Genomic DNA, 57437 nt, shown 5'->3' on the forward strand with positions numbered 1-57437 from the left:
TCGTCATTAGCTTTTTGCTGTTTAGCTTTAGCATCTGCTTCAGCTTTTTGCTTAGCTTCTTGCTGTGCTCGAAGTTTAGCGTTTTCGGCTTTTTGAGCCTCACGTTTTAGCTTTGCATCGGTCTCTGCTTTTTGTTTAGCTTCTTCAGCAACTTTTTGTCTTGCCTTGGCATCTGCTTCAGCTTTTGCACTTTGTTCAGCCTTACGTTTTTGTTCGGCTTCGGATTTTATTTTAGCCTCAGCTTGGCGTTTAGCTTCAGCTTGCTGCTTTTGTATTTCCTCTATACGTTGCTGTTCTGCTGCTTGTTTAGCTTTTGCAGCTTCTTCAGCTTTACGCTTTTGTTCAGCTAATTTTACTTGCTGTGCCTGTTCGACCTTTTGCTTTTGAGCAGCAAGTTGTTGAGCGGTCGGAGGAGGGGGCGTAGCAGGAAGATTTTCAGGAAGCGTTTCATCCACAATAGGGGTTAACACCTCTTTTGCTTCATTTGTAGCTGTAGTCTCTTGTTCAACTTCTTTGGCTAACGGAGGAGGTAAATCTTCTGGCTTAACTAAAATAGTTGTTAGCTTTTTTGGCTGTTCAGGTGGTTTACTCAAGCCTAAAAAAAGCAAGCCAACAATGGCAATTGCATGAACTCCTAGTGTAAAGCTCAATGCAATCGCATTTTGTTTAAAGTGTGGCTTTTGATTTTTATTCATAGCTTATTTTAAAGGCTCTGTCAGAAGGCCAACTTGAGTTAAACCTGCTTCTTGTAAACTTGCCATCAATGATACGACTTCTCCATAAGGACGAGACTTATCACCATTGACTAAAACTGTGAGTTGTTTATTTTCTTGTTCAGCTTGTTTTTGTGCACCGCTTAAAACTTCTTCAAGTTTTTCACGAGACAATGGTTCACTATCTTTGTAATCTTCATACTGAAGATAAATATTGCCATCTTTACCAATAGTTACCATGGCTGGCATATCTTTTGATTCGATTGGATGGTTATTTGCTTGAGGTAAATCGACTTTAATACCACTAGTAATCATGGGTGCAGTCACCATGAAAATAACCAAAAGTACGAGCATAACGTCAATATAGGGTACGACGTTCATATCACTTTTTAATGGTTTTTTTATACGCTCAAAGCGCCCTGAACGCTGTATTGCCATTATGCATCTTCCTGTGATGAACCCACAGACTGACGTTGCAATAAGGCAATCATCTCTTCAGCAAATAAAGCACGATCAGAGTAAACACTTTCACTTTTAGAAGTGAAGTGGTTAAAAGCCAACACAGCAGGAATTGCAGCAAATAAACCAATTGCGGTTGCAATAAGTGCTTCGGCAATACCAGGTGCAACAGTTGCCAAAGTGACTTGATCAACAGCAGCTAAACCGATAAATGCATTCATAATCCCCCAAACGGTACCGAATAGACCGATGTAAGGAGCTACAGAGCCAATACTTGCTAAAGTACCTAAGCCGTATTCTAGATGGCTCTGATCACGACTCAAACCTACTCGCAAAATACGTTCAGTCCCTTCAATCGTTTGTGAAACAGGGGCCTGACGTTTTTTAAGTTTAAAAAACTCACTCAACCCTTGATAAAAAATATCTTCAAGACCTGAGCGTTTTGAGTTGAGCTGAGCATTGTTGTAAAGCGTATTGAGTTCAGCACCCGACCAGAACATTTTCTGGAAATGTTCATCTTCTTGATGCGCTTTCTTATAACTCATATGTAACTTGGCAATCAGATACCAACTAAAGATTGATGCTAACAATAAAATTAGCATGACCAACTGAACGACTGGACTTGCCTGTAAAATAAGGTCAGAAATATGCAGGGTTGATTCAATGTTTGTTGCCATAGTTACATATGCCGGTTGTTTTTTTAGTCTTGTTCCAATTCTTTACGAATAAGATCACGTATTTCTTCTGGAAGACGACGAGCTACAAGTTCTTTGCTTAAACATGCCAACTCAACCTCGCCAGAAGCAAGCAAGATTTCACCACGATAAATATTTTGTTGCAACACAAATGACGCAGCTTTACATGAAACTACACGTGCTGTAACAGTAATTAAATCATCCATTAAAATAGGACGCATGTATTTTACGTCAATTTTGTGTACGACAAAGTTGTAGTCTTTTTGATGCCAGTAATGATCAACGCCAGAAGCACGGAGCCATTCAGTACGGGTACGTTCCATATAGCGAATGTGGTTGGCATGGTAAACAATACCGCCTGCGTCCGTATCTTCAATATAAACACGAATGTTGAATTCAAAATGATTCGCCATGAGAGGATTCCGTTTTAGTTCACTATAGAGCTTTATATTTAAAATATGGCTTTGAATAAAACATTGGTTCCATTCAAAAGCCATACATCTGCTTTTAAATACGGGGCAGTTTAGCAGATTGCATACTAAGTCCTATGGCACAACCTTTCAATTGCGATTGCTGAATTTCTAATCTAAAAACGCTACATCTTATGGCTAGCAAGCTTTTTAAGTTAAGAGGGCTTCCATGAAGTTTGGACTTGTTTTGATATATTCGGATAATCTAATACGAACCTTACATGTAGCTCAGTTCCAGTTTTTAAGGTCTTGTCATCTACAATAAAATAGGGATTATGATTCGGTGCAGCCTGATTTAAGTCTTGATTTTCTGGTGTCGCCCCTAAGAAGACAAAGAATGAGGGCATTAACTTGCCATAATAGGCAAAATCTTCACTTGCACTCGCATTATGGTCTAAAACATGAAGTTTTGACTCGCCAGCAACTTTAGCTAATGTTGGCTGAATAAGTTGAGTAAGGGTTTTGTCATTCATGGTGACTGGCGCATAAGGCGCAATTTCAACTTTAGCAGTGACATCATTGGCTTGAGCGTTATGCTCAATCATGACTGGTAAACTTTTTAAGATGTTATTTCTTATTTCTTCGTTATTAGAGCGAATGGTACCGATCATATTGACCTGTTCGGGAATCACATTTCCTGCTGTACCACCTTGAATATTGCCAATACTGACTACGCCCATACCTTGGGTTAGATCTGTTCTTCGGCTAATAAGACTTTGTAAATTATTAATCATTTGTGCCGATGCATAAATTGGATCTCTGCCTAACCATGGCGTCGAACCATGAACCTGCTTGCCGTTGACCTGAATACGTAAGTGGTCTGCACTATTTAAAATGGCACCATCTTTATAATAAAGATGACCACTTTTCATACCCGCAATAACATGCATTCCAAAAATAGCTTCTGGTTTATAGTCTTTAAAAGCATCATCAGCGATCATTTTTCGTGAACCGATTTGATCACCCTGAGTGAAGTTATCTATATCTGCACCACCTTCTTCAGCAGGTTGAAAAACAAAAATAACTGTGCCCGATATTTTATCTTTATTCGCAGCTAAAATTTTTGCTGCACCTAATAACATTGCTGTGTGTGCATCATGTCCACATGCATGCATCACATAGGTTTCCTTACCTTGATAAATTGCTTTTTGTTTACTGGCAAAGGAAACACCGCTCTTTTCTTCCATAGGTAAAGCATCCATATCCGCTCTAAGCGCAATAATAGGCCCAGGTTTATTACCTTTTAAAATACCTACAACACCTGTTTTCGCATAGCCTGTTTTGACTTGAATGCCATAAGACTTTAATTCTTTTTGAACAAGGGCTGAGGTTTTAAATTCCATATTGCCGAGTTCAGGGTGTTGGTGAATGTTTTGTCTTAGCTGAATGACTTGATTTTCATTTTGTTGAGCAGCATCGTTTACCCAATCTGCTAGGCTTAGCTGACTCATTAAGGCAAGTGGTAAAAATAAAGCGGCTTTCTTATACATGTCCTTATCCTAAAAATATTATTGTTCATAAGATTTAATATCTAGATTTCTTATAATTCAGTTTTTAAAAATATTAAAAAATCAATAAGGTATAAAGAAAGACTTAAAAGGTATAGAGTTTCTAAATTATTGATAAAACAATTGTTATTTAAGTTAAAAGAATAAATGAATTAAAAAAGGAAGAGAAAATTCTCTTCCTTTGATTAGTTTTTAGGCTCAGGTGGTGTCATTCCAAACTGTAAATAAGATTGGTTCGTTGCAATGCGACCTCGTGCAGTACGCATCACATAACCTTGTTGAATTAAATACGGTTCAATTACATCTTCAAGGGTGCCGCTATCTTCAGCCATAGCAGCTGCAAGCGCTTCGACTCCAGCAGGGCCGCCATCAAAACGCTCTAACAGCATGCTCAAATAACGGCGGTCTAGGGTGTCTAAGCCAGCTTTATCAACATTGAGCATATCAAGCGCACGTTGTGCCATTTCATGAGTCACTTCGCCTGTACCTTTCACTTGAGCATAGTCACGAACTCGACGTAATAAACGATTGGCAATACGAGGCGTTCCACGGGCACGGCGTGCAACTTCTTCTGCACCCTCAACTGTAATGGGCACATTCATCAAGTTTGCAGAGCGTGACACAATATGAGTGAGGTCTTCTACAGAATAGAACTCAAGACGTTGGACAATACCGAAACGGTCACGTAGCGGAGAGGTGAGCAAACCTGCACGTGTTGTAGCCGCGACAAGTGTAAACGGGGGTAAATCGAGTTTAATTGAACGAGCAGCAGGCCCTTCACCAATCATAATATCTAATTGGTAGTCTTCCATCGCTGGATAAAGAATTTCTTCAATCACTGGAGAAAGGCGGTGAATTTCATCAATGAACAAGACGTCGCCTTCTTCGAGGTTGGTCAGCATTGCAGCTAAGTCGCCGGCACGCTCCAAAACTGGCCCCGAAGTAGATTTAAGATTTCCGCCCATTTCACGCGCAATAATGTTGGCAAGGGTAGTTTTACCTAAGCCGGGTGGACCAAAAATCAGCGTGTGGTCGAGTGCTTCACCACGACCGCGAGCTGCGCCAATGAAAATTTCCATTTGCTCGCGTACTACAGGTTGTCCGATGTAGTCGGCAAGAGAAGTTGGTCGAATAGCCCGATCAAAATGATCTTCGGGTTTTTCTGCTCCACTGATTAGACGGTCTTGCATAAGTGTTTTACTTCATCATTGATTTAAGAGCAGCACGAATAATATCGGCTGATTCTGTGTAATCGGCTTTAACCGCAGCAACAGCTTTTTGTGCTTCAAGTGGCTTATAACCTAAAGATTGCAAAGCGGCTTCTGCTTCTGCCACAGGCGAGTTTGCAGCGAACTGAATTTGAGGCAGGCTAGCTGAAGTAGAAGTGCCTTGGGCTAATGTTTTGAAACGGTCACGAAGCTCAATCATTAAACGTTCAGCTGTTTTTTTGCCAACACCCGGAACTTTTACTAACGTGTTAATGTCGTCATGCTCAATGGTGTGAACCAATAGCTCAACGCTTAGTGTCGATAGAATACCCAATGCCATTTTAGGGCCTACACCATTTACTTTTAATAAAGTGCGGAAAATTGTTTTTTCTTGAGCATCACTAAAACCGTAGAGTTGCTGAGCATCTTCACGAACAACTAAATGTGTCCATAACGTAACTTTTTGGCCTTTTTGTAATTGGCAAAATGTTGAAAGTGGCGTATCAATTTCATAACCCACACCACTTACATTCAGTAATACAGTAGGGGCTTCTAGGGCAAACACTTCGCCAATTAAACATCCGATCATTGAATCTTTCACTTGTTTGTTAATGGTTGAATAGTAGATGCCATTTGTTCTAAACGCAAAATGGCTTTTAAAATTTCCTTTCGATTTCGTGTGGATTTTATCCATGCAGGTAGACGCGAAAAGTAACTGCTATTACCAGTCTGTTTCGTTCGTTCTCTTAGATTAGCTTCAACAAACATTTTTAATTCTTTTAAATGTGTAGGATTATAAACGTATATATCTCCATGCCTACTTGAAGTTTTCAAATAAAGTTCAAGTCCATAGTTTGTATAACCAAATTTCTGGTCTAAAACAAAAGCTACATTATATTTTTCAAATTTTGAAAAATTTTGGCATAGATGACATTTAGCTTGAATATATGGAGGATAAGCTCCTGAATTATTCAGCTTTTGATTTGCTTTGAGCCATGACCCACCACAACTGTGGCAACGCTGGTAAGCCGTGGCGTAAAAATGACCATTGTGACGACTCGATGTTGAACTATCTTCAGCTTTAATTTGATAACAACAATTTAGACAAGTAAAAGAAAAAGTTCCTTGATAAGGCGCATTTACTGGTGACAAAGGACTGTCATATTTCAAGATACTCAGATGAGAACATTTAGGACATTTTACCCACTGATCTGAATACATAAAAAATGATGGATAGAGCCCTCTATCTACATGTCGACTTATCATTAAAACAAACCTATTTTATTACCTTGCAACTCTTGCGCCAAGCTATAAGCCTGATGATCTGAGAACTTACTGATAATATCGAGTACTTGCATAATATTGCTGTAATGATTATTGCTAAAGTTAGCACCATACAGATTAAGGATAGACATTAAACGTTGTTCTTTAAAGCTTAAAGATTTATGTGGTGTGGTCAGTGGTACAAATGCATCTAAAATCGTTTGCAAACTTTGATGCGCAATAATTTCTAATCCCGATTTTTGTGGGTGTTCAAAAATTTTGTCGCGTGCCAGATTCTTGGCTGTTTCGATACCAATTGCAATATCGGGTGAACAATATTGTAAAAGGTTACCTTTAAGCTGGCCTGTAATGATTTCATAATGATGTTTAGCAAAGGCTGTAGTGACTTCATCTACAAGCCGTTTCATGACACGACCACGTAATGCCGAAATCTTTTGTTGCCATGTACTATTTGGATGTGACAATTCTTCAGGCTGACCATAGTCGGCAATAAGGTTTAAGAAAATTGGTTCAACTTCTTGGTAACTCAACATATTTAAGATAATGCCATCTTCTAAGTCAATTAAGGCATAACAAATGTCATCCGCAGCTTCTAACAAATAGGTGAGTGGGTGACGGCAATAATGATATTCGCCTAACTGAATAAGGCCAAGCTGTTCGGCAATCTGTTTTAAAATTTCTTTTTCAGATTGATAACAACCAAACTTTGCTCGTTGATGAGAAGGGCGATCACCTTGCGACGCAATGGTTTTTGAAAGCCATGGATACTTTAAATAAGCGCCTAAGGTTGCATAGGTTAAACGCATACCTCCATCATTTGGATGATAGTCAATGCGACTTAATAAACGTAATCCTTGAGCATTACCTTCAAACTGGCGAACATCGGCTTCTTCTTCGGGACTTAGCTTTTTTAAAAAATCATCATGTGATGCATCATCGAACCACTCACGGATTGCATATTCACCTGCATGTCCGAAAGGTGGATTGCCAATGTCGTGGGCAAGACAGGCTGCTTGAATAATTGCGCCGACATCGGCAGGAGAAATCCAGACAGGTAATTCATTTTTTATTTTTTCTGCAGCAAGCATACCCATTGAGCGGCCAATACAGGAAACCTCAAGAGAGTGAGTTAAACGGGTATGAATGCCATCATGCTGTGCGAGTGGGTGAACTTGCGTCTTACGGTTTAGCTGACGAAAACTTTGAGAAAATATAATACGGTCATAATCTTTATGGAATGGGCTACGAGCCAGTTCTGTACTGCTTTTTTTACTACCTAAACGAACTGCAGAAAGCAGCTCTAACCAACGCATTTGTTCCATTTATCATTATTCAAAACTGTAAAACCTGATCATGCCAAAAAAAAGTTAAAAGCACTAGCTTGGTGCGACATAGTTTGTCTTAGTTCAGATTTTATTATGTTATTGAATAAACATGAAACAATTTATTTTTAGCTAGAATGCCTAAAAAAATGATTTTGAACAAAAAACTACTCACTTCTTGCAGAATTAGGTTACAGAATACTGATTCTACATCTAGCTGATTTTAGCAAGAAGCAGTAGAATATGCGCTCTCTCTAAAGTCACATTGCGGTAAGGTTCACAAGACCTGCCCGTGGAGCCAAAATCAACATGTTTATCGTGGCCGGTGCAGCAGCACATTCTTCTTTTAAGAAAGCTCAACTATTAACACGTTTATCGTCAATTAGTTCTGTTCAATCTTTTGACAGCCAATGGGTCTATTTGTTTGATCAAGCGCTCAACGAGCAGCAACATCAATCTGCTTTGCAATTATTGAATGACGGTGAGTCTTTTGAACTTCGTCAATCTGCAAGTGATGAGATTCAGATTTTAGTTACACCACGTGTGGGTACTATTTCACCTTGGTCTTCTAAAGCAACTGATATTTTCAAAAACTGTAATACACCAGTACACCGTTTAGAACGTGGTCTTTTATTCACGTTAAAAGGCGTTACTGAAATTACGAATGAAGTTAAACAAGTACTTCATGACCGTATGACAGAAACAGTTTTTGCTCAAATTGATGATGCAAAAGCATTATTTTCAGAAACAGCTCCAAAACCATTAAATTCAATTGATATCTTGGGTCAAGGCAAAGAAGCTTTGGTTAAAGCTAACAATGAGTTTGGTTTTGCGTTATCTGAACAAGAAATTGATTACTTAACTGAAGCATTCGGTAAGCTTGGTCGTAATCCAAATGACATCGAGTTAATGATGTTTGCACAAGCAAACTCTGAGCACTGTCGTCATAAAATCTTTGGATCTGAATGGACAATTGATGGTGAAAAACAACCATTATCATTGTTCCAGATGATTAAAAACACTTATAAAGAATCTCCAACTGATGTGTTATCTGCATATAAAGATAATGCTTCAGTAATTGTGGGTTATGACACGATGCGTTTTTATCCAAAAGCGGATGAAAATGGTCACTTTGTTTATAAATATAAGAGCCAAGCTGCTCATATTTTAATGAAGGTTGAAACTCATAACCACCCAACAGCAATTTCTCCATTTGCTGGTGCTGCAACAGGTTCAGGCGGTGAAATCCGTGATGAAGGTGCAACAGGTCGTGGTGGTAAACCAAAAGCTGGTTTAACAGGTTTCACAGTTTCCAACTTAAATATTCCAGGTTTTGAACAACCTTGGGAAGAAAACTACGGTAAACCTTCACGTATGGCTTCGCCATTACAAATCATGATTGAAGGTCCATTAGGCGGCGCGGCATTCAACAATGAATTCGGTCGTCCTGCGTTAAATGGTTATTTCCGTACTTTCGAACAGAATGTAAATGGTGAAGTGAAAGGCTTCCACAAGCCAATCATGATTGCTGGTGGTTACGGTAATATCCGTCCTGATCACGTAGAAAAAGATGCGATTCAACCAGGTGATTTACTCATTGTATTGGGTGGCCCTGCAATGTTAATCGGTCTTGGTGGCGGTGCAGCATCTTCGGTAGATAGCGGTACAATGGGTGAAAGCCTTGATTTCGCTTCAGTACAACGTGAAAACCCAGAAATGGAACGTCGTTGTCAAGAAGTAATCGATACTTGCTGGCGTTTAGAAGACTTCAACCCAATCGTTTCTGTACACGACGTTGGCGCGGGCGGTCTATCAAATGCTATGCCTGAACTTGTGAACGATCATGAGTTAGGGGCAGTTCTTAACCTTCGTAAGATTCCTTCATTAGAGCCGGGCATGAGCCCAATGGAAATCTGGTCAAATGAAGCACAAGAGCGTTATGTTCTTGCTATTCGTCCAGAATCTTTAGAGCAGTTCGAAGCAATCTGTGCACGTGAACGTTGTCCGTTTGCTGTGTTGGGTGAAGCAACTGAAGCACGTCACTTAACAGTTGAAGATCCATTGTTCCAAAATGATGCAGTTGATATCCCAATGCAAGTAATGCTTGGTGGTACACCACGTATGCAACGTTCTTATGAAACTATTGAACGTAGTGGCGATGATTTTGACGCTTCAAAAGTTGATTTGAAAGATGCGATTTTCCGTGTATTGAAAAACCCTACAGTTGCGTCTAAATCATTCTTGATCACAATTGGTGACCGTTCAATTACAGGTATGGTTGCACGTGATCAAATGGTTGGTCGTTGGCAGGTTCCTGTTGCGGATGCAGCAGTAACGACAACAAGTTTGCAAGGTTTCACTGGTGAAGCAATGGCAATGGGTGAACGTCCACCAGTTGCATTGTTAAATCCAGCAGCATCTGCTCGTTTGGCAGTTGCTGAAGCAATTACCAATATTGCATGTGCAAACATTGAACAAATTAGCGATATCAAACTTTCTGCAAACTGGATGGCTGCTGCTGGTCAAAAAGGTGAAGACCAAGCATTGTTTGAAGGCGTGAAAGCGATTGGTATGGAAATGTGTCCTGCTTTAGGAATTGCGATTCCAGTAGGTAAAGACTCGCTTTCAATGCGTACGACTTGGAATGATAACGGTGAAGATAAAGCCGTAACTTCTCCAATGACGGGTGTAATTACTGCATTCGCTCCAGTAACTGATGTTCGTAAGACCTTAACGCCTGAACTTAAAAATTTAGAAGATTCAGTACTTGTACGTATTGATTTATCTAAAGGTCAGTTCCGTTTAGGTGGTTCGATTCTTGCTCAAGTATATAAAGCAATCGGTTCAATCACTCCAGATGTTGATAGTTTTGATGATTTCAAAGCGTTCTTCGCTTTAATCCAAGACTGGAACAATCGTGGTTTGATTCAAGCTTACCATGACATCGGTGATGGTGGTTTATTAGCTTCTGTAGCTGAAATGATGTTTGCTGCACGTTTAGGTGTTGCGTTAGAAAACCAGACTACTGCGGGCTTATTTGCAGAAGAAATTGGTGCAGTACTTCAAATTAAAGCAACTGATTGGGAAGCTTTACAAGCAGAAATCGCAGCTTCTAGCTTAAAAGATGCAATTGCTGTAGTTGGTCGTGTAAACAACTCAGATCAATTATCTGTAAATGGTTTAACTTTAGATCGTGCTGAATTACAACAAGCTTGGTCTGAGGTATCTCATCAGATCCAACGTTTACGTGATAACGTAGAAACTGCTGATCAGGAATTTTCATTAATTACTGACAATACGCATCAAGGTTTGATTGCTAAACCAACATTCGATTTGAATGAACCTATTGAAGCGCCGTTCATTAATACACGTCGTCCTAATATGGCAATCTTGCGTGAGCAAGGTGTAAATGGTCATATTGAAATGGCAGCAGCTTTTGACAAAGTTGGCTTTAATACGATTGACGTACACATGAGCGATTTACTTGCTGGTCGTGTAAGCCTAAGCGATTTCGAAGGTTTAGTGACTTGTGGTGGTTTCTCTTACGGCGACGTAATGGGAGCAGGTGGTGGTTGGGCAAAATCAGTATTGTTCAATGCTAAATTACGTGATCAGTTTGAACAGTTCTTCCATCGTGAAGAAACATTCAGCTTAGGTATCTGTAATGGTTGCCAAATGTTGTCACAATTGGCACCCCTTATTCCAGGTGCTGAACACTGGCCACGTTTCCACCGCAATATGTCAGAAGTTTTTGAAGCTCGTAGCGTAAACGTTCGTGTTGAAAAATCTGTTTCTGTATTACTTGATGGTATGGAAGGTTCAATCTTACCGATTGCTGTAGCACATGGCGAAGGTCGTGCAGTTGCGAGTGAAGCTGATATTGCAAGCTTGAATGCAGCTAACCAAGTTGCATTGCGTTATGTTGATAGCCACGGTAACCCGACTCAACATTATCCATTGAACCCGAATGGTTCACCTGAAGCGATTACTGGTGTTACTTCTAAAGATGGTCGTGCAACGATTATGATGCCGCACCCTGAGCGTACTTTCCGTGCAATTCAGCACTCTTGGAGTCCAGAAGAGTGGACTGAAGATGGTGCATGGTTACGTATGTTCCGTAATGCTCGTAAGTTTATTGGTTAATAGAAAAGTTGAAATAAGCCACCGTAAGGTGGCTTATTTGTATGTAGTACAATGTTAATAGAATAAATAGTAGAGAAGAAAAATGAAATCAAAAATCCATTTCCGTGAATTTGCTTTACTCATGGCATTGCTCATGTCGATTGTTTCTTTTTCGATAGATGCAGTTTTGCCTGCTTTAGGCGAGATTGGACGTGTTTTTGAATTAAAAAATAATAATCAGTCACAATGGGTCATCATTGGTATCTTTTCTGGTATGACCATTGGGCAGCTCATTGCCGGGCCTCTATCCGATGCGATTGGGCGTAAACGCATTTTATTCACAGGAATTATTATTTATTTTCTCGGAAGTTTATTGTGCTTTACAACACAAAGTTTTGAGTGGTTTTTAGTTGGGCGCTTTATTCAAGGTATTGGTGTTTCAGGGCCTTATGTTGCTACGATTTCAATTGTTAGAGATAAATACAGCGGAGCTCAAATGGCTCGCATCATGTCTTTAATCATGATGGTATTTATGGTGGCTCCAGCAGTTGCACCGAGTTTAGGACAGCTCATTATTCATTTCTTTGGCTGGCGTGAGATCTTTGTTTTATATATGGTTTATGCCACAGTGATTGGAGCATGGTTTGCTTTACGATTAGAAGAAACCTTACTTCCTGAAAATCGTTTACCTATGCGGTTGCAAGCATTTCAAGAGGGCTTTAAAGAAGTTGTAAGTAATAAAACCACTATGAGTTATTTGCTATGTGCAGGCTTTTGCTTTGGTGGATTCATTGGTTATTTGGGAACTTCTCAACAAATTTTTATGCAACAGTTTGGTAAAACAGGACAAGAATTTAGTGCTTATTTTGCCGTGCTTGCTGGTGTGATGGGAATTGCATCATTTACAAACTCTAAAATTGTTATGAAGTTTGGTATGCGCCCAATCTGTATTTATGGCTTTTTAGGCTTGTGCTTAATTTCTTTGATTTTCTTGGGAATTCAGCTTTTAGGCGTGGTTGTATCATTCTGGATGTTTATGCTTTATGCCTGTATTTTATTTTTATTATTTGGAACTCTGTTTGGTAATTTAAACGCGATTGCGATGGAACCAATGGGGCATGTTGCTGGAATGGCATCGGCTATTATTGGTGCAGCGTCCTCTGTCTTGTCACTTATTCTTGCCTCTATTATTGGGCAGTTATATAACGGTACATTAATTCCAATGACCTGTGGTTTTGTCATTTTGTGTGGTTTAGCTTTCGCTATGACAATATATGAGAATAGATATTTAAAGAAATCGGATGCTTAAAATTATAGGGATGAAGATAAATCACTGAATTTTCAAATTTCTTCAAACTAATAGCTGCATATGGAGTGTTGAAGCTCTTGAAGCATTTTAAAAAAACGTATAAAAGTATAAGCAGCTTACTATTTAACCACTTATGCTTTATTTGAGGTTGGTTCAATTTTTGCTTTCTCTGTAACAACGATAAAAAATTGGAGATCAAAATGATGAAAAATGGAAATCACATAAAAACGTTTTATAAAAAAGATATGGGCTGGCGTTTATTTGGCTTAGCGCTTGCAATTCAAATCCTCTTTATTGGAGCAAATTATTTAGTAATGATGAGCTGACTTTGATTTTGAGGCTTTTTTAACGGTATGATTTAAAGCAAGTTCGCTAGTTTTTGAGTCATTTTGCCCATGTTAAAGCTGATTTATTACGTACCTGAGTCACATCTTGAGTCGACTAAACAAGCCATTTTCTCTGCTGGTGCAGGTGGTATTGGTAATTATGAACACTGCGCATGGCAAGTGAAAGGAATAGGGCAGTTTAAGCCAGTTAAAGGCGCCGATCCTTACATCGGAGAGCTAGGTGAACTTGAACAAGTTGATGAGTGGCGTGTAGAAACAATTGTAATTGAAGAAAACGCCAAGACCGTAGCGAAAGCATTAAAGGCAAGCCATCCTTATGAAGAGCCTGCCTTTGAGTTTATTCAAATCATAGAAATTGATTTTAATTAAACTGAGAGAAATCTGGTTTACGTTTTTGCATAAATGCTTGTACTGCTTCTAGCATTTCAGGTGAGTGAACGCGCTGCATAAAGATTTCAGCTTCATGATCAATACATTCAATAATTTGCTCTAAATTATGCTTCATAAGCGCTTTTGTTTGCTTTAATGATGCAAGGGGCAAAGCTGCTAAATGCTGAGCTGTTGTCTGAGCAGATGCGTAAGAATCTTCAACTACTTCATTAACTAAGCCAGCTTGTACTGCGGTTTCAGCATTGAATTTTTTTGCAGTAAGCAGAAGCTCAGCTGCTTTGTGATAACCCGCTTGTTGAATGAGTAATTGACTTGCACCACCTTCTGGAGAAAGGCCAAGACTTACAAATGGAATTTGGAATAGGGTAGTGTTGTCAGCAAAAACTAAATCTGCATGTAATAAAATCGTAACGCCAATTCCAATTGCCACACCTTTGACTGCAATAATAAGTGGTTTTGATAATTTGGCAGCCGCTTTAAGTAGAACGAATGGCGGAACTTCTCCAGCTGGACCCATGTTTGGATTTTGTACAAAACCCATAAAATCTTTCATGTCATTACCAGCAGTAAAATCTTGCTCGACACCACGTAGAACAACCACTCGGACGTCTTTATTGAGATCGGCTTCATCTAGTGCTTGAGCAATCCATAAATAAAGTTCGCCATAGAGTGCATTTTTTGCATCTGGGCGATTTATGGCTAAGGTGAGTACGCCACCCTCTAAATTTGCGTTTAAATGTTGATGAGGTTGTTGAATACAGCTAAGTGTCATCGTACTATCCTTGCTTTAAACCACGTTGTTAATTTTTAGGTTCTCATTATGGCGCATATTTTTTGTAATGAGCGTTACTGATGAGTTCATAAAAAGTGAAAATCTAATTATGTATAAATTTGACTATCTCGTTTTTATAGGGCGTTTTCAACCATTTCATTTGGCTCATATGCAGACAATTGAAATTGCCTTACAACAAAGCCACTATGTGGTTTTGGCGCTAGGTTCTGCTCAAATGGAACGTAATATTAAAAATCCGTTCTTAGCAATAGAGCGTGAGCAAATGATCTTGTCAAATTTTTCTCTAGAAGAACAAAAACGCATCCGTTTTGTACATGTGGTAGATGTTTATAATGATGAAAAGTGGGTAAAACAAGTCAAATCTTTAGTGAATGACGTAATTGAACCGAACTCAAAAGTTGGTTTGATCGGACATTTTAAAGATGAGTCTTCCTATTATTTGAGACTGTTTCCTGAATGGATTATGGTTGAGCTTGATAGTTTAAAAGATTCAATTTCGGCAACGCCAATGCGTGAAGCTTATTATCGTGGTGAAATCCAAACGGAATTTTTTCCTGTAGGAACGATTAAATTTTTAGATGAATTTAAAGAGACTGAAGTTTATGCTGAACTACAACGCAAATATCTTATAGATGATAAAACCAATCTAAATTAATTCAGCTTGTGGTTTTAATTCTTTGATCAGAAAATCGATAAAAACACGAATATGAAAAGATTCGTGTTTTTTGAGTGGGTAGAGTAGAGAAAACGGACGTGAAGTTCCTGAAAATTTTGTAAGAATCTCAATCAACTCCCCATTTTGTAGCTCTTTTTCTACTATAAAACGGTAGGTTTGTAATAATCCTGCACTATGTTTTGCTAGGGTGATGGTACCTAGAATATCGTCTAAACAGCGGATTTTACCTGTACTTTGATATCCAATAATTTGATGGTTTGAATTGAATAGCCACGGTACATTTTTCCCTGTACTGGGTAGCACAAATTGAATGCATTGATGATGCTGTAAATCTTCAATGCTTTGCGGTATGCCGAATTTTTTTAAGTATTGTGGCGATGCCACCACAATTAGCTCAGCTTGTTCGAGTTGGCGTGCAATCAAGTTTGAATCAGAAAGTTGTCGTCCGCGAATCGCTAAGTCATATCCTTCTGCAATAAAGTCCACATTTTTGTTGGTTAGTTGAACATCCACTTCGATGGCTGGATATTGCTGCGAGAATTTTGCTAATAATGGCAATATTCGGTAATGCCCATAAGGTGTTGGTACGCTAATTCGAATCAAACCTGAAGGTTGTTGTTTTTGGTTTTTAAGTTGTTGCTCAGCTTCTAATATTTGATTTAATGCTTGTTTGCATTCCTCAAAATACATTTTTCCTTGTGGCGTCAAACGTACTTGTCGAGTCGTTCTCACAAAAAGTGGTGTGGCTAAATGCTTTTCTAATCGGGCGATTGAACGGCTTACAGCTGCTGGACTAACACCTGCATGAAGTGCCGCTTTGGAAAAGCTTTCGTTTTCTGCGACTAAGCAAAATAGCTCTACGCTACTAAACATCATTCTTTTTAGTTGTTGAGCCATTTATTACACCATGTAAAAAATGATTTGAGTTCTGGGCTATTTAAGCACATATAAGTAAACAATAAGATGATTTTCATACCTTGTATGCAGTTATTTTATGAAACTATATTATTCACCCAATGCTTGTTCTTTAGCACCACATATTGTTTTAAGAGAGCTGGGATTTGCATTTGAATTAATCAAAGTCGATTTGGACCAACATTTAACTGAATTCAATGAAGACTTTTATCAATTTAATCAAAAAGGACAAGTCCCTTTATTACAACTTGATGATGGTTCATTGTTAACAGAAGGTGCAGTAATTAGCCAGTTTCTTGTTGATCAATCTTTACGAAAAGATTTATTAGCTGAAATAAATACCGCTGGGCGTTACGAGGTTCTCTCATGGATGAACTTTATTGCTTCTGAAATTCATAAAGCGTATTCACCATTTTTTAATGAATCTTACAGTGAAAAAAGTAAAAACGTATATAGCAGAACCCTCAATAAGCACTATGCATGGGTCGATCAACAATTAAATGGGCAAAATTACTTAACAGGAACCAACTTTACGATTGCTGATATTTATATTTTTGTTGTCACACGCTGGGCTGATTTTATTGGCCTTGATTTAGCACACTTTAGCCATTTAGCCAGTTTTATGAACAGAATTTCTGAGCGCCAAACAGTTCAAGACGCAATTGCAGCCGAAGCAGCCTAATACTTTTGTTATTAAATAAAATTATAAAAGGAGGTCTATATGCCTTATATTTTAATTCAAATTACCAAAGAAAATGTCTCAATACAGCAAAAACAGCAATTAATTCAAGAAGCAACAGAGCTTGTGGTTCGTGTACTTGATAAAGATCCTGCAACTACCTTTGTAGTCATTGATGAAGTTGAAACTGATAACTGGGGTGTTGCAGGTGAAACTGTTTCTGCGATACGAAAAAGACAAAGTTTGAGTACTTAAAATGCAAAATAATCCGATTACTGAGATTCAGAAACAACTAGAGCAATATTTTGATGGTTTGTATTTTTGTGATGTACAACTTCTAAATAATGTTTTTCATCCTGATGCCATATATATCAATGTAACTGAGCATCCCGTACTACGACTTAGTATGGCTGAATATTTTCCGATAGTTGCGAGTCGAATTTCTCCAGCTTCAAAGCGACAAACACGACAGGATAAAATCAATTCAATCAATGTGATTAATGAACGGTTGGCGCTAGTCCATGTTGAATGCGTTATCCACCCTAAATATTTTTATGATGCACTTACATTTGTGTTTGAAGATGATCAATGGAGAATTATATCGAAAGTATTCCATTATCAAATTTTAGCGGACTGAATGATTAAGCATCTGCCCAAAAGATAATTCGGTTGGAAAAAGGATCGGTGATGCTGAGTTCAAGTGTTTCCCAATCTGTTTTTTCAACCTGAGGCTTAGAAAATTTATAATCTTTTTTGCTTAGTTCGCTGTGCAGCTCATAAATATGTTCCCAATAAATACGGATTGCACTATGTGGACTTGCATCACCAAAATGCTCTGATAAATGAATAACGCAATCATCTTTGGAAATTTGTAAATATAACGGAAAGTTATCTTCAAATTGATGTTGCCAATCAAGCTGAAAACCTAAGAACTCAAGATAAAATGATTGAGCTAAATCAACATCAAAAATTCTTAAAATTGGAGTGATTGAACCAGATTGCATCATTTTTCCTTTTAACGCGTACCAAATTGTTGAGTCCAATAACTCTTTTGCTTTACAGACTGATCAGAAGCACACGCAATTGCGTAAGTGGTGAATTTTGGATTCATTAGATTACTACAATGCAAGGGACTTGTTAGCCATTTAGACATAACTTGCCCTAAAGTTTTTTGGCCACTAGCGACATTTTCACCATTGGCTTTACCAAGTGTATTGTAAATTTTCAAACGTGATTTTAAGTCCAGACCCGTTGAGCCAACATGCCCGAGAAAGTTGTGTGCAGCCATATCTTCACTATGAGAAAGTGCACCTTTATATAAATTATTACTCCAGCTCAACGGTTTAGTTGCGGGGAAATACTGTTGACCACATTGGCGTGATTGCTGTCGGATCTGATTAATTGTGTTAAGTACAGCTTGTTGATAGGCTGGGTTTTGTAAATCTTGGCAGCTTATTTCATTGGAATTGTTTTGAATTTGAGCAATTGATGTGGGCGTGTCAGTGGATATTGCTAATGTATTTGCACTACATGCACCGATAAAAAGAGTAGCAGGCAGCAAAGAGCAGGTTTTGAGTAGACTCATATCATTGCCTTAAAATAATTATTCTAATGTTTTTATGATACGCCAAAGTCAAAGTATTGGGTAATGCTTTGCAAACAAAAAGCGAGTGTGAAACTCGCTTTTTGTTAGTTAATTTTATTAAGCTGTTTGAAGGGCTTTTAAGTCTTCTAGAACTTGTTCCGCATGCCCAGCAGCTTTAACTTTACGGTAGCTTTTAACTAAAGTTTTGTTATGGAAAATGAAAGTAGAGCGTTCAATACCCATTACTTTTTTGCCATACATATTTTTTTCTTTAATCACATCGAAGTGTTTACACAGTACTTCTTCTTTATCACTAATCAGATCAATAGTCAGTGCCTGCTTTTCTGTAAAATTTTGGTGGGCTTTTACTGAGTCGCGCGAAACACCAAAAATACTGGCACCTAAAGCATCAAACTGATCTTTTAAACAAGAAAAACCAACAGCTTGTGTTGTACATCCTGGAGTTGAATCTTTAGGGTAGAAGTAAATGATTAACCATTCATTTTCGACCTCAGTCAAGTTCACTTCACCTTGTGTTGTTGGGAATACCTGATTTGGTAATTGGATATTGTCAGTCATTTCTCATCCTTCAAAAAAGCTAAATTTGATCTAATTCAAGTGGTAAAAAAGCATATTCCTCATGATAAACAATATCGAGCTTTCTTACAGGAATTGGTTTGTTAAAAATTGGGCCATCAATCACAGTGGTATGAAATTCACCACCTTCACCACATGGATCAATACCGCGGTTTTCAAGTTCTTTTATATATTCTAAGGTTAAAGTTTTTCCTAAATCTTCAATTGTCATTCCTAATTTTAAGTTCACTGTCACAAGCACACTATGGAAACCAAGATTGATGAATTCTTCAACAACTTCACGATGTGGGCGAAGCCAAAGAGGCATTCCTAATTTGAGTCCTACCTGTTGAGTTATTCGATCATGCCAACATCCATGTTCAGGCATATCCAGATCGCCTGTAACAAGTACCTCAGCACCTTGTTGTTTTGCCTGAATGAGTAATTCAATAAATTTAGCTTCATAGTCATTCCAGCTTGATGAAGCCATGAATACTGGTAAGCCGATTGCTTTAGCTTGTGCTTGAATAATATCAAGTGGCATAGCATGTGAACGAGAGCGCTGACCTTGTTCTTCCAGCATGACAATGAGCCCACTCACTGTGCCAGTTTTCATGGCATGGTAGAGTGCAAGGGAGCTGTCTTTACCACCACTGAATGAAACAATAGAGGTCTTATTTATTGCGTTGGTTTTCCATTGTTCTTGCATGGTTTATTTCGGATAAATTGTTCAAGTTCGATAAGATCATTTTAACAGAGCTACAAAAAAGCCTGCATAAATGCAGGCTTAATTTGGAATAACAAAAGCTTATTTTTTAGGAGCTTGTTGTTGAGCAGCTTTCATTGCATCTTCAGTTAATTTTTCAAGTTTAGTTGTTAACTGAGGACCGAAACATGCTTTAAGATCACGGTTTTGTTGTTGTACAAATCCTAGAGAGCTTGGGCTTTTCTTCGCATTAATTGCACTTTGGATTTCCCATTTTTGTGCTTCAGTTACTTTACCTTGTGCTTCAACTTGGCAGCTACAGAATTTGCTAACTTCAGATGAACTTAGTTTACCGCCTTTAGCTGTTTGATCTTTACAAACGTTAACTAATGCACCTTTAACGTTAGTACTTTTATATGCTGCTTGAACTGGGTTTTCGGCAGCATGTGCTGCACCAGCCATAAGCGCAACTGTTGAAAACAAAGATGAAAGAATAAGATTTGATTTTAACAACTTCATAAATTTTACCTACTTATTACGGTATATAGCGTGTTGGGTCGGCAACACCAGCCTCGATAAAGCCTTCTTTACGCAAACGGCAACTGTCACATTTGCCACACGCACGTCCTTGAGCATCTGCTTGGTAGCAAGATACCGTTTGACTATAGTCTACGCCATGTTCAATCCCTAAACGTATAATATTCGCTTTGGATAAATGTAACAGTGGTGTTTCAAACTTAAGTGGTTTTCCTTCTACGCCAGCTTTAGTTGCTAAGCGCGCCATATTCGCAAAAGCATCAATAAATTCAGGACGACAATCAGGATATCCTGAATAATCAACAGCATTGATACCAATAACAATCGCTTCGGCATTAAATACTTCAGCTGCTGCTAGAGCATAAGAGAGGAAAATAGTGTTACGTGCTGGTACATAAGTTACAGGAATGCCTTCTTGTAACTGTTCTGGTACGGCAATGTTGTGGTCTGTAAGTGCAGACCCACCTAAATTCGCCAAATCAATATTAATTACACGATGTTCAACACCTGCACGTTGAGCTAATGCTTTTGCTGCATCGAGTTCAGTCGTTGAGCGTTGGCCATACATAAAACTAATAGCAATACATTCATAGCGTGCTTGTGCCCAAGCTAGGCAAGTGGTTGAGTCTAAGCCGCCTGAAAGCAAAACAATGGCACGAGGGCGCATATTTTTCTCCATATTCGGAATGATTTATTTTATTGAGTGATTAACGACCTGATTCATCGTTCCAAAGCAGTTTATGTAACTGAAGTTGGAAGCGAACAAGGAGTTTATCATCAAGTATCCACTGTGCCAGATCACGTGCTAGACGTGGCAGGCCAACAGCACCTTTTTCAACTGCAAAGGCAGGGGAGAACCAAACGGTACTGACTTTTTTATGCAGTTGATATTTTTCAACTTGCTGCTTTGACCATTCATAATCTTCGCGGTTACAAATGACGAATTTAATTTGGTCATGTGCAGTCAAATGATCAAGATTACTGATGAGATTGCGATGTTCTTCACCAGAAGTTGGAGTTTTTAAATCGAGAACTTTAGAAACACGCGAATCTACTTTTGAGACATCGAGCGCGCCGCTAGTTTCCAAAGAAACATCAAAGCCTGCTTCACATAAGCGTTGTAATAGAATCAAACAGTTTGGCTGTGCTAATGGTTCGCCACCAGTAACACAAATATAAGGTGTTTGATACTGTTTAGCTGTTTCAATGATATGTTCAAGTGAAAAACGTTCTCCGCCTTCAAAAGAATAAGTCGTATCACAGTAACTACAACGTAGTGGACAGCCTGTTAAGCGAATGAATACAGTCGGTAAACCAGAAGCATTCGCTTCACCCTGCAACGAGTAAAAAATCTCGGTAATGCGTAAACCAGACGCAGGGTCAGAGACAGGAATTGCAGAGGAACGTAAGGAAGCCATTCTAGAAATACCACACTATATAAAAAATAAAATCTCTACGATCAGTTGGATCGTAGAGATGAGGAGCGATTAAAGCTCCGCAAGAGCGTTATAGCAAATTAGTCAGCGCGTAACAAATCGTTCAAGCTCGTTTTTGCACGTGTTTTTGCATCAACTTTTTTCACGATAATTGCAGCGTATAAGCTGTAAGTTCCACATTTAGATGGCAAGCTGCCTGAAACTACAACTGAACCTGCTGGTACACGACCATAATGGATTTCGCCAGTTTCGCGGTCATAAATTTTAGTTGATTGACCAATGAAAACGCCCATTGAAATGACTGAGCCTTCTTCAACAATTACGCCTTCAACGATTTCTGAACGCGCACCGATAAAGCAGTTGTCTTCAATAATGGTTGGGTTAGCTTGTAATGGTTCTAAAACACCACCGATACCTACACCACCAGACAAGTGAACATTTTTACCGATTTGAGCACATGAACCTACAGTTGCCCATGTATCAACCATTGTGCCTTCATCTACATAAGCACCAATGTTTACATAAGAAGGCATTAACACTACGTTTTTAGCTTGGAAGCTACCACGACGCGCTACAGCAGGAGGAACAACACGAACACCTGCTGCTTTAAATTGCTCTTCAGTCCAACCAGAGAATTTAGTTTCAACTTTATCGTAGAAACGAAGATCACATGACTCGATTGGTTTATTGTCATTTAGTTTAAATGATAATAAAACAGCTTTTTTTAACCATTGGTGAACAACCCATTCACCATTGATCTTTTCAGCAACTCGAAGAGTACCGTTATCTAAACCAGCAATTGCTTCTTCAACAGCTTGGCGGATTTTGCTTGAGCAATCTGCTGCAGTAAAATTTGCGCGGTCTTCAAATGCTTGCTCAATGATCGTAGAAAGCTGAGACATGATCTTCCTTCCATAAAAAATTTTAAAGATTTTACACTAATTTGTGACAAGAATCTTTCAAAAAACGTGTTACGTTTAATTGAGGATACAAATAGGTTAAATGAAATTAAGCTTATTAGATAATCAAGTGTTTTTTACACAAAAATGATTAGAAAATAAAAATTTAACTCAATTTGTATCAAAAAATAACAGAAATCTAGCATTTTTTGTATAAAAAAGAATCTAAGCTCTTTTATTATGATTTTAGTCACAAAATTAAAAACAGAGCCTTTTTGAGGAGAAAACTATGAAAGCATTACGTGTATTAGTAACAACAACAGCTTTATTCGCTGCTGGCGCTGTAATGGCAGATGAAGCCGTTGTTCATGACAGCTATGCATTTGACCAAAAACAATTACTTCCTGTAGGGGTGCGTGCTGAGGTAGGTACAACTGGTTACGGTGGTGCTTTATTATGGCAAGCAAACCCATATGTAGGTTTGGCTCTTGGTTATAATGGTGGTGACATTTCGTGGACAGATGATGTTTCTGTAAATGGTACGAAATATGACCTAGATATGGATAATAACAATATCTATTTAAATGCTGAGATTCGTCCATGGGGTGCTAGTTCTAATCCATGGGCTCAAGGCTTATATGTAGCTGCTGGTGCTGCTTATCTAGATAATGATTATGACTTAGCTAAACGTATTGGTAATGGTGAAACTTTATCAATTGATGGTAAGAACTATCAACAAGCAGTTGCTGGTCAAGAGGGCGGTGTAAGAGGTAAAATGTCTTATAAAAATGATATTGCTCCATACTTAGGTTTTGGTTTTGCTCCAAAATTCAATAAAAATTGGGGTGTGTTTGGTGAGGTAGGTGCATATTATACTGGTAATCCATCAGTTCAATTAACTCAGTACAATCTTGCTCCTGTAACAGGTAATCCAACATCTGCTCAAGATGCTGTTGATAAAGAAGCAAATGAAATTCGTAACGATAATAAGTATGAATGGATGCCAGTTGGTAAAGTTGGTGTGAACTTCTACTGGTAAGATCTAAAATAAAAAACGAGCTTCGGCTCGTTTTTTTGCGTCTCATAAAATAAAAGAGCTAAAAAGCTCTTTTATTTATTTTTGAATTTTTATTCATCTGGGTAAGCAATTTTCTTAAGTGCTTTAATATCTGCATCAGGTGAGCATAAGGAAATAAACTCGTAACCATAACCGCGTAGTAGATGGCCTTTACGAACTGCAATCCATGTCGTATTGACACCAAAAATATCAGTTTTAGTTTGTTTTAAGCGATGATCACGTTCTGTGTCATAGGCCACGTCATTGACAATTCCGACTCCCATACCCAATTCGACATACGTTTTAATAACGTCTGCATCGAGAGCTGACATGACGATATCTGCATCAAGGTGAGCTTCTTCAAAAGCTTTGTCAATTTTAGAGCGACCTGTAAAACCGCCATGATAAGTAATGAGTGGATAGTCCGCTAAAAGTTCAAGCGTAATCTTGTCTGCCTTTACTAAAGGATGATTTTGCGGTGTGATAATGCTGTGTTGCCATTGATAGTAAGGAATACTAGCCAGGTTTTCTTCAGTTGTTAAAGACTCTGTGGCAATCCCAATATCCGCTTCACCTTGTAATAACATTTCTGAGATTTCAACTGGGCTGGCTTGTTGTAAAATCAAATGAACTTTAGGAAATAACTTCTTAAATTGATTGACGATCGGAGGTAACACATAACGTGCTTGAGTATGGGTTGTTGCGATCGTTAATGTGCCTTCATCAACTTTATTAAAGTCTTCTGCAAGGCGCTTAATATTTTCAGCATCAACCAACATGCGTTCAACAATGCCAAGAAGAGATTGTCCTGGCTCTGTTAAACCTAAAAGACGTTTACCTTTTCGTATAAAAAGTTGTACGCCGAGCTCATCTTCTAGATCTTTAATATGTTTACTTACACCTGATTGAGACGTGTAGAGTGCAGCCGATGCTTCGGTTAAGTTAAAGTTTTGGCGTACAGTTTCTCGGATAATTCTTAATTGTTGAAAGTTCATTCACACTTTTCCTTACCAAATATATTTCTTAAGCAACTTGATCTGCAAATAAGTGCAATTGAGATGCACTCACCCAAACAGTTTGATTCGGTTTAAATGCATGTAATTTTGCAGCTTCACTGCTCAGAGCAATTTCAATTAAACGTCCATTACGGTCTTGTAATTCCGCCACAACTTTTCCAGCAATCCAGATTTCACGTACAAAAATGGCTTCAATGCTATTCGCCTGCGGTTGCGAGTGAATATGTAACTCATCTGGACGGGCAAAAGCAATCACTTTTCCTTGAGGTGCTTCAACTAACGTTGGTAATTGAATACGGTCATTGCCAATACGGATAATACCGTCTGTGTTTTCACCTTCAAAACGATTTGCCTGACCCAAGAAATCAAATACAAATGGTGTTGCAGGTTTTTCATAAACTTCACGAGGTGAGCCGATCTGCTCGACATTCCCCTTATTCATTACAATAATTTGGTCTGCAACCTCGAGTGCTTCTTCCTGATCGTGGGTTACAAAAATTGACGTAATATGCAATTCATCATGCAAGTTGCGTAACCAACGGCGTAACTCCTTACGGACTTTAGCATCTAGCGCACCAAATGGTTCATCAAGCAATAAGACTCGTGGCTCTACTGCCAAAGCACGGGCTAAAGCAATACGCTGACGTTGTCCACCAGAAAGCTGAGCAGGGTAGCGATCTGCTAAAAATCCAAGTTGAACTAGATCGAGTAAACGCGTAACGCGTTTTTTAATTTCAGCTTCCGAAGGACGGGTTGCACGAGGACGAACACGTAAACCAAAAGCAATATTGTCAAATACTGTCATGTGACGAAATAAAGCATAGTGCTGAAATACAAAACCAACCTGACGCTCGCGTACGTGTACATTGGTCGCGTCTTCACCTTCAAGTAGCACTTGACCACCATCAGCTGATTCTAATCCTGCAATAATCCGAAGTAGGGTTGTTTTACCGCAACCAGATGGGCCGAGTAGGGCAACCAGTTCGCCTTCTGGAAAGTCTAGGGAAATATTTTTAAGCGCATGGAATGCACCAAAGTGTTTTTCAATATTTTTAACTTGAATACTCATGATTTCATTCCTTACGAATCAGTTGAATGTGGTTCTGGTTTGTCTTGATGTAGTTCTAACCACGTTTTCAATACCAGCGTTAATATGGCTAAAAAAGCAAGTAATGAGGACACGGCAAACGCTGCGCTAAAGGTGTACTCGTTATATAAAATTTCGACATGAAGTGGCAGGGTATTGGTTTCACCACGAATGTGACCAGAAACCACCGATACTGCGCCAAACTCACCCATTGCACGGGCATTACAAAGAATTACGCCGTAAATTAGCCCCCATTTAATGTTAGGGAGTGTGACCTTCCAAAAGGTTTGCCATCCGGAAGCGCCGAGTACGATAGCTGCTTCTTCCTCTTCAGTTCCTTGAGCTTCCATGAGTGGAATTAACTCACGTGCTACAAATGGAACGGTAATAAAGATAGTCGCTAAAACAATTGCAGGTACGGCATATAGAATCTTGATGTCATGGTCCATTAACCAGCCGCCTAACCAACCTTGAGCACCGAAAATCAGTACAATCATTAAACCTGCGATAACAGGTGAAACTGAAAAAGGCATATCAATAATGGTAGTTAAAACTGCCTTACCTCTAAACTGGAACTTAGAAACAGCCCATGCAGCGGCAACACCAAATACCACATTAATTGGAACAGCAATTGCTGCGGTGAGTAAGGTTAATTTCACTGCTGATAGCGTGTCTGGATCAATCAAAGCTTGAACATAAACTTCAAGTCCTTGTTTAAATGCTTCTACAAAAACCAGAATGAGTGGCAACATGAGGCAACTGAGGAAAAAAACCAGCGCAATTGTAATTAAGGTATAACGTACCCAAGTTGGTTCACGTGTTGCATCTCGTGATTGCAATTTAAACGCGAGTGCATTGCTGTCAGTATGTAGGTTCATGTGATATTTCTCCCTGTACGACGGTTTGCCCAGACTTGAAGTAAATTAATGGCAAATAAAATAATGAAAGAGAGAACTAACATCACAGCAGCAATAGTGGTTGCACCTGCATAGTCATATTCCTCAAGACGAGAAATAATCATGAGTGGTGCAATCTCTGTTTTAAAAGGTTGATTGCCAGCAATGAAAATAACAGAACCATATTCACCCACACCGCGGGCAAATGCCAAAGCAAAGCCTGTAAATAGGGCAGGTAGTAAGATCGGTAAAATAATTTTAGTGATGGTTTGCCAACGATTTGCGCCGAGTGCGGAAGCCGCTTCCTCAAGTTCAGTTTCGATATCACTGAGTACTGGTTGAACTGTTCTTACAATAAATGGGATACCGATAAACACCAATGCCAGCGTAATCCCGATAGGTGTATAGGCAACCTGAATACCAAGTGGTTCCAGATATTGGCCTATCCAGCCAGTAGGTGCATAGAGTGAGGTCAGCGCAATACCTGCAACCGCTGTTGGAAGTGCAAAAGGTAAATCAACCAAGGCATCAACCAGACGTTTCCCAGGAAAGTTATAGCGAACAAGGCACCAAGCTAAAAGCAAACCAAACACAACATTAATAAACGCTGCGATTAAAGCTGAGCTAAAGCTGAGTTGAAGCGATTTTAAAATACGCTCAGACGTTAAAATTTCCCATAATCCGTCCCATCCAATTCCAAATGATTTGATAAAGACCGCGGCTAATGGAATAAGCACAATAAAAGACACATAGGCGAGGGTGAAGCCCAAAGATAGGCCAAACCCAGGCAGCACTCGGGATCGCTGCGACATGATATTTCCTCAAAGAGAAAAGCCTGCTGAAACCAGTAAGCGAATAAATAAAGATAAACGGTGCGGTATAAAGATTGGTATTAAGCAAATTTCAAAGAGAAATGTGTTTTTACCGGGTCGATAGATGAGTAACTACACATCGAATCTTCTGGAATCAAATAATTCAGTAAATCTGGAAATGGCCCAAAACCTGAGGCAACATTAATATGGCCAACTTCACCAAGATTAACTGGATTTAACTTCCATGATTTTGCAAGTTGTAAAGCATCAAAAAGACCGAGCCAAGGATCGTTCTCACTAATGAGTAGCGTTGCAGGCACATCAATTTTTAATTGATGAAAATACGCTTTGTAGTCGGTCAAGCTATGACGAGCAAATCCTGCTTCCCCAAAGCGTGCTGGATTTGCTGGCGCGACTAAAATAAGTTTCTTCACTTGGCTTCTTAATTCTGGGTACTCTGCTAAAGCAGCAACACTTGTTAAACATCCAAAACTATGTGCAACAATCTGAACAGGAGTTGGTGCTGCTTGAACTGTTTTAACAAATTGTTCAACCCATTCGCTTAGTACGGGTCTATCCCAGTTTTTTTGCTCAACACGAGAACTAGACACGAGTTGACGCTGCAACCAAGATTGCCAATGTTGATGTTCACTACCACCTACACCCGGAACAATTACAGTGTGAATCATGTCTGTTCTCCTTATCCTTAGAACAAAGAATTATTTCTCTGCACTATTGATTTTCACGATTTGATCGAAAACACCACCATTATCAAAATGTTGTTTTTGCACTTTTGTCCAACCACCAAATTCTTTGTCGATGGTTACAAGCTTTAATGGCTTAAATACATTGCCGTATTTCTTAAGAACAGCTGCGTTACGCGGACGGTAGAAGTTACGAGCTGCAATTTCTTGACCAGCAGGTGAGTACAAGTAGTTGAGATAACCTTTAGCAATCGTTAAGTTGCCTTTTTTAGCTGCATTCTTCTCTACAATTGCAACTGGAGGCTCAGCTAAGATCGAAAGAGACGGGGTAATAATTTCAAATTTGCCCGGTTGTTCGCGAAGAGCTAAATGAGCTTCGTTTTCCCAAGCGAGTAACACATCACCAATACCACGCTCAGCAAAAGTAGTCGTGGCACCACGTGCACCCGAATCTAGAACTTTAGTGTGTTTATAAATTTGACGAACGTACTCTTGTGCTTTTGCATCATTGCCACCCGGTTGATGTTTTGCCCAAGCCCAAGCTGCAAGATAATTCCAACGAGCACCACCTGAAGTTTTCGGGTTTGGCGTAATAATTTCTACACCTGGTTTGATTAAATCACCCCAGTCTTTAATTTGTTTTGGATTACCTTTACGCACTAAAAACACAATTGTTGAAGTGTATGGGGTAGAGTTCTGCGGTAACTTTTTCTGCCAGTCAGCTGGAAGTAATTTTGCTTTTTCCGCAATTTCATCGATATCTGCCGCAAGTGCCAATGTCACTACATCTGCGTTTAAGCCATCAATAACCGCACGCGCCTGTTTACCAGAACCACCGTGTGATTGCTTAAACTCAATATCTTGACCCGTACGTTGTTTCCAGTAAGTACCGAACTGTTTGTTGAAATCTGTATATAACTCACGAGTTGGATCGTAAGAAACATTTAAAAACTCTTGAGCTGCAAATGATGAAACAGAAAGAAGTGCAGCGATAACCCCGACTTTTAATTGTGAAAAACGCATGAGATAAGTCCTCAAAAAATATGAAATGTTCAAAACATGAACGCAGAATAGCGCTAGTCTTTATTCTAAAAAAATAATAAAAAACGAATTTAATATGAAAAAAATAGAAATAGTAAAAAGAGATAAACTATTCTTAAATCTTGATATATAACAAGTTTTAAAAGTTAATACGAAATCGGTATAATTTTTTAAAATCAATCATTTATTATTTAAATGAAAGGTGTTGTTTTTGTTGTGCGATTTTTAAGAAAGGGTGATCAAACATGTGGTGTTTTAAAAATGGGCAACCTGTTGAGACCATTCCTTTATTGGATCGAGCATTTCATTATGGCGATGGGTGCTTTACTACAATTCGTGTTTTTCAAAACCAGATTGAGCTTAAAGAAAGACACTGGGAACGTCTAAAACTTGCATGTCAAAGACTGTCTTTAACTGCGAATTTTGAACTCATAGAACAAAGCTTACAGCAATTACAAAAGCAAAATCTTGTGCTCAACGGCACTTTAAAAATTGTGATTAGTCGTGGTGAAGGTGACCGTGGTTATAGTTTGCCAAAGCATGAAGCAGATATTTATATCTGGTTTTATCCAAAAGCTTTAGAGCCATTTTTGCCAGACTCTATCCAGTGCGGTGTCTTAAATCAGGCTCTAGGTCTAACCATGCCGAGCTTGGTCGGACTTAAATCTTTAAACCGTCTTGAACAAGTATTGCTAAAAAAAGAAGCAGATCAACTCGGGTGGGCTGAAGCATTAGTTACTGATGTACAAGGTTATATTGTTGAAGGGATCAGCAGTAATTGTTTTATTCGTTTAAATGATAGATGGATTACTCCTGAACTTCGCTATAATGGCGTCCACGGTGTAATGCGGGCAGAAATTCTGGCGCGTATGCAGCACCATGGAATTGCCTGTGAAGTACGTGTGATTGAATTAGATGAAGTATCTGAAATACAAAGTCTATTCTTTTGTAATGCTTTAAACCCTATGCGAGTAGTCACTCATTTAGGCGAAAAAACGCTAGATACACAGGCATGCATAGATTTATTTCATATCCTTAACTTAAATCAGATTCATTAATATGCCGAAGCCACCTGTGAATGCGAAAGCAAAAAACGCCAAGAAAAATAACAAAAAACAAGCTCCAAAATTTTCTAAGCGACTGGTTTTAATTGGCCTTTTTATTGTTTTAATCTCTACTTTTGCCATTTTATGGTCAAGCTTGTTTAAGGCTTATCCTATCGAAGGAAAAAAACAGATGTTATCGATTACATCTGGAGAAACTTATTCTGGTTTTATTGATCGTTTGGCCAAAGAAGGCAAAATTAGCTTTCCTATCGTATTAAAGCTTTATCAGAAGTTTATGATTCATGACAGCATGAAAGCTGGCGTGTATGAAATTGAACAAGGGATGAGTGTAAGACAAGTATTAGAGATGTTATCTGACGCTGATAATGCTCAGATGAACCGTGTTTTGGTCATTGAAGGTACAACTTTTAAACAGCTTATTACTGCACTCAAAAATGATAAAAATGTAAAAAATACAATACTAGATTTACCAGATGATCAGCTGATGAAGGCGCTTGGGATTCCTTATGGGCATCCTGAAGGTTTGTTTGCACCTAATACTTATTTCTTTGCCAAAGGTGAAACAGATAAGAAAATTCTGACCGATTTATACCACCGTCAAATGAAAGCTCTAGATGCAGCTTGGGCAAATCGTGCGCCGAATTTACCTTATAAAGATAAATATGAAGCATTAATTATGGCTTCTATTGTTGAGAAAGAAACAAGTTTAGACAGTGAACTTACACAAGTTTCAGGCGTTTTTGTTCGCCGTTTAAAAATTGGTATGCGTTTACAAACGGATCCAACTGTTATTTACGGTATGGGTAATAACTATAAAGGCAATATTACTCGAGAAGACCTCCGTACCCCAACAGCCTATAATACTTATACTATTAATGGCTTACCGCCAACGCCAATTGCTTTACCAAGCCAAAAAGCAATTGAAGCTGCATTGCATCCAGATGATTCAAATAACATTTATTTTGTAGCGACTGGCAATGGTGGGCATAAATTTACGGCAAGTTTGCAAGCGCATAATCAAGCGGTGCAGGACTATTTATCCGTGTTGAGATCGAAGAAATAAGGAAAAGAGATGTTTATTAGCTTTGAAGGCACGGAAGGGGTAGGTAAAACTACACTCATTCGAAAAATTCATCAGTATTTTGAACAACAAGGCAAACAAGTTGTTTTAACTCGAGAGCCGGGTGGGACGCCGCTAGCTGAACAAATTCGTTCAATGCTTTTAGCAGTGAATCATGATGAAAACATGAGTCATGATACTGAACTATTGCTTATTTATGCGGCACGTGCTCAACATTTACAACAAGTTATTTTGCCGGCTCTAGATGCTAACAAAATTGTATTAAGTGATCGTTTTACTGATGCAAGTTTTGCTTATCAATGTTCTGGTCGTGGTTTAAGCCAAGATAAATTACAGCTTTTAAATCAGAATTTTGTTTCGCGCATGCCTGAGGTGACTTTCTGGTTAGATGCACCGATTGAACTTGGTATGAACCGTGCCCGTGAACGTGGAGCATTAGACCGTTTTGAACAAGAAAAGTTAAGCTTCTTTACTAAGGTTCGTGAAGGCTATGAAACCTTGTGGAAAGCTGAACCAGAACGTATTAAGCGAATAGATGCAACCCAAAGTCCTGATCAGGTGTTCGAACAGGCATTGCAATATTTAGGATAAGCAATTGAATGAGCCACTCTTATAAAAATGGGAGTGGTTAAAAATGACGTTAATTCTGATTTAAAACGTCATAGAAAAGATCTGTTATTTTCTTATGCTATCTTACATATGATTTTATAGATTGAAGAATAACAAGGATGAAAAGTTCAAAAGAAGAAATCGTGGCATTTCTTGAAAAGGAATTTCCACCCAGTCTTGAACATTGCACGATTGAATCAGTCACGCCTAAAGCTGCTGTCGTTTATTATCATGTCGATCAAAGACATCAACGGCCTGGTGGTACCATATCTGGCCCAACCATGATGACTTTGGCTGATTTTGCTTTATATATTGCAATATTAGGTGAAATCGGCATTGTTGGTTTAGCTGTAACGACCAATTTTAATATTAATTTTCTAAGAAAACCTGCGGGTGATCAAGACTTGCGCAGTGAGTGTAAGCTTATGAAAGTTGGAAAGAGCTTAGTGGTAGGTGAGGTGTGGATTTATTCAATTGGGTTAGAGGAACCCGTTGCACATGTGACTGCGACTTATTCAATCCCACCTAAATCATAAATATTAAACCAAATAAAAAGCACAGTCTGAACTGTGCTTTTCCGTAGAAGAACAGCTTAAATATCAGTATTAACTAAGGGCTGTTCTACTGCAAAATTTGGCGGTGTTAGAACTGTTTTACGAATCTCACTCGAAGTTTCCGGGTAATCGAGTGTGTAATGTAGACCACGTGATTCTTTGCGTTGCATAGCACAGCGCACAATCATTTCAGATACTAAAACAAGGTTACGCAGCTCAATTAGGTTTTTGCTAACACGGTAGTCTTGATAATATTCAGTGATTTCACGCTTTAACATTTCAATACGGTGCAAAGCACGCTCTAAACGTTTTGTAGTTCTTACAATACCAACGTAGTTCCACATGGTCGAACGTAACTCATCCCAGTTTTGTAAAATCACCACATCTTCATCAGGGTTGGTTACTTGTGAGTCATCCCAAGTGGGTACTTCAGGTAATTTGAAGTTTTCATCAAATTTATTCTCGATATCTTTGGCTGCACTCATGCCGTAAACGAAGCACTCAAGTAATGAGTTACTTGCCATACGGTTTGCACCATGTAAACCGGTATAAGACGTTTCACCAATCGCATATAGACCTTCAATATCCGTCTGGCTATTTGAGTCAACCACGACACCACCACATGTATAGTGAGCTGCTGGCACCACTGGAATCATATCTTTAGTAATATCGATGCCTAACTCAAGCAATCTTGCATAAAGTGTAGGGAAGTGCTCTTTAATAAACTCAGGTGATTTATGTGTAATGTCCAACCACACATGACGAATACCGAGGCGTTTAATTTCATGGTCAATGGTACGCGCTACAATATCGCGAGGAGCCAGTTCTGCACGATCGTCAAAACGTAGCATAAAACGCTCGCCATCAGGTAAGCGCAAATAAGCACCTTCACCGCGCATGGCTTCAGTAATTAAAAATGAGCGAGCTTGAGGGTGATACAGACAAGTTGGGTGGAACTGATTAAATTCCATATTGGCTACACGGCAACCTGCACGGAAGGCCATTGCAATACCATCACCTGTAGCAATATCTGGATTAGATGTGTACAGATAAGCTTTCATCGCACCGCCGCAAGCCAGTGCGGTAAATGGTGCAAGGAATGTATGAACTTTTTCTGTATTTTCATCTAAGGCATATAAACCAATAGCGCGATTCGCTTGATCGGTATGACCTAATTTATGCGAGCTAATTAAATCAATCGCAATGTAGTTTTCAAAAATAGTAATATTTTTACGTTCTTTGGCACGCTCAACCAAGGTGGTTGAAATAGCTTTACCGGTTGCATCAGCCGAATGGATAATACGACGTTGTGAATGACCGCCTTCGCGTGTTAAATGAAGTTGTTCATCTTCATCTAAAGTAAATTGCACGCCTTGCTTTAAAAGAAAATCAACAGAAGGACGACCGCCTTCTACGGTATGTTGTACCGCATCCATTTCACATAAATGAGCACCTGCAATCATAGTGTCATTAATGTGCTGTTGAATAGAGTCAGTCTCATCAAGAACAGCAGCAACACCACCTTGAGCATAGAAGGTACTTGCTTCGGTTAAAGCAGCTTTGGCTAAAACTGCAATATTAAAATGATTTGGTAACGATAAAGCCAGACTTAAACCAGCACCGCCGCTGCCCACAATAATCACGTCAAAGTGGTGAATTGTCTGTAAATTAGGCATGTCCATTCGCAACAATCTAAAACGTCCGCTAATGACACCCCTTTTTATCTAAAAAGGCAAGAGCTTAAGCGCTCTAACTCAGAGAAAAATTGCAATTGGCTTAAAAAGTTGCAATGCGTAAAATAATGATTGTAAGGATGTCTTACAAATAAACATATTGTTACGCACAACCCCAAAGCGTTGTGATACAACAGTTTTATTCTTATTCTCGTAGACCAATTGTGGGTGAGCACCGAATGAAAACTCGCTATTTACAACAAGGAATGTATGCAGCGGTATTTACAGTTGCTGCTGTTCAGGCAAATGCTGCTGTTGATTTTTCGAACCTCGTTGAACAAGTTAGTCCAGCAGTGGTGAGTGTAAACGTCGTAAAAAAAATGACTCAGGATGAACTGTTGCAGCAGCAAGTCCCTGAAATTTTGAAACGTTTCTTTGGAAATCAGGTCATCATTCCACAGCAACAGGGTCCACAAGAAAAAACCGCATACGGTAGTGCATTCTTTATTAGTAAAGATGGTTACCTACTCACCAACCACCATGTGATTGAAAATGCCTCACGCATTAGTATTACTTTGAATGACCGCCGTGAAATTGATGCAACTGTGGTTGGGAGTGATGAACGTACAGATGTTGCATTGTTAAAAGTGACTGGAAATAGTTATCCAGCTTTACGCGTAGGAAATGTTGACCGCTTACGAGTAGGAGAGCCAGTTTTAGCAATTGGTTCACCTTTTGGTTTTGACTACTCTGCGTCGGCAGGTATTGTGAGTGCTAAATCACGAAATATGAGTGGTGAAACTTCGGTACCATTTATTCAAACTGACGTTGCGCTAAACCCAGGTAACTCTGGTGGTCCATTATTTAACCAAAATGGTGAAGTAGTCGGGGTAAACTCTCGAATATTTAGTGGTACTGGCGGCTATATGGGCTTGTCTTTTTCTATTCCGATTGACGTAGCGATGGATGTAGCCGAACAGCTTAAAACTAAAGGTAAGGTAACACGCTCTTATCTTGGTGTGATGATGCAAGACATTGACCGAAACCTTGCTGATGCTTACAAGTTACCAAAACCTGAAGGTGCCCTAATTACTCAAATTTCTCCGAACTCGCCTGCACAAAAAGCAGGGCTTAGAGCTGGTGACGTGATTTTGAAATATAACGGTAATCCAGTATCGCGCACGAGTGAATTACTCTACGCATTAAACAAAGTACAGCCGAATCAAACTGTTCAGTTTGAAGTATTACGTGATGACAAAACCCGTAATATTTCAGCAACTTTAACGACTGCTCCAGATGAAACGCCTGCCACAGGTGCGCAAAGTGCAGTATCTAAAGGCCCTGTTTTAGGAATGAGCATTCGTGATTTAGCTGAACCAGAAAAAAGTGCTTTAAGTGTAAAAGGTGGTATCTATGTACAAGATGTTCGCCGTGGTGGCTTAGCATCATTGTCAAATATCATTCCGGGTGATGTGATTGTTCAAGTCAACAATAACCAGATTTTAAATAGTCAGGATTTTGCAAAAGTCGTTTCTAACTTGCAAAAGAATACGGTAGCGCGTGTTGCAATTATTCGTCAGGGACAACGTGCAATGCTTGGTTTACGTATTCAGTAAATTTAAAAAAGAAACAATGAACCACCCTAAACATGGGTGGTTTTTTGTTATTTATCTTGAGCGTATAGTGATATCTACCTACACTTATTTCAGTTTAAAAGTTAATAAATAAGAGTGAATATTTGTGAGTAGTATTTTTGATTTACATATTCAGGTGCAGCCACATCATATTGATGCGTTAGGACATGTGAATAATGTGATGTATGTACAGTGGATGCAAGATGTAGCTGCTGCTCATGTTGAGACCTTAGGAGTCGGGGTAACTAAATATCTCGAACTAAAACATGCAATGGTCGCGGTTGAGCATCATGTGCAATATCGTAAAGCTGCATTTGAAGGCGAACAAATTGTATTACGCACATGGTTAGATGATATCAATGCTCTTTATTCGTTCCGCCAATATGTATTTTTCCGTCCATCAGATCAGGCCGTATTATTTGTTGGAAATACAAAATGGGCATGTATTGAAATTGCTACAGGACGTCCAAAGCGAATGTCACCAACTTTTACCCATGCATACAAGCCGCTTGATTCAAGCATAAACCCATATGATTTTACTATTTCTTATGCCCAATAACCTGAAACAATAGGCTCACTGTGATTGTCATTTTTAAAACATAAGTACAAAGCTCATGATTATTTTGGATACTTTAAAATATCCATCTGTTATAATCTCACGCAATTTATTTAACTGCTTTGGCTGTGTATTAAAACAAGCTACATAGCACTCTATATTTTCTCAAGGTAACCCATGGCGCAAGCTAAAAAATCCGTCGATATCAAAAATATACGAAATTTCTCGATTATTGCCCACATTGACCATGGTAAGTCTACATTGGCTGACCGTTTTATTCAGATGTGTGGTGGTCTACAAGATCGTGAAATGCAAGCTCAAGTCTTGGACTCAATGGAGCTTGAGCGCGAACGTGGGATTACCATTAAAGCCGCTTCAGTCACGCTATATTATACTCACCCTAATGGTCAGGAATATCAACTTAACTTTATTGATACTCCTGGACACGTAGACTTCTCGTATGAAGTTTCTCGTTCATTAGCTGCATGTGAAGGTGCACTATTGGTTGTAGATGCTGCACAAGGTGTAGAAGCACAATCAGTTGCAAACTGTTATACCGCGATTGAACAAGGTCTCGAAGTTCTTCCTATTTTAAATAAAATTGATTTACCGCAGGCTGAACCTGAACGTGTAATTCATGAAATTGAAGAAATTATCGGGATTGAAGCAACTGATGCACCAACCTGTTCAGCAAAAACTGGTTTGGGTGTTGAAGGTGTTTTAGAGCGTTTAGTCGATGTTATTCCGGCACCAGAAGGTGATCGTGAAGCACCTTTACAAGCATTAATTATCGACTCATGGTTTGATAACTACCTAGGTGTAGTTTCTCTTGTACGTATTAAACAAGGTCGTATCCGTAAGGGCGACAAAATGTTGGTTAAATCGACAGGTCAAACTCATCCGGTAACTTCAGTGGGTGTATTTAATCCGAAGCATACGGAAACAGATATCCTTGAAGCTGGTGAAGTAGGTTTTGTAATTGCGGGTATTAAAGATATTTTTGGTGCGCCAGTAGGTGACACGATTACGCTTGCATCTACCCCTGATGTTACGATTTTACCGGGTTTCAAAAAAGTTAAACCACAGGTTTATGCTGGTCTTTTCCCGATTGATGCGAGTGATTTTGAGCCATTCCGTGAAGCGCTACAAAAATTGCAGATTAACGACTCGGCTTTATTCTTTGAACCAGAAAGTTCTGATGCATTAGGTTTTGGTTTCCGTTGTGGGTTCTTAGGGATGCTACACATGGAGATTGTACAAGAGCGTTTAGAGCGTGAGTACGATCTTGATCTCATCAGTTCTGCGCCTACCGTAATTTATGAAGCATTAACCAAGAAGGGCGAAACGATTTATATCGACAGTCCATCAAAAATGCCAGACGGATCTACTGTAGAAGATTTGCGTGAACCAATTGCTGAATGTCATATCCTTGTTCCGCAAGAGTACTTAGGGAATGTAATGACCCTTTGTATTGAACGTCGTGGTGTACAAAAAGATATGAAATTCTTGGGTAACCAAGTTTCTATTACTTTTGAAATCCCGATGGCTGAAGTCGTTATGGATTTCTTTGACAGATTAAAGTCATGCTCTCGTGGCTTTGCATCTTTAGACTATAACTTTGTACGTTTTGAAAGTTCAGCTTTAGTTAAGGTTGATGTGTTAATTAATAGCGAAAAGGTTGATGCCTTGGCTATGATTTGTCACCGTAATGATGCACGCCATCGTGGTATTGCATTGGTTGAGAAAATGAAAGACTTAATTCCTCGCCAAATGTTCGATGTTGCTATTCAGGCAGCAATCGGTGCGCAAATTATTGCCCGTTCTACTGTAAAAGCGATGCGTAAAAACGTATTGGCAAAATGTTATGGTGGTGACGTTTCGCGTAAGAAAAAACTACTTTCTAAACAAAAAGAAGGTAAGAAACGTATGAAACAAGTGGGAAGCGTTGAAATTCCACAAGAAGCGTTCTTGGCTGTATTGAAAGTAGAAAGATAAGAAATGAGGGTGGGGGAAGTGAACAATTTCTTTTCCCCACTGTAATACAAGCAGCTAGGCTGCGAGTGAGGTCGTGTGGATTTTGATTTTAATTTAATTCTTGTTCCAGTTACGCTGATTCTATTTGCAGTGTGGTTGTTAGATAAACTTGTATTCAAACAGCGTGCAAATAAAGGGCGCGGGAACGAAAATTTTGTTATTACATGGGCTTATGACTTTTGGCCAGTTTTAGCTGTAGTACTTGTACTTCGTTCATTCCTTTACGAACCATTTAATATTCCATCAGATTCTATGGTACCTACTTTAGAAACTGGTGATTTTATTCTGGTGAATAAATTTGATTATGGTGTGCGTTTACCTATCGTTAATAAGAAAATTATTGATGTGGGAGAACCAAAGCGTGGTGATGTGATTGTATTCCGTTATCCACCTCAACCTACCATTAGTTATATTAAACGTGTAATCGGTTTGCCAGGCGATCATCTTGTTTATGATCATGGACAATTGATTATTAACGGACAAAAAGTACCGAAAGTATTAACACAGTTTAGCCGTGAAAAAGATGTATTAGATACACCAACGTCTATTTATCATAAAGAGACGATTGGTACGCACACCTTTACAATGCGTGAACTTGAAGGCGTAAATGTGGCGCGTCAAGCACCGTTTATCAACTATGTTGAAAATGGTAAATATGCAAACCAAGACGGTTTATATTGGGAAGTGACTGTTCCAAAAGGACATTACTTTGCAATGGGGGATAACCGTGATCAAAGTGCAGATAGTCGTTTTTGGGGCTTTGTTCCTGAAGAAAATTTAACAGGACGAGCATTCTATGTCTGGATGCATAAAGAACCGGGTTTACATCTTCCTAACTTTGGCCGAAATGGAAAAATAGATTAAAAACAACCATTAGGAAAAAAAGAAATGCGTAAGGCACAGCAAGGTACTTCGTATTTAGCAATTTTATTTGGGGTGGTTATATTTGCGGTTGCAGTAAAAGCTGTACTTGCAGTTTGGCCAGCATATTGGGATGATCGATTGATTAACAATCAAATAGAAGAGCTTTTACAAGAAAGCTCTTCTGACATCACCCCGCAGAAGTTTATGACACAAATGGATCAGCGACTGGAAATGAACAATATTCGTGATCTTCATTTTAAAGAGATTGCGCAAGTGTTTAATGAGTCTGGTCTGAAAGTCACAAAGAAATATGAGGTAAGAAAACCCTTCTTATCAAATATTGATTTAGTTTTAACATTTGAGAAGAGTTTTGATAAAACATCAGTTCAAACTAAGTGATCCTCGCTTATTGAGTCGAATCGGATATCAATTCAAGCAGCTTGAATTGTTACAGTTAGCTTTGACTCATCGTTCGGTGAGTCATAAATACAATTACGAGCGCTTGGAGTTTTTAGGCGATTCATTATTGGGCATGATTATTGCCAATTATCTATATCATGCCTATCCAAATGAAAACGAAGGTCGTCTAACGCGTATGCGGGCGACTTTAGTACGTCAGGAAGCGTTAGGTAAGATTGCAACCGATTTGCAACTTAGTCGGTGTTTAATATTAAGTACGGGTGAATTGAAATCTGGTGGTCATCATCGTGAGTCAATATTGGCTGATACGGTAGAAGCCATTATTGGTGCAATTTATATTGATAGTGGTGATCTCAACTTACTTACAGATATTGTGCTAAAATGGTATGTACCGTATTTAGACCATATTGAGCCTACGGATCAACTAAAAGACCCTAAATCACGTTTACAAGAGTATCTACAAGCACGTAAAAAACCTCTCCCTGTTTACGAGGTTGTAGATATTCAGGGTGATGCACCTCACCAGCACTTTAAAGTTGAATGTTTGATAGATGGCTTATCAAAGATTCATGGTGAGGGTTCAAGTCGTCGCTTTGCCGAGCAGGCAGCAGCGGCGGAAATTTTAAAGTTATTGGAGCAATAACCTGCATGTCGATGCATTCTGATCAAATCAATCCAGATTCAAATGAGAACCAAGATCCTAATAATCTGATTGATCAATTTTTTAGTTCCAAAGGCGTAACAATTCCTTCGGATTTTAAGAGCGGATTTGTGGCGATTGTGGGACGTCCAAATGTGGGTAAATCTACCCTCATGAACCATTTATTAGGTCAAAAGCTTTCTATTACTTCGCGTAAACCTCAAACAACACGTCATAAAATTATTGGTATTGATTCGCGTGAAAAAATGCAGGCGGTATATGTAGATACCCCGGGTATGCATAAAAAAGAAGTGCGCGCTATTAATAAAATGATGAACCGTGCAGCTCATTCTGCATTGCGCGACGTCAATTTGGTCTTATTTGTTATTGATGCTTATAAGTGGACGCAAAATGACGACTTAGTACTTGAAAAACTCAAGAATGCTGAAATGCCAGTTATTTTGGTGATTAACAAAGCTGATACTTTTGAAGATAAAAGAGATATTCTTCCTTTGATTCAGGAGCGCGCTAAGCTTATGAATTTTGCCGAGATCGTTCCTGTATCTGCATTACGCGGAGCAAATCTGGAACACTTGAGCGAAACGATTGAGAAGTATCTTCCTTACCAAGCGCCTTTGTATTCATTTGATCAGATTACTGACCGTTCTGAACGCTTTTTAGCTAGCGAAATTATTCGTGAAAAAATCATGCGCCAGTTAGGTGAAGAATTACCTTATGATTTAACAGTACAAATTGAATCTTTCAAAACGGAAGAAGAGACTGTTAATGAAAAAACTGGTCGTTTAAAGCCAGCTTGTACTTATATTGATGCAACGATTTTTGTAGATCGTGCAGGCCAAAAAGCGATTGTAATTGGTGAAAAAGGTGCCAAGCTTAAAACAATCGGTATGGATGCTCGTAAAGACATGGAAAAAATGTTTGAGCAAAAGATCATGCTTACTTTGTGGGTTAAAGTTAAAGGTGGCTGGTCTGATGATGAGCGTGCTTTAAAAAGCTTAGGGTATAGTGATATCTAAAGGATAAGGATGCTGGTATGAAAACAATTACATCATTGGTCGCTATAATTGGATGTACATTGATGTTACAAGGTTGTGTATATAAGCTTGTAACCGTACCAGTAGGTATCGCCTATAAAACTACAAAAGGTGTTGTTAAAGGTACAGCAGCTGTTGTAGGGGCGGTAATTCCTGACGGTGATGATGAGGATGACAAAAAAGAAAAAGAATCTGAGGAATAGTTTCTTTTTATGATGCGCAATGAAGTCCTCCATGGATATATGATTCATCACCGTAAGTACCGTGAAAAAAGTCATATTGTGCATCTTTTTACTCAGGAGTACGGGCGAGTCGATGGTATTTTAAGGCAGACTCCGCCCCCTCAATATCAGCCTATCCGCTTGCAAGCCACGGGTAAAAGTGAGCTGAAAAACTTTACAAAGCTTGAAATCTTAAATCAGCCTGTTTTCTTTTTTGGTGATGCTTTTTTTGCCGGATTTTATTTAAATGAAGTTGTTCTTAGACTTTGTCCCTTAGAAGAGACAATGCCACAAACGTTTGAGCAATATCAGTTAACGTTACTTCAATTACAACAATTATCTTCCCACGAAAATCCTGACCTTTTTCTTCGGCAGATTTTGCGCCAGTTCGAGCATATTTTACTTCCTGAACTTGGATACGCACTTGATTTCTCAGTCGATACCCAACAACAGCCGATTCAGGTTCATCAGTTTTATCAATTTCAAGTGACAGAAGGTTTCTCTCCTGTTGTGCAGGCGAGCCGTTCTTCCTTGTCAGGGAAAGCGATTTTGTCTATGTTGGATTATGAGCAAGGGCAGGATTTTTCTCTCGAACAATTGCAATTATTAGGTAAACTATACCGTCAAATGATTACATCGCTTTTAGGTGATCGTCCCCTAAAAAGTCGACAATTGTGGATTCAAAACACTCAAACTCAATCGTAATTAGGATTTATTTATGGCTGCATTGCTTGGTGTAAACATAGACCATGTTGCTACTTTGAGACAGGCGCGCGGTACTACTTACCCAGATCCTGTAGAAGCTGCTCTTATTTGTGAACAAGCGGGTGCAGAGGGCATTACTTTGCATTTACGTGAAGACCGTCGCCATATTCAAGATGATGACGTACGCCGCATGCGTCCATTATTAAAAACACGTATGAATCTTGAGTTAGCTGTTACTGATGAAATGGTCGAGTTTGCGAAAGAAATTCAGCCACAGCATGTTTGTTTTGTTCCTGAAAGACGCCAAGAAGTAACTACCGAAGGTGGTTTAGACGTAGTAGGTAACTTTGAAAAAGTTAAAGCTGCAACTCAGACTTTAGCTGCTATTGGCTGCGACGTATCATTATTTATTGATGCGGATTTAGCTCAAATTGATGCAGCAGTTGCATGCGGTGCACCTACGATTGAGTTACATACGGGTGCATATGCAGATGCGGCAACAGAGCAAGATCAACAGGCTGAGCTGGCGCGTATTATCAAAGGTGTTGAATATGCAGCTTCAAAAGGTTTAGTTGTAAACGCTGGTCATGGCCTTAACCTTAAAAATATTGCTCCAATTGCTGCTATCTCACAAATTCACGAGTTAAACATTGGACACTCAATTATTGCAGATAGTGTTTTTGTGGGGCTGGTTCAAGCTGTTAAAGATATGAAAGCAGCAATTCAGGTGGCAGGTTAATTGGTTATGTCGAGTATCAATTACGATGAATTAATGCAACCTGTCTTGGCTTTTTTAGGCTGCCAAACACCAAAAGCATGGTTAGATGAGGCAATCAATAATCTAGATATTTTGATGCAAGATCATGCTAATTGTGAAAAAAAAGCAGCTAGTACAGCAATGAACTTAATGTTTCGTTATAGCTTTTTCCCTGATTTGCAAGTAAAGCTTGCACAGCTGGTACGAGAAGAAATGCTTCATTATGAACAAGTGCTTGAGCTTATGGCCAAGCGTGGTCAGAAATGGGATGGCTTAAGTGCAGGGCGCTATGCTGGTGGGCTCCGTAAAGAGATTCGGACTTATGAGCCAGAGGCTTTAATTGATGTACTTGTGGTAGGTGCTTTTGTTGAGGCGCGCTCATGCGAACGCTTTCATGCTCTTGCCCCACGTGTAGATGATGAGTTAGGACGTTATTATCGCTATTTGCTTAAGTCGGAGTCTCGTCATTTTGAAGACTACTTAGCACTTGCACTTGATGTTGCAAAAACTGCAAAAATGAAAAATCCTAAAGAGGATATTCAGCAGCGCATTGATCATATTCGTGAAGTTGAAAAGAATCTGATTTTAACGCCTGACGACACCTTCCGTTTTCACAGTGGCGTGCCTGCATAATATTAGAAGTTTTAATAAAAAAGTTTACCGTGAAAGGTAAACTTTTTTATTAAGTAAGCTTTATACCTTCGGTGGTAGGCGTGTTCTGCTTTTATTTTTTAAAGTAATAACGAATATTATGTAAATATAAAGATAGTTTTGTTCATAATCGGTTCAACTAAATTAGTCGAATATTTTAAGGATATAAGAATGTTAGCATTAGTTACAGGTGCCTCTGCGGGCTTTGGTTATAGTATTTCAAAAAAACTGATTGAGTTAGGTTACAAAGTTATTGGCTGTGGAAGACGGGCAGAAAAACTAGAAAAACTAAAACAAGAACTTGGTGAAAAGTTCTATCCATTAGTATTTGACATGACAGATACCGTAGAAAATATAAATAAGGCACTAGTTGATTTACCAACCGAATTTCAAATCAGTCAAATTGATTTATTGGTAAATAATGCTGGTCTAGCATTAGGGTTGGAGTCAGCCGATAAATCAGATTTAGATGATTGGTACACTATGATTGATACCAATGTTAAGGGGCTTATTACTGTTACCCGACTAATTTTGCCAAACATGGTAAAGAAAAAGTCTGGCTTAATTATTAATATGGGGTCAATTGCAGGTACATACCCATATCCGGGTGGTAACGTTTATGGTGCCACCAAAGCATTCGTGGAGCAATTTAGTTTAAACCTTCGAGCTGATCTATCTGGTACCGGCATTCGAGTAACTAACATTGAGCCCGGGCTTTGTGGGGGTACAGAGTTTTCTTTGGTACGTTTTAAAGGTGACCAAGAGAAAGTGAACAGTCTTTATGATAAAAAGAATCCAATCTTGCCTGAAGATATTGCAAATACGGTAGCTTGGGTTGCTTCACAACCTCCGCACATTAATATTAATCGTATTGAAATGATGCCGACCACTCAGTCTTTTAATCCTTTAAAAGTAGTTGAAATGGAATAAGGATTTAAGAAAAGAATATCTTTTTCAAACTTAGATTGGATCATTAAGCCAAGTAAATGGTTTAACCATGAAAATTAAATCCTCTATATTGATAGGGGATTTTTTTATAGCTATTAATAAAATTATGGCAAAAAAAAGCCCGCTTTAATGCTGCGGGCTTTTTAGTATTTGGCTCTCCCACCTGGGCTCGAACCAGGGACCTGCGGATTAACAGTCCGTCGCTCTACCGACTGAGCTATGGGAGAATCTGCATGCGATTATAAGGAGATTTTGAGAAGGGTCAAGTCTAAATTGTCATGTTTACTTCATTTTTGTGTTGTATGCTTTTTATTTGATCAGTTGGGTGCTATGTTTAGAAATTACTTGCACTTTAAAAAGTCAGTTGCTAGATTCAAGAAAGAACAAGCGTTTGGAGAAATCCAAACAGTGTGGATTTAAACCAACTTGCCAGCACTAAAATGGCTAAATCGGAGATAAGTATGAAAACGCTTACGATCGCTTCTATTTTTTCTAATTTTGATTTTTATCAACAAAATTATCTTAATGTCTTAACTCAATCAGAATCCTATTACACACCTGTAGAAGATGCATGGATTGATGCTTATCCTTTCAAAAAACAGAACTTATATTTAGGTGATTTACTGCAACTTTGGTTTAGCTCTAAATGGAATGTGCATAATTCACTTAAAATTTTAAAAAGCTCGAAATTATTAAACTCCTCTAAATCTCTATATATTTTTCAATTAGAAGGGGAGTTGTTGTTGGGTAAAAATAAAGTGTTAGCTTGGTCTACTGAGCATCAAGAAATTATAGAACTTCAACTTAAAAATATTTGGGCACCTTATGTGATTGCGCAAACTTGTGAGCGTCCAAATAATCAAGATTACTCAATAAAAAAGGCAGCGGTTTAAGGCTGCCTTTAATCCTTAGGGACGAATAATCATGCAGGTTGCTGTTGCGTAGGCATACAGTTTACCTTCCTCATCAATAATCTTTCCTTCGGAAATACCTAAATTTTTACTTAAATTAATGACTTTGCCTGTCGCAATTAAAGGAAGGTTCTTTGAAATGGGGCGGCACATTTTCACGTTAAGGTCGATTGTGCCATAGCCTACACCCGCAGGTAACATCGTATGTACTGCACAGCCAGTCACCGAATCTAGGACTGTGGCAGCAAAACCACCATGTACGCCACCGAGTGGATTTAGATGGTTATGATCCGCTTGGGCTTTGAAAGTAACAGATCCTTCTGAAATTTCAGTAGGTTGCATAGGTATGGTTTTACTAATACTCGCTGCTGGAATGTGGCCATCTATCATGGCTTGTAAAAATTCAAGGCCAGTCATTTCCATCGGATTTTTCATTTTTTGAGTCCTTTAATTCTTTAGGTTCTAAAATGGAACTTGATATTAGCCTATTATTAAGTCATCGATATGTCAATTCTATAGTTAAAAAATGAACTGATAAGGTGAATCTTCGAAACTTGTCAATCTAATATAATATTCCTTTATTATAAAAATTGAATTAAATGAGTTGCATAATGAATTAGATAGATAAGAGGTTCTTCTTATACACTATAAAAAAATAGCAGGAGCATAGGGATAATGCTTTTAAAAATTGCACTAGCAATGATGGCTTTTGCAGCAAACTCCGTGTTGTGCCGTTTGGCTCTAGCAGGGCATCATATTGACCCAATGAGTTTTAGTCTAGTAAGAGTAGTAAGTGGTGCAGTTGTTTTATTGGGGCTATTTTCATATTCAAAATCACCTCAAGCCAAAGTCCAATGGAGTCTAAAAAACGCATTTTTTCTAGCGATTTATATTTTGGCATTTTCGTGCGCCTATCTTCAAATCGATGCTGGTATCGGTGCTTTACTATTGTTTGGCGTTGTACAGCTGACTATGGTGCTTTACGGTTATTGGCATGGTGAGCAGATTGGTATATACCGTGGTATAGGCTTATGTATTGCTTTAGCTGGAATCATTGTTTTGCTATTACCGGGTGCTCACGCGCCTGATTGGGGATATGCTCTAATTATGGTGATATCTGGTTTGGCATGGGCGGGTTACAGCATCGTGGGTCGTAATATGACGCAGCCTGTCGGCAGTACATTGGCAAACTTTACATTAGCTGTGCCAATCGTTTTTTTTGCAAATGTATTGCTTAATCAAGAGCGGTATATTGATTTGCAGGGGTCGGTATTAGCAATTTTGTCTGGTGGTGTGACTTCAAGTGTAGCTTATGTACTCTGGTATGCAATTTTGAAGCATATTGATCGAATGACGGCCAGTACTGTGCAGTTGAGTGTGCCATGTTTGGCAATTATAGGTGGAAGCTTATTTGTGAATGAAGCTGTAACAAGCCGAGTGATTTTCTCTGGTTTTATGGTTTTGTTTGGAATTTTTCTGGTTATTTATATGGTGCCAAAGAAAAAAAAAGCATAGATCAATTAAAAAAGGGTTCCCTAAAGAGAACCCTTTTTATGCAAAATGCAGATTATTTCGCAGCTTTTTCAGCTTCAATAGATGCAATCGCAGCATCTACACCTTCAATTGAGTCAGCGGCTTTTTTGATACGTGCTAATGCATCAACAAGTACTTCGTCAGCTGTAGCATATGAAATGCGCATAAAACCGCCTAAACCAAATGCATCACCAGGTACTACTGCTACGCCAGTTTCTTCTAGTAACCATTCAGAGAACTCTGTGCAAGATTTTAAGCCTTTTGCACGAATAAGAGGGCGAATGTTTGCATAGGCATAGAAAGCGCCATCAGCCGGTAAGCAAGAGATACCTTTGATGTCATTTAAGCCGTTTACAACTAAGTCATGACGGCGTTTAAACGCTTCAATCATTGGCTCTAAAACATCTTGTGGACCATTCAATGCAGCTTCAGCAGCAACTTGCGAAATAGAAGTTGGGTTAGAAGTTGATTGAGATTGGATTTTTTTCATTGCACCAATGATTTTTGCTGGACCGGCTGCATAGCCAATACGCCAACCAGTCATTGCATATGCTTTAGATACACCATTTAAAACAATCGTGCGGTCATATAAATCTGGAGCAACTGTTGCGATGTTGTAGAACTCATCTTCCCAACGAATTGGTTCATACATATCGTCAGATGCAACAAATACTTGTGGGTGGCGACGTAAAACTTCAGCTAAAGCTTCTAATTCAGCTTTGCTATAAATCATACCAGTCGGGTTAGAAGGGCTGTTTAATACAACTAAGCGAGTGTTAGGTGTAATAGCAGCTTCTAATTGTTCAGGAGTGATTTTGAAACGTTGATCTTCACCACATTTCACAATGACTGGAGTACCTTCAGCAATAATGACCATATCTGGATAGCTTACCCAGAAAGGTGCTGGAATGATAACTTCATCGCCTTTGTTTAATAGAGCAAGTGCCAAGTTAAAGAAGCTTTGCTTACCACCACATGAAACCAAAATCTGATTCGCTTGATAATCAAGATTATTATCACGCTTAAATTTAGCAATAATTGCTTTTTTTAACCCAGGAGTACCATCTACAGCCGTATATTTGGTGAAACCATTATTAATCGCTTCAATTGCAGCATCTTTGATGTGTTGCGGGGTATCAAAGTCTGGTTCGCCAGCACCTAAACCAATCACGTTCTTGCCAGCAGCTTTAAGTTCAGCAGCTTTGTTGGTTACAGCAAGTGTAGGGGACGGTTTGATAGCATTGACACGATCAGAAAGACGTACGTCCACGGCAATATTCCTCTTATGGGATTAAAAAATAAAAAGCATACTATCTTATCGCAAAAATTAAGTAATTTGCGGATGTAGGTATTTTTAGATGTAAAAAATTTTGATTTAAGAAAGATCTTGTCGCTGTTTTATTCAATTGAAGCTTTTTTGGAAAGAAATGATAAAAATCATTTATAATAAGTCGCAATCGAAATTTCGAGAATGAATCATGACTGAGCAACAGCCAAAACAGAAAAAGGCTTTGGTGAAATTGCCATTCCCAATGCCGAATGAAAGCAATCAAGCCGACGATGCGGTACACAACCAAGTACGTCCTAAACCAGAGCAATACGCAGATAGAACGTGGATGCCTCCACGTGGTACGCGTCGTTCTATGGGAAAACGCTAATTTTGAAAAACAGGCACTATGCCTGTTTTTTTATTGATTGAATAAAATTTCCTGATAATAACTTTTTTTCTTTTGATACATGTGATGGTCTGCTCGCTTTAACATGTCCTCAATTTGTTCATTTGTTTGAGTAGTTGCATGTCCAATTGCAATACTAACTGGATGGCTTGAATAATATTGATTGTCGATATTAAAAAGCTCCTGAATGGTCTGAAGCATAATTTGAACGTTTGCTTCATCTGCACCTGGCATTAAGATCACGAATTCATCGCCACCTATTCTAGAAGCCGTATAGGGCGTATTTAAAATGGCCTGACTTAAAATATTTCCAACGCGACGCAATAAACCATCCCCAATATCATGACCAAACTGATCATTGGTTTCTTTTAATCCATTCATATCTAAGAAAATTGAAGAAACAGGGCGAATAATGCTTCGGTTTAAACGGTTAAGTTCTTCTGTAAAAAAAGCGCGGTTATATAGTTTGGTCAGGACATCGTGTTGTCCCAAATATTCAAGATAGTTTTCCGCTTTTTTCCGCGCGGTAATATCTGTAAGTGCAACTTGTACTAGCCCCCAAGTTTCTTCATAACCGGGAAAAACGGTAAATTGAAGCAATACATTTCTTATTTGGCCATCTAAAGCGTAGTTAATGGCTTCACGTTTATGATGAATATTACCTTGCCATAATTCGATGAGTTGCTCGCGAAATGTTTCAATCATCTCTTCAGCAAAAACCTTATGTGTATTTCTGAAAAGTGTGGATTTATCAGGAGCCTTAAATAAATCAAGAGTTGCCTGATTAACATCTAAAATTAGAATATCTTCTACACACTGGCGGACAAATTCAGGATGAACATCTAGAAACGTTCTAAAATCTTCAATTCCCAATAGCCTAAGTTGATCAATTCTATTCTTTATACGGCTGAAATCTTCCACCCAAAGAGATGTAGGTGAATAGATAAACATGGATTCAGCCAAGCGACGATTTTTTTCTTCTTCACGAAGCGCATTTTGATAAGGTGTAATGTCTTCTGTAGTAATTAGTACACGTTCAAAGGTCGATTCAGAACCGGGTAAAATTGAGCCTCTTAACTGAACATCAATACGTTTGCCCGATAAAGTGTAATTTACAGTCGTACTTGAAAAATGGGTTTTACCATTCCATAGTTCTTCTAATTCATTAATATGTGATTCAAACATCTCTTTTTTAAAAATAAGATTTAAACTCGAATACAGTTCTTCGTGAGTTTTTGCTTCAAAAAGTTCTAATGTTTTTTGATTCACACGAATAATTTTAATTTTATGCGCACATTCAATAATTAAATTTTTATTTTGGCTTAAAAATTCATGGAGGTTTTCAATACCTTGATTTCTCCATAGATCAAATTGTTGTTTAACTTCACTGAAATCCTCAATCCACATTGGAATTGGGCTAAGGTCAAAAATTGAAGAATCTAAAGTTTCCATATGTTTCTTTAAGTATTCAGTTTGCCTTAAAGTATAATGAGAAAAATTAAGATTTGGGAATATAAAGAACTTAAATTTATTAGAATAATTAAAAATAAGAAAATTAAATGTAAGTAAAAATAAAATAATGAGAAAGCAGATATTATCTGCTTAGCTCATAAGTTTATTAGAGAAATTAACGATTAATTGGGTGATCAATATTCTTTTCACCACGCCATAACTTGATAAAGTCTTGCTCGTCAAAATCATAAAGTTCCATGAGTGCAACGACTGCACTCACAAAAATCATAGCGCCCTCAGAGTTTCCATGCAGGTCAAAAATTTTACCGTTGAGCTTACCTAAAATATCGCTAAGCTCATGATCGCGGCCTCGGCCATATCGATCTCGAGGGTAGAGCTCTTCATTTAAAACAATAAGAGCAATCGCTTTTTCAGCAGCTGATAAATCTGTTTTATCTAAGGCTTCTTCAAAAGATTCACTTCCGTGATTAAAGTAAAAAATTACTTCATCATTAATGAAACTTTTTACCATCTTTTGAGTTAATGTTGGAAATTGTGAAACAGCATTATCTTCAACATAAGGTTTAAAAGATTCTGGAAAGATAACGTTGTGATCAATATCTTTAAAAAGTGGCGCAATTTCAGAAACTTTATAACCTGCGATGCCACAACCTAAAGCAGTGACAAAATATTTCATTTTAGGATGATTTTTTGCATATATCTTAAAATCTTCAACATAGTGCTCAATTTGGGAAAGAGGCATTTGTTGAATGTGTTCATTTAAAGTTGGAATTGCAAAGCTTTGACCAGCCCAGCCGCGACCCACACCTTCAACTGCACCGAAGTGTTGACTGGCAACGCGTGCTGCACCGCTACCATGCTGTCCAGCAAGGTTACTACCAAATACAAAAACTGTATCTTCTGGAAGTTCGGTTACAATACTTTCATCATGATATTGATAGGTCATGGTTATGCTTTTTATTTAATGGATAGCTTCATGTTGCAACTGATTATAGTATTGGTCAAGTGTTAAGATGCTTAATCTTTTACATTGAATTTCCAACTCAATTTGCACTTTAAATTAAGATAAAAATCCCCATTAAAAGGGGAGACGTTAAATTCAATTTTTTCATAAAGAGAGATAACTTTGAACGAAAATCAACCTTTTGATTTGGTCACTCATTATCAGCCAGCAGGTGATCAGCCACAGGCAATTGAAAAGCTGGTCAATGGTATCGAGCATGGTTTTCGTAATCAGTTATTGCTAGGGGTAACTGGCTCAGGTAAGACCTATACCATGGCAAATGTAATCGCTCAAACACAGCGCCCTACAATTGTGATGGCCCATAACAAAACTTTGGCAGCCCAGCTTTATGGTGAGTTTAAATCTTTCTTTCCTAATAATGCGGTTGAATATTTTGTAAGTTATTACGATTACTACCAACCAGAGGCTTACGTTCCATCTTCGGATACGTTCATCGAAAAAGATGCAGCCATTAATGATCACATTGACCAGATGCGATTATCTGCAACACGCGCTTTATTAGAGCGACGTGATGCAATTATTGTCGCATCGGTATCTGCAATTTATGGTTTGGGTGATCCAAATGCTTATATGCAAATGTTGCTGCATGTGGTCGAGGGTGACCGAGTAAGCCGTGATGAAATCATCCGCCGTTTGGTTGAAATGCAATATACGCGTAATGAACTTGAATTCTTACGTGGTACATATCGAATTCGCGGTGAAATTATTGATATTTTTCCAGCAGAATCTGATCAACATGCTATTCGCATTGAACTATTTGATGATGAGGTCGACTCAATCCGTTGGTTTGACCCGCTAACTGGTAAAATGGTTCGTAAAGTTTCTCGGGTAACGATCTATCCAAAAAGTCACTATGTAACGCCAAAAGATCATCTAACCCGTGCCATCGATACAATTAAGGATGAATTACAAGATCAACTTAAATTCTTCCGTGAACATGACAAATTGCTCGAAGCACAGCGTATTGAGCAACGGACACGTTACGATCTGGAAATGATGCAACAGTTGGGTTATACCAATGGTATCGAAAACTACTCACGTCATTTGTCTGGACGACCATCTGGTGAAGCTCCGCCGACTTTATTTGACTATATTCCAGAAGATGCTTTGCTGATTATTGATGAATCACACGTTACGGTTCCGCAAATTGGAGCGATGTATAAAGGTGACCGATCGCGTAAAGAAAACTTAGTAAATTATGGCTTCCGTTTACCAAGTGCGCTTGATAACCGTCCAATGAAGTTTGAAGAGTGGGAGCGTATTGTACCGACTACCATTTTTGTAAGTGCAACACCTGCTAAATATGAATTAGAAAAGTCAGACCAAATCGTTGAACAGGTGGTACGTCCAACAGGTCTCATCGATCCTGAAATTGAGATTCGTCCTGTATTAACCCAAGTGGATGATGTTCTTTCGGAAATTAATATTCGTAAGAATTTGAATGAAAGGGTATTAATTACGACTTTAACGAAGCGTATGGCAGAAGATCTGACTTCATATTTAAAAGAATATGGCGTTAAGGTGGCTTATCTCCACTCAGATATTGATACCGTTGAACGTGTCAAAATTATTCATGAATTACGTACAGGTGTATTCGATGTTTTAGTCGGTATTAACCTGCTACGTGAAGGTCTGGATATGCCAGAAGTTTCTTTGGTTGCTATTTTAGATGCAGATAAAGAGGGCTTTTTACGTTCGGAACGTTCACTCATTCAGACAATTGGTCGTGCTGCACGTAATGTAAAAGGTAAAGCAATTTTATATGCTGACCGAATTACTGACTCTATGCAAAAGGCAATAGATGAAACTGATCGCCGTAGAGCCAAGCAAATTGAATTTAATGAGTTGCATGGTATTACGCCACGTAGTGCGGTTCGTCAGGCTGTCAAAGAAATTGACTCGGGTGAGGTACTTTCAGACGACGAGATTGATGAAAAAGTACTTGAACAAGCACAAGCATTGAGTGCTGATGAAAGACATATTCTTTCAGACCCTAAATTGTTTAGTAAACATATTACTAAGCTTGAAAAAGAGATGTTAAAAGCCTCGAAAGATTTACAGTTTGAGCAAGCAGCGCGGATACGTGATGAAATTCTTCGATTAAAAGCGCAGATGTTGCAATAAATGAATACATAACGCTACATAATGTGTTTAAAAAACAAGCTACTGTAGATATTTGAGTTCTTTTGTATTCACAACTAATCGTTGAGGGCAACAATGGCATTTAGAAATAATGTTCCGCAAGCCAGTTGGCGTTTGGCTAAAATTGCGTTGGGCGGTGTCGTTTTGGCTGGTTTAGCTGTCGGAACCTATGTCTATGCTCAGCCGAAACCCTTGCAAACTGTTTATAAAGTTGAACTGGACCGATATTTAGGTGTTTGGTATGAAGTTGCCCGTAAGCCTGCATTTTTCCAAAAAAAATGTGCTTATAACGTATCTGCAACTTACACCTTAAATGAAAATGGAAATGTGGTTGTAGATAACCGCTGCTATGACAATAGAAAACAATTACAGCAATCTATTGGTGAAGCATTCGTGGTTAACCCGCCATATAACACCAAATTAAAGGTGAGTTTCTTACCGGAAGCTGTGCGATGGATTCCAGTTATTCGCGGAGATTACTGGATTTTAAAAATAGATGAAGACTATCAAACTGTTTTAGTCGGAGAACCTTCTCGTAAATATCTCTGGGTATTATCAAGAACTCCTCATCCTGAACAAGAAGTGGTGGATGAATATCTAAATTATGCAAAAACATTGGGTTTTGATATTCGCGATATTATCCGTACAGAACATAAAGAATAAATGTAAATGTCTGATTAAGAAAAAACCATGTTTTCACATGGTTTTTTCTTTTTTATAGTGGATAAATCAAGTATTGTGGTGAGCTATTTTTACTAAAGTCTAAGAGGGTGGTGATGTTTAAGGGCGTGAGCTTGTCTGTCATGGCATCTGTCACTTTTGGCGTACTTTATTTTTATACTCAATTGTTAGGCCAGCTTGATAGTGAACAAACTTTTGGATGGCGGATTATTGCAACAATCCCATTTCTAACTTTGTTTATGTGGTGGAGTGGCGATTTAGCGTATATCAAAAATATCTACCAGCGTATTTTGGCTAAGCCATCTTTATTATTGTTGTTAATTACAACCTCCGTATTAACTTCAGTCCAACTTTGGCTGTTTTTATGGGGGCCTATGCATGGGCGAGGCCTGCAAGTATCTTTAGGATATTTTCTGTTGCCGCTTGTTTTAGTATTAGCTGGAAGTGTGCTGTATGGCGAAAAAATTTCTAAATTTCAATGGGTCGCAATTATTCTTGCTGTCATTGGCGTCGGCCATGAAATCTGGCGTTTAGGAAGTATTGCTTGGGAAACTGCATTGGTTGCAGTTGGCTATTCTGCCTACTTTTTATTGCGTAAAAAAATTAAAACAGACAATTTAGGCGGCTTTTGGTGGGACTTAGTCATTATTTTGCCGATTGCGATTTATTTAACTCATACAGGTTTACTCCCTTATAGCAAATTTATAGATCAACCGAGTCTTGCTTTGATCATTATTGGGCTTGGAATTTTAAGTGCTATTGGTTTGGGAAGTTATATTCTGGCAAGTCGCTTTTTACCCTTAGTTGTGTTTGGTCTTTTAGGGTATTTGGAACCAGTTTTGCTTGCTTTAGCTTCTCTAGTTTTAGGGGAGAGTATTGGCCAAGAAGAATGGTTTACTTATATTCCGATCTGGTGTGCAGTATTTGTACTCGTTTTAGAAGGCGCAGTTCACCTTTATCAACAACGTCAAAAAGCCAAAAATTTGCAGCTAAACATCGCGAAATATCAGAAAAGATTAAAAAATGATGCTCAAGATTAGAGCATCAGAATCTAAAAAGTAAGAAAAAGCAAAAATTTAGCTGCTTTAAACAATAAGATAATAAAAAATAATTATAGGTATTTTATGAATTTATGATGAATTTTAGGAAAATCTAGTCACTAACGTCAGCTTTTGATTCATTCTTGTCGATAATTCCATTACAATTACGGGGTTTAAAAAATCACGCCTAGATATAATTAATTAGAGGACGTATCTGTGAGCAAAGACACTATCATCGCCCTGCATGCTGAACACCAAGGCCGTTGGAAAAACCGTGAAGAAATCGCGGAACGTATGATTGCCGTAATCGGTCAATTATACCGTGAAAAAAATATTGTCGTATCTGTTTACGGTCGCTCTTTAATTAACCGTTCTGTTATTCAAATTTTGAAAACTCACCGTCGTACACGTGTTGTAGATGTTGAGCTTTCTGTTGTAAATACTTTTCCAATTTTAGAAGCTTTAGCAAAAGTTGAAAACATTGGTTCTGCAGAAGTTGATATCGGTAAACTTGCTGTTGAATATAAAGAAAAAGGCGGTGATGTTGACGCTTTTGTTGCTCAAGCAGTTGAGTCAATTAAAGGTAGTGCAACTTCTGAACAACCTAAAGATGTAGTTCTTTATGGTTTTGGTCGTATTGGCCGTATCTTGGCTCGTTTAATCATTAGCCAATCAGGTTTAGGTCGTGGCTTAAGCCTTAAAGCAATCGTTGTGCGTAAATCTTCTGATGGCGATTTAGCAAAACGTGCTTCTTTACTTCGTCGTGACTCTATTCATGGCACTTTCGCTGGTACAATCGCTGTTGATGAAGAAAACGAAGCAATCATTGCTAACGGTAACTTCATTAAAGTGATTTATGCATCAAGCCCAAGTGAAGTTGACTATACTGAATACGGTATTCAAAACGCGCTTTTAATCGATAACACTGGTAAATGGCGTGATGCTGAAGGTCTAAGCCAACACTTGAAATGCCCAGGCGTTGCACGTGTTGTATTAACTGCACCAAGTAAAGGCGAAATGAAAAACGTTGTATTTGGCGTAAACAACACAGACATCTTAGATGAAGACAAAATCATCTCTGCTGCAAGTTGTACAACAAATGCAATTACTCCAATTCTTAAAGTATTGGATGACAAATATAAAGTTCTTAACGGTCACGTTGAAACTGTTCACTCATTTACAAATGACCAGAACTTAATTGATAACTACCATAAAGCAGATCGTCGTGGTCGTGCAGCTACATTGAACATGGTTATTACTGAAACTGGTGCTGCTAAAGCTGTTGCTAAAGCATTACCTGCGTTGAAAGGTAAGTTAACTGGTAACTCTGTACGTGTTCCTACGCCAAACGTATCTCTTGCTATCTTGAACTTAACGCTTGATAAAGAAGTTGATCGTGAAGAAGTGAACGAATACATTCGTCAAATTTCGATTAACTCTAGCCTTCAAGGGCAAATTGGTTATACCAACTCGACTGAAGTTGTATCGAGTGACTTTATCGGTTCTCGTACTGCTGGTGTATATGACGCTCAAGCAACGATTACTTCTGGTAACCGTTTAACTGCTTATGTTTGGTACGATAACGAAGTTGGTTATAGCTGTCAGGTATTACGTATCGCTGAACAAATGTGCGGCGTAAGCTACAAAAAAATTCCAGCAGAATTGAATGCTTAAGATCATTTAACGATCTATAAAATATTTTCACAAAAAGACCCAGTTTAGACTGGGTTTTTTTACAACCGTACAAAATATATGCTGACTATTTTTTGTAAATAAATGAGAATACAAATTAAGGAAAAAAAGAAAATAGTAAGGGATAGGAATTGTCGCAGTTTAAACGTTTGTTGGTCGTTTTTATATTCATCATTATTGCCAATTTATGTGGTGTACTCATCGCAATATGGGTATTTAAGCACTTTAATATTTATATTCCACTGAAAAATCAGGCAGTTGCTATTGACTTGCAAGAACCTCTACAAGTTAAGGTTAAAGTACAAGATGCTTTAAACGTGGATGTAAAAGGGCGGGTAAATGCCAGTATTCCAATTGATGAGAAACTGAATATTCCATTAACTCAAACATTAACCCCGCGTGTTTACTTCGATAATATGGTGCCGATTAGCACTACAATTCCTGTCAAAGAAACTTTAAAAGTTGAGCAGAATTTACCAATCGATACGAAGGTTCAAGTGAGGGTTTTGGGACGTGATATTACCTTACCATTGAAAGGGACAATTCCATTAAAA

Annotated in this window: 64 protein-coding genes and 1 tRNA gene (1 of these 65 running past the window's edge); 34 read left to right on the plus strand and 31 right to left on the minus strand. The window is 38.5% G+C overall.

Going from position 1 to position 57437, the window contains the following annotated elements; all coding sequences use genetic code 11:
• The 9 genes from tolA to F968_RS04260 all read right to left on the minus strand — a co-directional run.
• On the minus strand, positions 1 to 695 hold a 695-nt coding region (gene tolA, locus F968_RS04220), incomplete at its 3' end, for a cell envelope integrity protein TolA (RefSeq protein ID WP_004790656.1).
• Between the two features lie 3 nt (positions 696 to 698).
• Positions 699 to 1151 carry a protein TolR gene (tolR, locus tag F968_RS04225; protein ID WP_004790658.1) on the minus strand — a complete coding sequence of 151 codons (453 nt, stop codon included), beginning with the start codon at positions 1149 to 1151 and terminating at the stop codon, positions 699 to 701.
• The gene (tolQ, locus tag F968_RS04230; RefSeq protein WP_004790660.1) at positions 1151 to 1849 is read right to left on the minus strand and encodes a protein TolQ; all 699 of its coding nucleotides are present in this window, start codon (positions 1847 to 1849) and stop codon (positions 1151 to 1153) included. Before tolQ ends, tolR begins: the two co-directional genes overlap by 1 nt.
• A 23-nt stretch (positions 1850 to 1872) precedes the next feature.
• Positions 1873 to 2280, minus strand: a complete 408-nt coding sequence (ybgC, locus tag F968_RS04235) for a tol-pal system-associated acyl-CoA thioesterase (RefSeq protein ID WP_004699892.1) — start codon at positions 2278 to 2280, stop codon at positions 1873 to 1875.
• Between the two features lie 212 nt (positions 2281 to 2492).
• A complete protein-coding gene (locus F968_RS04240) occupies positions 2493 to 3827 on the minus strand; it encodes a M20 family metallopeptidase (RefSeq protein WP_004790664.1) in 1335 nt (444 codons plus the stop codon).
• Between the two features lie 203 nt (positions 3828 to 4030).
• Positions 4031 to 5035 carry a Holliday junction branch migration DNA helicase RuvB gene (gene ruvB, locus F968_RS04245; RefSeq protein ID WP_004790665.1) on the minus strand — a complete coding sequence of 335 codons (1005 nt, stop codon included), beginning with the start codon at positions 5033 to 5035 and terminating at the stop codon, positions 4031 to 4033.
• A 7-nt stretch (positions 5036 to 5042) separates the two neighbouring features.
• Positions 5043 to 5642, minus strand: a complete 600-nt coding sequence (ruvA, locus tag F968_RS04250) for a Holliday junction branch migration protein RuvA (protein ID WP_004790667.1) — start codon at positions 5640 to 5642, stop codon at positions 5043 to 5045.
• Positions 5643 to 5650: 8 nt separating this feature from the next.
• The gene (locus F968_RS04255) at positions 5651 to 6319 is read right to left on the minus strand and encodes a hypothetical protein (RefSeq protein ID WP_004790669.1); all 669 of its coding nucleotides are present in this window, start codon (positions 6317 to 6319) and stop codon (positions 5651 to 5653) included.
• Positions 6319 to 7659, minus strand: coding sequence for a deoxyguanosinetriphosphate triphosphohydrolase (locus F968_RS04260; protein WP_004790671.1), 1341 nt, complete (start codon positions 7657 to 7659; stop codon positions 6319 to 6321). Before F968_RS04260 ends, F968_RS04255 begins: the two co-directional genes overlap by 1 nt.
• A gap of 309 nt (positions 7660 to 7968) precedes the next feature.
• Here F968_RS04260 and purL point away from each other — a divergent pair, with 309 nt between their 5' ends.
• The 4 genes from purL (at position 7969) to F968_RS04275 (ending at position 13806) form a co-directional block, all read left to right on the plus strand.
• Positions 7969 to 11802 (plus strand): phosphoribosylformylglycinamidine synthase, encoded by a 3834-nt coding sequence (purL, locus tag F968_RS04265; protein WP_004790674.1) that lies wholly within the window; start codon positions 7969 to 7971, stop codon positions 11800 to 11802.
• A gap of 82 nt (positions 11803 to 11884) precedes the next feature.
• On the plus strand, positions 11885 to 13090 hold the full coding sequence (locus F968_RS04270; protein WP_004790676.1) for a multidrug effflux MFS transporter: 1206 nt from the start codon (positions 11885 to 11887) through the stop codon (positions 13088 to 13090).
• A 200-nt stretch (positions 13091 to 13290) separates the two neighbouring features.
• Positions 13291 to 13416, plus strand: coding sequence for a KGW motif small protein (locus tag F968_RS20720; RefSeq protein WP_004790678.1), 126 nt, complete (start codon positions 13291 to 13293; stop codon positions 13414 to 13416).
• Positions 13417 to 13485: 69 nt separating this feature from the next.
• Positions 13486 to 13806: a YqfO family protein gene (locus tag F968_RS04275; RefSeq protein ID WP_004790680.1), complete on the plus strand. Its 321-nt coding sequence runs from the start codon at positions 13486 to 13488 to the stop codon at positions 13804 to 13806.
• Here F968_RS04275 and F968_RS04280 read toward each other — a convergent pair.
• On the minus strand, positions 13799 to 14599 hold the full coding sequence (locus F968_RS04280; RefSeq protein ID WP_004790682.1) for an enoyl-CoA hydratase-related protein: 801 nt from the start codon (positions 14597 to 14599) through the stop codon (positions 13799 to 13801). The genes F968_RS04275 and F968_RS04280 overlap by 8 nt on opposite strands.
• Positions 14600 to 14708: 109 nt before the next feature.
• Between F968_RS04280 and F968_RS04285 the strand changes: the two genes are divergently transcribed.
• Positions 14709 to 15275, plus strand: coding sequence for a nicotinate-nicotinamide nucleotide adenylyltransferase (locus F968_RS04285; RefSeq protein WP_081399596.1), 567 nt, complete (start codon positions 14709 to 14711; stop codon positions 15273 to 15275).
• Here F968_RS04285 and F968_RS04290 read toward each other — a convergent pair.
• The gene (locus tag F968_RS04290) at positions 15267 to 16193 is read right to left on the minus strand and encodes a LysR family transcriptional regulator (protein WP_004790687.1); all 927 of its coding nucleotides are present in this window, start codon (positions 16191 to 16193) and stop codon (positions 15267 to 15269) included. The two genes, F968_RS04285 and F968_RS04290, sit on opposite strands and share 9 nt — an antisense overlap.
• Before the next feature lie 97 nt (positions 16194 to 16290).
• Between F968_RS04290 and gstA the strand changes: the two genes are divergently transcribed.
• The 3 genes from gstA to F968_RS04305 are packed head-to-tail and all read left to right on the plus strand — an operon-like array spanning position 16291 to position 17527.
• Positions 16291 to 16893: a glutathione transferase GstA gene (gstA, locus tag F968_RS04295; RefSeq protein ID WP_004790689.1), complete on the plus strand. Its 603-nt coding sequence runs from the start codon at positions 16291 to 16293 to the stop codon at positions 16891 to 16893.
• Between the two features lie 39 nt (positions 16894 to 16932).
• Positions 16933 to 17145 (plus strand): tautomerase family protein, encoded by a 213-nt coding sequence (locus tag F968_RS04300; protein WP_004790691.1) that lies wholly within the window; start codon positions 16933 to 16935, stop codon positions 17143 to 17145.
• A 1-nt stretch (position 17146) separates the two neighbouring features.
• Complete coding sequence (locus tag F968_RS04305) at positions 17147 to 17527, plus strand: nuclear transport factor 2 family protein (RefSeq protein WP_004790693.1); 381 nt, start codon at positions 17147 to 17149, stop codon at positions 17525 to 17527.
• A 4-nt stretch (positions 17528 to 17531) separates the two neighbouring features.
• Here F968_RS04305 and F968_RS04310 read toward each other — a convergent pair whose 3' ends face one another.
• The 8 genes from F968_RS04310 to dapD form a co-directional block, all read right to left on the minus strand.
• Entirely contained in the window at positions 17532 to 17894 is a 363-nt protein-coding gene (locus tag F968_RS04310) for a glyoxalase superfamily protein (protein WP_004790695.1), read from the minus strand.
• An 11-nt stretch (positions 17895 to 17905) separates the two neighbouring features.
• Complete coding sequence (locus F968_RS04315) at positions 17906 to 18475, minus strand: CAP domain-containing protein (RefSeq protein WP_004790697.1); 570 nt, start codon at positions 18473 to 18475, stop codon at positions 17906 to 17908.
• Positions 18476 to 18592: 117 nt separating this feature from the next.
• On the minus strand, positions 18593 to 19054 hold the full coding sequence (locus F968_RS04320) for a peroxiredoxin (protein WP_004790699.1): 462 nt from the start codon (positions 19052 to 19054) through the stop codon (positions 18593 to 18595).
• A 19-nt stretch (positions 19055 to 19073) separates the two neighbouring features.
• On the minus strand, positions 19074 to 19760 hold the full coding sequence (locus F968_RS04325; RefSeq protein WP_004790700.1) for a Dph6-related ATP pyrophosphatase: 687 nt from the start codon (positions 19758 to 19760) through the stop codon (positions 19074 to 19076).
• A 99-nt stretch (positions 19761 to 19859) separates the two neighbouring features.
• On the minus strand, positions 19860 to 20276 hold the full coding sequence (locus tag F968_RS04330) for a hypothetical protein (protein WP_003650267.1): 417 nt from the start codon (positions 20274 to 20276) through the stop codon (positions 19860 to 19862).
• Positions 20277 to 20292: 16 nt separating this feature from the next.
• A complete protein-coding gene (gene queC / locus F968_RS04335; protein WP_004790702.1) occupies positions 20293 to 20961 on the minus strand; it encodes a 7-cyano-7-deazaguanine synthase QueC in 669 nt (222 codons plus the stop codon).
• A gap of 40 nt (positions 20962 to 21001) precedes the next feature.
• Positions 21002 to 21712: a 7-carboxy-7-deazaguanine synthase QueE gene (gene queE, locus F968_RS04340; RefSeq protein ID WP_004790704.1), complete on the minus strand. Its 711-nt coding sequence runs from the start codon at positions 21710 to 21712 to the stop codon at positions 21002 to 21004.
• 98 nt (positions 21713 to 21810) lie between these two features.
• Positions 21811 to 22632 (minus strand): 2,3,4,5-tetrahydropyridine-2,6-dicarboxylate N-succinyltransferase, encoded by an 822-nt coding sequence (gene dapD / locus F968_RS04345; RefSeq protein ID WP_004790705.1) that lies wholly within the window; start codon positions 22630 to 22632, stop codon positions 21811 to 21813.
• Between the two features lie 286 nt (positions 22633 to 22918).
• Between dapD and carO the strand changes: the two genes are divergently transcribed.
• The gene (gene carO, locus F968_RS04350) at positions 22919 to 23668 is read left to right on the plus strand and encodes an ornithine uptake porin CarO type 1 (protein ID WP_004790707.1); all 750 of its coding nucleotides are present in this window, start codon (positions 22919 to 22921) and stop codon (positions 23666 to 23668) included.
• An 89-nt stretch (positions 23669 to 23757) separates the two neighbouring features.
• On the opposite strand, the gene F968_RS04355 is transcribed toward carO, so the two are convergent.
• The 6 genes from F968_RS04355 to F968_RS04380 all read right to left on the minus strand — a co-directional run bounded on the left by F968_RS04355 (position 23758) and on the right by F968_RS04380 (position 29224).
• Positions 23758 to 24681 carry a CysB family HTH-type transcriptional regulator gene (locus F968_RS04355; protein ID WP_004790709.1) on the minus strand — a complete coding sequence of 308 codons (924 nt, stop codon included), beginning with the start codon at positions 24679 to 24681 and terminating at the stop codon, positions 23758 to 23760.
• A 28-nt stretch (positions 24682 to 24709) separates the two neighbouring features.
• A complete protein-coding gene (locus tag F968_RS04360; protein WP_004790711.1) occupies positions 24710 to 25771 on the minus strand; it encodes a sulfate/molybdate ABC transporter ATP-binding protein in 1062 nt (353 codons plus the stop codon).
• A gap of 11 nt (positions 25772 to 25782) precedes the next feature.
• The gene (gene cysW, locus F968_RS04365; RefSeq protein WP_004790712.1) at positions 25783 to 26667 is read right to left on the minus strand and encodes a sulfate ABC transporter permease subunit CysW; all 885 of its coding nucleotides are present in this window, start codon (positions 26665 to 26667) and stop codon (positions 25783 to 25785) included.
• Positions 26664 to 27497, minus strand: coding sequence for a sulfate ABC transporter permease subunit CysT (gene cysT / locus F968_RS04370; RefSeq protein WP_004790714.1), 834 nt, complete (start codon positions 27495 to 27497; stop codon positions 26664 to 26666). Before cysT ends, cysW begins: the two co-directional genes overlap by 4 nt.
• A gap of 80 nt (positions 27498 to 27577) precedes the next feature.
• Positions 27578 to 28186, minus strand: coding sequence for an RBBP9/YdeN family alpha/beta hydrolase (locus F968_RS04375; RefSeq protein ID WP_004790715.1), 609 nt, complete (start codon positions 28184 to 28186; stop codon positions 27578 to 27580).
• A 30-nt stretch (positions 28187 to 28216) separates the two neighbouring features.
• The gene (locus tag F968_RS04380; RefSeq protein ID WP_004790716.1) at positions 28217 to 29224 is read right to left on the minus strand and encodes a sulfate ABC transporter substrate-binding protein; all 1008 of its coding nucleotides are present in this window, start codon (positions 29222 to 29224) and stop codon (positions 28217 to 28219) included.
• A gap of 263 nt (positions 29225 to 29487) precedes the next feature.
• Between F968_RS04380 and pabC the strand changes: the two genes are divergently transcribed.
• From pabC to F968_RS04400, 4 genes are all read left to right on the plus strand, one after another.
• Positions 29488 to 30300: an aminodeoxychorismate lyase gene (pabC, locus tag F968_RS04385; protein ID WP_004790717.1), complete on the plus strand. Its 813-nt coding sequence runs from the start codon at positions 29488 to 29490 to the stop codon at positions 30298 to 30300.
• 1 nt (position 30301) lies between these two features.
• Entirely contained in the window at positions 30302 to 31372 is a 1071-nt protein-coding gene (mltG, locus tag F968_RS04390; protein ID WP_004790718.1) for an endolytic transglycosylase MltG, read from the plus strand.
• Between the two features lie 9 nt (positions 31373 to 31381).
• A complete protein-coding gene (gene tmk / locus F968_RS04395) occupies positions 31382 to 31981 on the plus strand; it encodes a dTMP kinase (protein ID WP_004790720.1) in 600 nt (199 codons plus the stop codon).
• Between the two features lie 137 nt (positions 31982 to 32118).
• Complete coding sequence (locus F968_RS04400; protein WP_004790722.1) at positions 32119 to 32535, plus strand: PaaI family thioesterase; 417 nt, start codon at positions 32119 to 32121, stop codon at positions 32533 to 32535.
• Positions 32536 to 32591: 56 nt separating this feature from the next.
• Here F968_RS04400 and nadB read toward each other — a convergent pair whose 3' ends face one another.
• The gene (gene nadB, locus F968_RS04405; protein ID WP_034596149.1) at positions 32592 to 34235 is read right to left on the minus strand and encodes an L-aspartate oxidase; all 1644 of its coding nucleotides are present in this window, start codon (positions 34233 to 34235) and stop codon (positions 32592 to 32594) included.
• A 230-nt stretch (positions 34236 to 34465) separates the two neighbouring features.
• Here nadB and F968_RS04410 point away from each other — a divergent pair, with 230 nt between their 5' ends.
• The 12 genes from F968_RS04410 to F968_RS04465 all read left to right on the plus strand — a co-directional run bounded on the left by F968_RS04410 (position 34466) and on the right by F968_RS04465 (position 44693).
• On the plus strand, positions 34466 to 35842 hold the full coding sequence (locus F968_RS04410; RefSeq protein ID WP_004790726.1) for a Do family serine endopeptidase: 1377 nt from the start codon (positions 34466 to 34468) through the stop codon (positions 35840 to 35842).
• 124 nt (positions 35843 to 35966) lie between these two features.
• The gene (locus tag F968_RS04415; protein ID WP_004790729.1) at positions 35967 to 36419 is read left to right on the plus strand and encodes an acyl-CoA thioesterase; all 453 of its coding nucleotides are present in this window, start codon (positions 35967 to 35969) and stop codon (positions 36417 to 36419) included.
• Between the two features lie 174 nt (positions 36420 to 36593).
• A complete protein-coding gene (gene lepA / locus F968_RS04420; RefSeq protein WP_004790731.1) occupies positions 36594 to 38411 on the plus strand; it encodes a translation elongation factor 4 in 1818 nt (605 codons plus the stop codon).
• Between the two features lie 75 nt (positions 38412 to 38486).
• Complete coding sequence (lepB, locus tag F968_RS04425; protein WP_004790734.1) at positions 38487 to 39314, plus strand: signal peptidase I; 828 nt, start codon at positions 38487 to 38489, stop codon at positions 39312 to 39314.
• A gap of 24 nt (positions 39315 to 39338) precedes the next feature.
• A complete protein-coding gene (locus tag F968_RS04430) occupies positions 39339 to 39713 on the plus strand; it encodes a DUF4845 domain-containing protein (RefSeq protein WP_004790739.1) in 375 nt (124 codons plus the stop codon).
• Entirely contained in the window at positions 39685 to 40377 is a 693-nt protein-coding gene (gene rnc, locus F968_RS04435) for a ribonuclease III (protein ID WP_004790741.1), read from the plus strand. Before F968_RS04430 ends, rnc begins: the two co-directional genes overlap by 29 nt.
• Positions 40378 to 40388: 11 nt before the next feature.
• On the plus strand, positions 40389 to 41411 hold the full coding sequence (gene era / locus F968_RS04440; RefSeq protein ID WP_081399272.1) for a GTPase Era: 1023 nt from the start codon (positions 40389 to 40391) through the stop codon (positions 41409 to 41411).
• Positions 41412 to 41428: 17 nt separating this feature from the next.
• Positions 41429 to 41632 (plus strand): NF038104 family lipoprotein, encoded by a 204-nt coding sequence (locus F968_RS04445; protein WP_004790744.1) that lies wholly within the window; start codon positions 41429 to 41431, stop codon positions 41630 to 41632.
• Positions 41633 to 41641: 9 nt separating this feature from the next.
• Entirely contained in the window at positions 41642 to 42355 is a 714-nt protein-coding gene (gene recO / locus F968_RS04450; protein WP_004790746.1) for a DNA repair protein RecO, read from the plus strand.
• 13 nt (positions 42356 to 42368) lie between these two features.
• The gene (gene pdxJ, locus F968_RS04455) at positions 42369 to 43094 is read left to right on the plus strand and encodes a pyridoxine 5'-phosphate synthase (protein ID WP_004790748.1); all 726 of its coding nucleotides are present in this window, start codon (positions 42369 to 42371) and stop codon (positions 43092 to 43094) included.
• Positions 43095 to 43100: 6 nt separating this feature from the next.
• Complete coding sequence (locus F968_RS04460) at positions 43101 to 43745, plus strand: MiaE family protein (protein WP_004790750.1); 645 nt, start codon at positions 43101 to 43103, stop codon at positions 43743 to 43745.
• Between the two features lie 189 nt (positions 43746 to 43934).
• Positions 43935 to 44693, plus strand: a complete 759-nt coding sequence (locus tag F968_RS04465; RefSeq protein ID WP_004790751.1) for an SDR family oxidoreductase — start codon at positions 43935 to 43937, stop codon at positions 44691 to 44693.
• Between the two features lie 169 nt (positions 44694 to 44862).
• On the opposite strand, the gene F968_RS04470 is transcribed toward F968_RS04465, so the two are convergent.
• Positions 44863 to 44938 (minus strand) — tRNA-Asn (locus F968_RS04470).
• Between the two features lie 46 nt (positions 44939 to 44984).
• Here F968_RS04470 and F968_RS19565 point away from each other — a divergent pair.
• Positions 44985 to 45131, plus strand: a complete 147-nt coding sequence (locus F968_RS19565) for a hypothetical protein (protein ID WP_081399598.1) — start codon at positions 44985 to 44987, stop codon at positions 45129 to 45131.
• 41 nt (positions 45132 to 45172) lie between these two features.
• Positions 45173 to 45604, plus strand: coding sequence for a hypothetical protein (locus F968_RS04475; protein ID WP_004790752.1), 432 nt, complete (start codon positions 45173 to 45175; stop codon positions 45602 to 45604).
• Positions 45605 to 45619: 15 nt separating this feature from the next.
• Here the strand turns inward: F968_RS04475 and F968_RS04480 are convergent, their stop codons facing one another.
• Positions 45620 to 46057 (minus strand): PaaI family thioesterase, encoded by a 438-nt coding sequence (locus F968_RS04480; RefSeq protein WP_004790753.1) that lies wholly within the window; start codon positions 46055 to 46057, stop codon positions 45620 to 45622.
• A 240-nt stretch (positions 46058 to 46297) separates the two neighbouring features.
• Between F968_RS04480 and F968_RS04485 the strand changes: the two genes are divergently transcribed.
• Positions 46298 to 47137: a DMT family transporter gene (locus F968_RS04485; protein ID WP_004790754.1), complete on the plus strand. Its 840-nt coding sequence runs from the start codon at positions 46298 to 46300 to the stop codon at positions 47135 to 47137.
• A gap of 52 nt (positions 47138 to 47189) precedes the next feature.
• On the opposite strand, the gene F968_RS04490 is transcribed toward F968_RS04485, so the two are convergent.
• Entirely contained in the window at positions 47190 to 48425 is a 1236-nt protein-coding gene (locus F968_RS04490) for a pyridoxal phosphate-dependent aminotransferase (RefSeq protein ID WP_004790755.1), read from the minus strand.
• Positions 48426 to 48633: 208 nt separating this feature from the next.
• Here F968_RS04490 and F968_RS04495 point away from each other — a divergent pair, with 208 nt between their 5' ends.
• The gene (locus F968_RS04495) at positions 48634 to 48813 is read left to right on the plus strand and encodes a hypothetical protein (RefSeq protein WP_002118942.1); all 180 of its coding nucleotides are present in this window, start codon (positions 48634 to 48636) and stop codon (positions 48811 to 48813) included.
• 30 nt (positions 48814 to 48843) lie between these two features.
• Here F968_RS04495 and F968_RS04500 read toward each other — a convergent pair whose 3' ends face one another.
• Both F968_RS04500 and F968_RS04505 read right to left on the minus strand, forming a co-directional pair.
• On the minus strand, positions 48844 to 50283 hold the full coding sequence (locus F968_RS04500; protein ID WP_004790756.1) for a sensor domain-containing diguanylate cyclase: 1440 nt from the start codon (positions 50281 to 50283) through the stop codon (positions 48844 to 48846).
• Between the two features lie 175 nt (positions 50284 to 50458).
• Positions 50459 to 51250, minus strand: a complete 792-nt coding sequence (locus tag F968_RS04505; RefSeq protein ID WP_004790757.1) for an A1S_2505 family phage non-structural protein — start codon at positions 51248 to 51250, stop codon at positions 50459 to 50461.
• A 180-nt stretch (positions 51251 to 51430) separates the two neighbouring features.
• On the opposite strand from F968_RS04505, the gene uvrB reads away from it, so the two are divergent.
• The 5 genes from uvrB to F968_RS04530 all read left to right on the plus strand — a co-directional run.
• On the plus strand, positions 51431 to 53452 hold the full coding sequence (gene uvrB, locus F968_RS04510; protein ID WP_004790758.1) for an excinuclease ABC subunit UvrB: 2022 nt from the start codon (positions 51431 to 51433) through the stop codon (positions 53450 to 53452).
• A gap of 93 nt (positions 53453 to 53545) precedes the next feature.
• The gene (locus F968_RS04515; RefSeq protein WP_004643647.1) at positions 53546 to 54133 is read left to right on the plus strand and encodes a lipocalin family protein; all 588 of its coding nucleotides are present in this window, start codon (positions 53546 to 53548) and stop codon (positions 54131 to 54133) included.
• A gap of 110 nt (positions 54134 to 54243) precedes the next feature.
• Positions 54244 to 55191: an EamA family transporter RarD gene (rarD, locus tag F968_RS04520; protein WP_081399477.1), complete on the plus strand. Its 948-nt coding sequence runs from the start codon at positions 54244 to 54246 to the stop codon at positions 55189 to 55191.
• 216 nt (positions 55192 to 55407) lie between these two features.
• Positions 55408 to 56865, plus strand: a complete 1458-nt coding sequence (locus F968_RS04525; protein WP_004790760.1) for a glyceraldehyde-3-phosphate dehydrogenase — start codon at positions 55408 to 55410, stop codon at positions 56863 to 56865.
• 149 nt (positions 56866 to 57014) lie between these two features.
• Positions 57015 to 57437 carry the 5' portion of a hypothetical protein gene (locus F968_RS04530; RefSeq protein ID WP_004790761.1) on the plus strand. 303 nt of this gene lie beyond the right edge of the window, so only the first 423 of its 726 coding nucleotides appear in the window; the start codon lies at positions 57015 to 57017; the stop codon falls past the right edge of the window.

This window comes from Acinetobacter sp. NIPH 817 (assembly GCF_000368405.1).
Lineage (GTDB): Bacteria > Pseudomonadota > Gammaproteobacteria > Pseudomonadales > Moraxellaceae > Acinetobacter.

Excerpts from the sequence above, each read along its gene's own strand:
- tolR (WP_004790658.1), bottom strand. The coding sequence starts at position 1,151 with ATGGCAATACAGCGTTCAGGGCGCTTTGAGCGTATAAAAAAACCATTA.
- tolQ (WP_004790660.1), bottom strand. The coding sequence starts at position 1,849 with ATGGCAACAAACATTGAATCAACCCTGCATATTTCTGACCTTATTTTA.
- ybgC (WP_004699892.1), bottom strand. The coding sequence starts at position 2,280 with ATGGCGAATCATTTTGAATTCAACATTCGTGTTTATATTGAAGATACG.
- F968_RS04240 (WP_004790664.1), bottom strand. The coding sequence starts at position 3,827 with ATGTATAAGAAAGCCGCTTTATTTTTACCACTTGCCTTAATGAGTCAG.
- ruvB (WP_004790665.1), bottom strand. The coding sequence starts at position 5,035 with ATGCAAGACCGTCTAATCAGTGGAGCAGAAAAACCCGAAGATCATTTT.
- ruvA (WP_004790667.1), bottom strand. The coding sequence starts at position 5,642 with ATGATCGGATGTTTAATTGGCGAAGTGTTTGCCCTAGAAGCCCCTACT.
- F968_RS04255 (WP_004790669.1), bottom strand. The coding sequence starts at position 6,319 with ATGATAAGTCGACATGTAGATAGAGGGCTCTATCCATCATTTTTTATG.
- F968_RS04260 (WP_004790671.1), bottom strand. The coding sequence starts at position 7,659 with ATGGAACAAATGCGTTGGTTAGAGCTGCTTTCTGCAGTTCGTTTAGGT.
- purL (WP_004790674.1), top strand. The coding sequence starts at position 7,969 with ATGTTTATCGTGGCCGGTGCAGCAGCACATTCTTCTTTTAAGAAAGCT.
- F968_RS04270 (WP_004790676.1), top strand. The coding sequence starts at position 11,885 with ATGAAATCAAAAATCCATTTCCGTGAATTTGCTTTACTCATGGCATTG.
- F968_RS20720 (WP_004790678.1), top strand. The coding sequence starts at position 13,291 with ATGATGAAAAATGGAAATCACATAAAAACGTTTTATAAAAAAGATATG.
- F968_RS04275 (WP_004790680.1), top strand. The coding sequence starts at position 13,486 with ATGTTAAAGCTGATTTATTACGTACCTGAGTCACATCTTGAGTCGACT.
- F968_RS04280 (WP_004790682.1), bottom strand. The coding sequence starts at position 14,599 with ATGACACTTAGCTGTATTCAACAACCTCATCAACATTTAAACGCAAAT.
- F968_RS04285 (WP_081399596.1), top strand. The coding sequence starts at position 14,709 with ATGTATAAATTTGACTATCTCGTTTTTATAGGGCGTTTTCAACCATTT.
- F968_RS04290 (WP_004790687.1), bottom strand. The coding sequence starts at position 16,193 with ATGGCTCAACAACTAAAAAGAATGATGTTTAGTAGCGTAGAGCTATTT.
- gstA (WP_004790689.1), top strand. The coding sequence starts at position 16,291 with ATGAAACTATATTATTCACCCAATGCTTGTTCTTTAGCACCACATATT.
- F968_RS04300 (WP_004790691.1), top strand. The coding sequence starts at position 16,933 with ATGCCTTATATTTTAATTCAAATTACCAAAGAAAATGTCTCAATACAG.
- F968_RS04305 (WP_004790693.1), top strand. The coding sequence starts at position 17,147 with ATGCAAAATAATCCGATTACTGAGATTCAGAAACAACTAGAGCAATAT.
- F968_RS04310 (WP_004790695.1), bottom strand. The coding sequence starts at position 17,894 with ATGCAATCTGGTTCAATCACTCCAATTTTAAGAATTTTTGATGTTGAT.
- F968_RS04315 (WP_004790697.1), bottom strand. The coding sequence starts at position 18,475 with ATGAGTCTACTCAAAACCTGCTCTTTGCTGCCTGCTACTCTTTTTATC.
- F968_RS04320 (WP_004790699.1), bottom strand. The coding sequence starts at position 19,054 with ATGACTGACAATATCCAATTACCAAATCAGGTATTCCCAACAACACAA.
- F968_RS04325 (WP_004790700.1), bottom strand. The coding sequence starts at position 19,760 with ATGCAAGAACAATGGAAAACCAACGCAATAAATAAGACCTCTATTGTT.
- F968_RS04330 (WP_003650267.1), bottom strand. The coding sequence starts at position 20,276 with ATGAAGTTGTTAAAATCAAATCTTATTCTTTCATCTTTGTTTTCAACA.
- queC (WP_004790702.1), bottom strand. The coding sequence starts at position 20,961 with ATGCGCCCTCGTGCCATTGTTTTGCTTTCAGGCGGCTTAGACTCAACC.
- queE (WP_004790704.1), bottom strand. The coding sequence starts at position 21,712 with ATGGCTTCCTTACGTTCCTCTGCAATTCCTGTCTCTGACCCTGCGTCT.
- dapD (WP_004790705.1), bottom strand. The coding sequence starts at position 22,632 with ATGTCTCAGCTTTCTACGATCATTGAGCAAGCATTTGAAGACCGCGCA.
- carO (WP_004790707.1), top strand. The coding sequence starts at position 22,919 with ATGAAAGCATTACGTGTATTAGTAACAACAACAGCTTTATTCGCTGCT.
- F968_RS04355 (WP_004790709.1), bottom strand. The coding sequence starts at position 24,681 with ATGAACTTTCAACAATTAAGAATTATCCGAGAAACTGTACGCCAAAAC.
- F968_RS04360 (WP_004790711.1), bottom strand. The coding sequence starts at position 25,771 with ATGAGTATTCAAGTTAAAAATATTGAAAAACACTTTGGTGCATTCCAT.
- cysW (WP_004790712.1), bottom strand. The coding sequence starts at position 26,667 with ATGAACCTACATACTGACAGCAATGCACTCGCGTTTAAATTGCAATCA.
- cysT (WP_004790714.1), bottom strand. The coding sequence starts at position 27,497 with ATGTCGCAGCGATCCCGAGTGCTGCCTGGGTTTGGCCTATCTTTGGGC.
- F968_RS04375 (WP_004790715.1), bottom strand. The coding sequence starts at position 28,186 with ATGATTCACACTGTAATTGTTCCGGGTGTAGGTGGTAGTGAACATCAA.
- F968_RS04380 (WP_004790716.1), bottom strand. The coding sequence starts at position 29,224 with ATGCGTTTTTCACAATTAAAAGTCGGGGTTATCGCTGCACTTCTTTCT.
- pabC (WP_004790717.1), top strand. The coding sequence starts at position 29,488 with ATGTGGTGTTTTAAAAATGGGCAACCTGTTGAGACCATTCCTTTATTG.
- mltG (WP_004790718.1), top strand. The coding sequence starts at position 30,302 with ATGCCGAAGCCACCTGTGAATGCGAAAGCAAAAAACGCCAAGAAAAAT.
- tmk (WP_004790720.1), top strand. The coding sequence starts at position 31,382 with ATGTTTATTAGCTTTGAAGGCACGGAAGGGGTAGGTAAAACTACACTC.
- F968_RS04400 (WP_004790722.1), top strand. The coding sequence starts at position 32,119 with ATGAAAAGTTCAAAAGAAGAAATCGTGGCATTTCTTGAAAAGGAATTT.
- nadB (WP_034596149.1), bottom strand. The coding sequence starts at position 34,235 with ATGGACATGCCTAATTTACAGACAATTCACCACTTTGACGTGATTATT.
- F968_RS04410 (WP_004790726.1), top strand. The coding sequence starts at position 34,466 with ATGAAAACTCGCTATTTACAACAAGGAATGTATGCAGCGGTATTTACA.
- lepA (WP_004790731.1), top strand. The coding sequence starts at position 36,594 with ATGGCGCAAGCTAAAAAATCCGTCGATATCAAAAATATACGAAATTTC.
- F968_RS04430 (WP_004790739.1), top strand. The coding sequence starts at position 39,339 with ATGCGTAAGGCACAGCAAGGTACTTCGTATTTAGCAATTTTATTTGGG.
- era (WP_081399272.1), top strand. The coding sequence starts at position 40,389 with ATGCATTCTGATCAAATCAATCCAGATTCAAATGAGAACCAAGATCCT.
- F968_RS04445 (WP_004790744.1), top strand. The coding sequence starts at position 41,429 with ATGAAAACAATTACATCATTGGTCGCTATAATTGGATGTACATTGATG.
- recO (WP_004790746.1), top strand. The coding sequence starts at position 41,642 with ATGATGCGCAATGAAGTCCTCCATGGATATATGATTCATCACCGTAAG.
- pdxJ (WP_004790748.1), top strand. The coding sequence starts at position 42,369 with ATGGCTGCATTGCTTGGTGTAAACATAGACCATGTTGCTACTTTGAGA.
- F968_RS04460 (WP_004790750.1), top strand. The coding sequence starts at position 43,101 with ATGTCGAGTATCAATTACGATGAATTAATGCAACCTGTCTTGGCTTTT.
- F968_RS04465 (WP_004790751.1), top strand. The coding sequence starts at position 43,935 with ATGTTAGCATTAGTTACAGGTGCCTCTGCGGGCTTTGGTTATAGTATT.
- F968_RS04475 (WP_004790752.1), top strand. The coding sequence starts at position 45,173 with ATGAAAACGCTTACGATCGCTTCTATTTTTTCTAATTTTGATTTTTAT.
- F968_RS04480 (WP_004790753.1), bottom strand. The coding sequence starts at position 46,057 with ATGAAAAATCCGATGGAAATGACTGGCCTTGAATTTTTACAAGCCATG.
- F968_RS04485 (WP_004790754.1), top strand. The coding sequence starts at position 46,298 with ATGCTTTTAAAAATTGCACTAGCAATGATGGCTTTTGCAGCAAACTCC.
- F968_RS04495 (WP_002118942.1), top strand. The coding sequence starts at position 48,634 with ATGACTGAGCAACAGCCAAAACAGAAAAAGGCTTTGGTGAAATTGCCA.
- F968_RS04500 (WP_004790756.1), bottom strand. The coding sequence starts at position 50,283 with ATGGAAACTTTAGATTCTTCAATTTTTGACCTTAGCCCAATTCCAATG.
- F968_RS04505 (WP_004790757.1), bottom strand. The coding sequence starts at position 51,250 with ATGACCTATCAATATCATGATGAAAGTATTGTAACCGAACTTCCAGAA.
- F968_RS04515 (WP_004643647.1), top strand. The coding sequence starts at position 53,546 with ATGGCATTTAGAAATAATGTTCCGCAAGCCAGTTGGCGTTTGGCTAAA.